Source organism: Streptococcus sp. HMSC36C04, from assembly GCF_001839535.1.
In the GTDB taxonomy this organism is placed as follows: Bacteria; Bacillota; Bacilli; order Lactobacillales; family Streptococcaceae; genus Streptococcus; species Streptococcus hominis.
This window is the reverse complement of record NZ_KV841581.1, coordinates 1-57,671: the sequence shown is the minus strand read 5'-3', so window position 1 is coordinate 57,671 and position 57,671 is coordinate 1. Positions and strand designations below refer to the sequence as shown.

The window sequence follows — 57,671 nt, the reverse complement described above, 5'->3', positions numbered from 1 at the left end:
CATGCCAGGATCCAGCTTGATAATCTTCTCACCAGTGGTCACCTCGTAGTCCGTCCAGGACGGCACGATGGTCAAGTCATGGGTGATTCGAGCCGGTTCAAAATATTTTTTCCAATTGTCCGCCCAATCTTCCTCTGCCAGTTCCTGACGAGTCAGCTCAATATCTCCCGTCTCCAAGCCGAAGCCGTCTAGCTCAGCCAGTCGCTCATTGGCCTGAGCTGCAATATCCTCTATATCCACCGAATCCGGATAATAGCCGGTAATCCTGACCCGCTCGCTCTGCTCAACTTCTGGAAAAAGCTCACCGTACTGGTCAACCTGCCCCAGATAATCTGCGCTGTCATCAATAGCCACGCCTTGACTGCCTAAATCAATCAGAATATTGCTGACCACTTCTTCCGCCTCACGGCTGACCGTAATGGTTAGTTCTTGCCAAGTGTTCATATGTCATTCCTTTCTTTTAATACTCTTCGTCATATAAACCATATCCATGCCCTCTTGCTCTGGTTCAGTATGCGTTTGATGATAGCCGCATTTTTCATAAAATTTGACCATAGGCTCATCTTGGAAAACCGTACATAAATCCCACTGAGTAATCGTCGAAAATGTTTTCTCAAGCAGGTGAATCCCTTCATAACCATAGCCTTTTCGCTGATACTGAGGTAAAATCGCAGCTGTCCCAAGCCAACCTTCTGTTCGCGCATCGTTGGTCTGCAAGCGAAGAAAGCCAACAATTTCCTCTTCGTCTTTGACAAAATAGTAAAAACTATTAGGACGTTCCACCAACTTCCACTTAATCCGCTCCCTATCTTCCAGATAAGGATCATACTGGTCATGATATTTTTCGTAGACAGCTTTAAAACTAACACGTTGAATACTGATAATGGTTTCTAAATCTGTAGCTTCTGCTTGTTCTATATGAATCATCTCTGCACCTCCAAATAATCTCCCAATCTACTTTTCAACTGCGGGATGACGTTTTCATCCGCTAATAATTCTTCTATATTTACTAATTTGTAGCCCTGTCCTTCGTCACCAAAGACAATCTGATCTATCAGTTCTTGACAGATAGAAGCCACCATGAAAACAGAAACTTTCTCAGGATGAACAAATCCCTGATAACATTTGACCCAAGCAATGGAATCCTCCATCAGTTCAATGCCCAGCTCCTCAAAGACTTCTCTTTTAATGCACTCAAAAGGCGTCTCGTCCTTTTCTCTCCCACCGCCGGGAAAATCCCACATATTCGGGTAAGGAATAGTCGAAATATCGTCTCTTAAAATGGTTAAAATTGTATCACCATGCAGCAAAGCAATTTTACAGCCTGAGAAATCAAACGTTTGATGCAAAACAGTCATATCGCTCATTCTTACTTTCCTCCGCACAATTAGTCGTCTTCTTGGGACACCCTTGTGTTTTAGTACCTCGGATATGGATAAAATTCCGTCTCCGTCAGCCCTGCTCTGCCTTTTTCAAAAGCTTCATTATTCCAGACGATTTCAAATTCCTCTGCCGCTGGATCTGCCAGAAAATCCATGAGAGCATCTAATCCCTCTTCGGCTGTCTGCTTCAAAAAATCCACAAAGTAGGTCAAGAATTCACGAGACAAACCTTTTTTGGGCTCGTAAGGGACAATTGTTAGATAATCCTCTGTTTCAAGGTGAGACTTAGTAGGATTATAAAAGAGAACGCTTTCTTCAAAGAAAATGTCTTCTGTGCTACTTTCTCCATCCACATCTAACAGTTCGATGCCATTTGCATTTTGCACTTCTAAGAGAAAGGACACTTCTACGGCATGATTCTTCTTATCCCAGTTTATCTCATAGTCAAATGGAAAGCATTGCCCCATTTCTTCATTTAATATATCCAAAAATCCATATTTAGCCATAGCCAGCCTCTCTCTAATCCTTTAAAATGTGTTAAAATAGATACAACTATAGTAACATAAATTAGAACAGTTGAAAAGAATACCAATAAGGAGGAAAACGTATGCCAGACAATTTAGCGATTCGCATGCGGCCTAAAAATATCAATCAGGTCATCGGTCAGAAACATCTGGTCGGTGAAGGAAAAATCATTCGTCGCATGGTGGAAGCCAATCGCCTGTCTTCCATGATTCTCTATGGTCCGCCAGGGATTGGCAAGACTTCAATTGCTTCGGCTATTGCTGGAACTACCAAATTTGCTTTTCGGACCTTTAATGCTACTGTTGATAGTAAGAAGCGTCTGCAAGAGATTGCGGAAGAAGCCAAATTCTCTGGTGGTTTGGTGCTGCTGTTAGACGAGATTCACCGCTTGGATAAGACAAAGCAGGACTTCCTCCTCCCTCTGTTAGAAAACGGTCTAATCATCATGATTGGTGCCACAACAGAAAATCCTTTTTTCTCCGTCACTCCCGCTATTCGCAGCCGGGTACAGATTTTCGAGTTGGAACCTCTGATAAATGATGATATTAAACAAGCCATCCAAACAGCCCTGACGGACACCAAACGAGGCTTTGACTTTCCTGTCCAGCTAGATGATGACGCTCTGGATTTCATTGCCACTTCCACGAATGGAGACTTGCGCTCAGCCTTTAATTCTCTAGATTTAGCAGTTCTCTCTACTCAATCAGATAATACAGGCGTTCGCCATATCACTCTGGATATTATGGAAAACAGCCTGCAAAAGAGCTACATCACTATGGACAAGGACGGAGACGGGCACTATGACGTTCTGTCCGCCTTACAGAAGTCTATTCGCGGGTCTGATGTCAATGCCAGTCTCCATTATGCAGCTCGCTTGATTGAAGCCGGAGACCTTCCCAGTCTTGCACGACGTCTGACGGTCATCGCTTATGAGGACATTGGTCTGGCAAACCCCGATGCTCAGATTCATACGGTGACTGCACTTGAAGCCGCTCAGAAAATCGGATTCCCAGAAGCTCGCATCCTCATTGCCAACATTGTCATTGACCTAGCGCTCTCTCCTAAGTCCAACTCGGCCTACGTAGCCATGGACAAGGCGCTCTCTGACTTGCGCCAGAACGGAAATCTCGCTATCCCCCGTCATCTACGAGACGGTCATTACGTCGGAAGCAAGGAGCTGGGAAATGCGCAGGATTACAAATATCCACATAACTATCCTGGTAACTGGGTGAAACAAGATTATCTTCCTGAAAAAATAAAATATGCCGATTATTTCATTCCAAATGAAAATGGAAAGTATGAACGAGCCCTTGGCATGACTAAAAATAAGATTGATCAATTAAAAAACAACTAAAAAATCGTGGTATCGTTTGCAAAAAATCAATTTTTTCTCTTGAATTTTTCAAAAATTGTGGTATCATAATTATAGAAACGCTGTGGTGTACGACTTCACACTTAAGTGTTGACCGACTATTTTTTGTATTATTAGGGAAACAAAAGACTTCTAACAGCTTGCAGGCCGTTTCACGCGGAAGCAGCTTCAGTTAGAGCGAGTTGCCCACCTGCTTAATTGCGCGGGTTCAATACAAATCGTGAAGGTCCGGCACCAATACAGCTTTTTCTGTTGCCTCCTTAGCTCAGTTGGTAGAGCAGTGGACTCTTAATCCATGGGTCACAGGTTCGAGCCCTGTAGGGGGCATAATAAAATTTAAGTAGAAAGCCTATATGATAGGCTTTTTTGTTGTTCCCACTTATAATCTTCTAACCTTGTTATAGTTACAAAAAATAATAAAACAGCCTTTTTTGTTTCACAAAAAGCCATACTAAAATTCTCAAACTATCTATTTCCTTTCTTGACATCTCCCATCAAAAGAGTTAAAATGCTTTCATTATCAAACTATACTATATAGGGGATGTAGATATGAAATTTTCTAATTGTTTATTGCTATTCCTTGCAGGAACTGTTCTTGTTTTTTTAGCACTTTTTCTATTTACAAACCCAGTAGCTAATCTTGTTGCTTACAGCTGGTGGGTTGCATTTGGTTTACTGGTTGCTTCTATAGCAGCTATTTTAGGCTATTTCTCTGTACCAAAAGAGCTTCGCTCACCTGTTTATCTTTTCCAAAGATTATCAACCTGCTCTTAGCTATTTACCTCGTTGCTTATGGATTGTGACCTTACCTTTCATCATTCCAACCATTTTAGGAATTTAGTTAATTGTAGAAGCCATTATTGCTTTCTTTAAAGGTAATTGTCTAGGACTGATTTTCTCTGCTATTGGCAATAACATCATGTGGATGACGCTACTTGTATTTCTGCTTAGATTAGTCATTTTGTTCAATCCAATAGCTACAAGCGTCTTTGTCATTTATGCCGTTGCTTTTGCATTTTTAATTGCTGGTTTTACCTATATCGTTGATGCCTTTCGTAAATAATCTAGCTGCCATTTTGGGCATATTAAAATAGCTGGGAAGTTACATTCTCAGCTTTTTCATATCTTATTTGTCACTTTTTCGCATTCCATTCAGCATAGAATTGATCTAAGTATTCTTCCAAAAAGCGATGTCTACTTTCTGCCATTTTTTGAGCAGCAGCGGTATTCATCATGTCTTTTAATTTGAGTAATTTCTCATAGAAATGCATGATAGCTGAACTCTTCCCAGTACGATATTCTTCCAATGTCATGTTTTCTCTCGGCTGCAAATCTGGATCGTGAATCGGTCTCCCTATATGACCTGAATAAGCCATAGCGCGTGCTATTCCAATCGCTCCAATCGCATCCAAACGGTCAGCGTCTTGAACAATTTTCCCCTCCAAAGTGCTGACATTCTTCTGTTGATGACCACCTTTAAATGACATCGTTGAAATAATATCCAGCACATGAGCTATTTCCGCATCTGAAGCCTGATGATTCTGTAGCCATTGCTCAACCTTTTGCAAGCCCACCTCTTCATTCTCATTTAATTTCCCGTCAGCTATATCATGCAGCAAGGCAGATAGCTCACAAATAAAAGCATCTGCTTGTTCTTGTTTGGCAATTTCTACAGCATTGTTCGTGACACGCACAATATGCCACCAGTCATGCCCGCTCATCTCGTCTTTCAGTTCAGCATAAACAAAATCTCTCGCTTCTTGAAGAATTTTCGCTTGTCTATCCGTTATCATCTGTCACCCTTTTTATTTATATACACAAAAATCTCGAAGCGATTTCGAGATTTTTTGATTGAACTCACTTTTCAAGCCCAATCGTTTTCATTTTTTGTTGAATTTGTTGATACACGTGATTCCAGTCATTTGGATTTGCAATATCTAAATCATCCGTTGCAATTCTCATTTTAGGACTATAATTGTAATCTTCATACCAATTTTGATAGTGCTTGTAAAGCAGCTGATAGTAGTCAGCGAGCCCATTTTCTTCATTTGGTTGCTCATAATCGCGACCACGTTTTTTGATATTGTTCATAATATGATCGAAACTTCCGTCTAAATAAATCAACAAATCTGGCGCCTTCTTAGGCAAACCTTGGATTTCTTCCATCATATTGTCCAAAAGTTCCAAGTAGATATTGTACTCTTGCTCACTAATGCTGCCTTTGAGGGTATTGATGTAAGTAAACAGAGCATCTTCATAAATAGAACGATCTAGAATGTTATTGTCATCATGATAGGCCGCTTTAATCATTTTAAAGCGTTTGTTTAGAAAGTAAATCTGCAAAGCAAAACCATATTTATCAGGGTCTTCATAATATTTATCCAAAATAGGATTTTCTTCTACCGGTTCAAAAAATGGCTGCGTTCCTAATTCCTCGGCTAATCGATAAGTGTAAGTCGTCTTACCTACCCCAATCATGCCCGCTAAAATAATCACTATCTTCCTGCACCTCCCAAATCTATCCAATATCAGGTTATCAGCCTCAGCCTAACCACCATATATTGTGCCAAAGAAGATGATAACACAATATATTGATGACGTCAAGATATAAAACTTCTAAATGTATAAACAAAAATAACCTTGTACAAAGAAGCACGATTAGCTCCAATACAAGCATTATTTTTAGGATTCTCCATTTGTGACAGTAAATTTGATATGCGAATAATCTTTTTCTAAATCTTTCCCTTTCAAAAAAGCTGTCGCATCTTTTTTAATCTGAACGAGGTCAATTCCTTGCGCCTGTGCTGCAAATACACAACCACAATAACATTGGCGGTAAATGTCGTACTCCTCGCACATTTCGACTGAGCGCTTATAGCCTTGATTTTTCTTGAAATCACTAGGAAGATACTGCGTTGCATAAACTTTCTGTACTTCAATTCCAACGCTATTGATTGTCTGCGAATTTTTATGAGGACTGATTGTCAAGGCGCTTCCAAAATAGTCAAATCCCAAATCAACCGCCACTTGCGCTGTCTTATCCAAGCGATAATCATAGCAGACTTTGCAACGATCGCCACCTTCTGGCTCTTCTTCCAAACCGTGTACTGTCCGGAAAAATTCTTGTGGCTCATAGGGAGCTTCTAAATATTGAACATGATTACCAGTATTTTCATTGAAATCGTGAACAAATTTTTGGGCAACATAGGCACGGCGTTGGTATTCTGCCTTAGGGTGAATATTTGAATTGGCAAAATAAACCGTCACGTCCGCATACTGGGTTAAATACTCCAGCGTATAAGTTGAGCAAGGTGCACAGCAGGTGTGCATCAAAATCGTAGGACGCTTCTGGTCTGCTTCCCAAACTTTGACTATTTTTTGCATCACGCGGTCGTAATTGATCTTTTGATTGGGATTCATTTTACTCAGAATTTCTTCAACATCAATCATTGTTTTCTCCTTAGAAATGTATCACTATTTTACCACAGAAAAGGAGCAGAGACAAATAGACAAAAGAGAATGGCTTTTTCAAACAGCATTAATTTATCAAGCAAGAAAAATAAAGTTCTGGTTCTTTTGGCTCTCTTTGTATTGATTGTACATGTACCCAGCTAAAAACTTTAAAAAAAGTGAGTTTGGATTTATCAAATCCAAACTCACTTCGCTTTTTATATCCTTCAAAAGCACGTTTGCGCTTCAACATAAAAGCAATCTCGTGCAACATTAAACATCGTTAAGAGCTGTATGAGAAAAACAAATCTTCTCTTATTCATCAAATAATTCGTTGATTTTCTAGCTTGTTTTACTCTTTAAACTCTCTATATCTTAAATTACATCATCCCGCCCATCATACTTGGATCCATTGCTGGAGTTGGACTGGCTGGTTCTGGTTGGTTAGCAACAACTGCTTCAGTTGTTAAGATGAGGCTCGCTACTGAAGCTGCATTTTGAAGGGCAGAACGAGTAACCTTGACTGGGTCAATAATCCCAGCATCAATCATGTTCACCCATTCACCTGTAGCAGCATTAAAACCAGTTCCAGCTTCCGAATTTTTCAAGCGGTCAATGACGATAGAACCTTCAAATCCTGCATTCAAAGCGATTTGGCGAACAGGTTCTTCTAACGCACGAAGAACGATGTTGCGACCAGTTGCTTCGTCACCTGACAACTCTAGCGCTTCAACGGCACTTAAAACATTGACAAAGGCTGTTCCACCACCTGAGACAATTCCTTCTTCAACAGCGGCGCGAGTTGCATTGAGGGCATCTTCAATGCGGAGTTTCATTTCTTTGAGCTCTGTTTCTGTTGCAGCACCAACTTTGATGACAGCCACACCGCCTGACAATTTCGCTAAGCGTTCTTGGAGCTTTTCACGATCAAAGTCAGACGTAGAACTTTCGATTTGGGATTTGATAACACCCACACGGTTTGCAATCGCTTCGGAATCACCAGAGCCTTCAACGATAACAGTGCTATCTTTGTCCACAGTCACTTTTGAGGCTTGTCCAAGCGCTTCAATCGTTGCATCTTTCAATTCCAGACCAAGATCTTCTGTAATCACTGTACCGCCAGTCAAGATAGCAATATCTTCTAGCATCGCTTTACGACGATCCCCAAATCCTGGTGCCTTCACAGCGACTACATTGAAAGTACCGCGGATTTTATTCAACACAAGAGTTGGAAGAGCTTCACCGTCTACATCATCTGCGATAATCAAAAGCGGACGGCTTGTTTTCAAAATATTTTCCAACAAAGGAAGAATTTCTTGAATATTAGAAATCTTCTTATCTGTAATCAAAATATATGGATTATCTAAGTCAGCAACCATTTTTTCATTGTCTGTCACCATGTATTGGGAAAGGTAGCCGCGGTCAAATTGCATTCCTTCAACAACGTCCAGTTCTGTTTCCATTCCTTTTGACTCTTCAATAGTGATGACACCATCATTGCCAACTTTTTCCATAGCTTCAGAGATGTATTCTCCGACTTTTTCAGAACGTGATGAGACAGCTGCAACTTGCGCAATCGCTTCTTTATTAGAAACCGGAACAGAATTTGCTTTTAAGGCTTCAACAGCTGTTGCAACAGCTGTTTCAATACCACGACGAATGCCAATTGGGTTTGCACCAGCCGTTACATTTTTAATCCCTTCGCGGACAATGGCTTGGGTCAGGACAGTCGCAGTGGTTGTTCCATCACCAGCAATATCATTAGTTTTTGAAGCAACTTCTGACACCAACTTAGCGCCCATATTTTCAAAATGATCTTCGAGTTCGATTTCTTTTGCAATGGTGACACCGTCATTTGTGATGAGTGGTGAGCCAAATGATTTTTCAAGAACGACATTGCGCCCTTTAGGGCCTAAGGTTACTTTAACGGTATCTGCCAAAATATCAACACCACGCACCATGGCGCTTCTTGCATCCGCTGAAAATTTAATATCTTTTGCCATTTTTACAATTCCTCTTTCTATAAATTTTTATTTATTCAACAATCGCTAAAATATTTGCTTCATTGACAACGAGGTACTTTTCTTCGCCGTCTTTAACATCAATTCCCGCGTGGCTTTCAACGAGAACGGTGTCACCAGCTTTTACGCTTGGCGCAACGAGTTCACCGTTGAGTGTACGAATCCCTTCCCCGACAGCCACAACTTTTGCCGTCTTTGTGGCATCTTGTCCTGCACCTGCAATGACAAAACCACCAACTTTCTGTTCTTTTTCTTCTATTTTTAAGACCACACGGTCACCTAATGGTTTAAGCATTTGTTTACCTCCAATATCTTGTTTTAGCACTCCATTATTGCGAGTGCTAATATTTACATTTTCTATTGTATCACTTGGTCAGAAATAGTCAAGAAAAAAACTCTGTCAAACGACAAAGTTTTTAGGGGGAAAGCAAATAAATTTTTATCGAACCAATCTTAATTTTTCTTCAAAATCATCAATGACTTTTTTAAGATTCAATCGTCCTTTATAAATACCATAACCAAAGACAAGCATTGCTAGAATCCCTAGGACCGCTAGGATCGTTCCAGCAATAAAGGCAATAAAATTGGTCTGACGGAAGAAATAAACCAGAACAAGACCGATACTAGCAATAGTAAAGAAGAGACTAAACCAACGCCCTAGATTTTCAATCATGTGTTTTTGGTATTGAATTTCCGTTTCATAGCCTTGAATCAATTCTTGTTCTGTCATATTTTTCTCCTATTTAGTATTTCAATCCTGGGTTGAAGAAGCCAACCAATACACCAAGGAAAGCAATTACTACAAGAAGCAACATTACTTTGATAGGTGAGAGATTTTTCTTAGCCATTAACCACCAGCAAAAGACGATAAACAAAGCTGTCAATAAACCTGGATAAACACCGTCTAATTGGCTTTGTAAAACCAAGAAGGCTTTCCCTGAAGAATCTTTCAATTTGAAAGCTGTCTTAACAGGTACCCATGTCGCTGCAACCGCACCGATGACCATACCACCAATGATAGACACAGACTTACGGATAGCTTGTCCTTGAGGGCCTACAAGAAATTCAACTGCTTTATCTCCTAGTTCGTACCCTTTAAAGTAGGCGAATTTCATACCAAAGTAGGCGAGCAAGTTCCAAACCACGATATAGAAAATCGCACCAAGTGGTGAGCCACCATTTGACAAACCGAGAGCAATACCTAGTATAATCGGAATCAAGGTACCAACAATCAGTGAATCACCAATTCCTGCAACAGGTCCCATGAGACCAGCACGAAGACCGTTAATTGTTTCATCATCTACTCCATCAGCCCCATTCGCACGCGCTTCTTCTAAACCTGCTGTAATCCCTACAATCAATGCACCTAATTGCGGCTCCGTGTTAAAGAATGCGGTGTAGGTGTGCATTGCTTTTGCTTGATCTTCTTTTTTAGAATATAATTCTTCCACAATTGGTAGCATTGAAGCCAGATATCCAAAGGTTTGCATGTGTTCTTGTGAGAAGCAAGTTAAGTTCCCATAATACCAATGATGAAAAGATTTTCCTAATGTTTTTTTCGTTAATTTAACCATTTTAAATATCCTCCTCATCGTCATCATCAAAACTTGCACTAGCAGCCGCTTGTGCTCTTACATTTTTCGCCATTTGAATTTCATAGAATAATACTGCAAAGATTAATGAAATGACTGCACAAGATACAAGGTTAAGTCCTAATGAAGCTGCTAAAGTAAATCCAACAAAGAATGGAATGAAATCAACAGCTTTTTCAACGATTTGTTTTAAGAGGATGGCAATTCCGACACATGGAAGGAGAGAGCCGACCGTAAAGAGGGTTTTCATTGGAATACCATCCAATGGAAGAGCTGTTTTTAAAGCAGTAACCGCATCGGCACCTAATTTACACATAATAAGCGTTGGCAAGAATGAGAATACTAAATGGGAAATCCATGGGAAGCCCCAGTCTACCACATATAAGCGTTTAAATTCACCTTTTTCAACAGCTTTCCAGCCAATATGTTGCCAAAGTAGATTCATAGTAGCTGTACCATAGAAAAGAACTGTACCGACTGTACCAACGAGTGTTCCCATTGATTTAGCCAAGTTAGCAGCATCTGCAGAATCAAGTGACAGTCCTTGTGATTGAATAGCAACCATTGCCAGAGGAATCCCAATATAAGAAACCGCACGAACGTCAGCTGAAACAGTACCGCCAGGTGTTACCAAAGCAATGTAAACAAGTTGCATCGCAACCCCACAGATGATACCTAATTTCACATCTCCTAGGATCAGTCCTGAAACGAGACCACCTACAAGTGGGCGTCCAAGAGTATAGTTACCAATGGATGTACCACCTAGTCCAGGCATGGATGATAGACAGGCAAATAACCCTAATAAAGCGGCTTGAAACCACGAAATTGTCATAATAAAGCCTCCTTAATGCTTATTATATTTTATTAAAAACCGAATTTAGACTTGAAATCGTCCCAATAGCCAATAGACACATCTGGTAAGAGTTGGAATTTCACTTTATAGCCAGCTTTTTGAATTGCTTCAAGTGCTTCTGCTTCTTCCTGTGTAATGGATTGATTGTTTCCCAATTTAGTAGCACCCGGACGATCATTAGCTGGACCAACGATGATTTCTTTGATATCACCAGGCACAAAACCTTGATCAACTAGTATTTCTTTCATATCAATTGGATTTTTAGTAATCAAGAAATAGCGACTATCGGAATCCAATACCTTTTGTGATTTTTCTTTCCATGCTTCTTTTGTCCAAACAAATGTTTTTTTATCAGAAGCTGCTTTGTAGGCTTGTTTCAAAACTGCATTTCCTGCTGCAGCATTATTGACAGCAACTAAGCCGTCACAAGGATATTCTTTTGCCCAACGAGTTACTGTTTGACCGTGAATCATACGGTCATCAATACGTACAAATGAAATTGTCATGATAAATCTCCTTTTATTTCTTCTTAAATATCATCTTCGTCATCTTCATCACTAGCAGTCACATCAAATTCTTGCAGAGCTGCGGATGCTTCTGAGAGAATGGCTTGTGCCAAGTCTTTTCCTTCCAACATATCCTTCATTACTAAGCCTGTGAGTGCCATTGTCAAATTGAGACCACCAAGTACGACTGCCGTGTTTAACTTACCAAGTTCTGACAAAACGTTGCAAGCTGTCGTCAAAGGGCTTCCTCCGACAATGTCTGCCAACACCAAAACCGTATCTTCTGTTCCCAGATTTGCTAACGCTTGACGAAAGTCAAGAGCGAAATCATCAACAGACTTGCCTTCTTTCAGACCTACTGCAATGACTTGGTCGGTCTTATCACCAGCAAACATCTTCAATGAGCTTTGCACACCTTCTGCTAGTCCACCATGACTGACTAGTACTAGATATTTCATGTTCTTTCCCCCTTCATTTCTGTCTTTATTTTACTAAATCTGGAACCGGTTTCACATTGTCAAATGTCACTTTGTAAAGATGACATTTGTTAGTTAAAATATGACAAATGTCATATAGTTTTTCAAAAAGAAAAATAGCCAGCTTTGAGCTAAATCTCTCATCTGACTATTTTGATATTTATTCTTCGTTAAATCTCTATTTGCCTGTTTCTTCCATTTCCCTTTGAATACTTGGTAAGATACTGTCTATTTCATTGTTTTTGAGAGCATTTCCTAGTAAATAATCCAGTCGTTCCAAAGAATGATAATCTAAGTCTCTGCTAATATCTAACACCGAATGCTTCATCATATGATCCAGTCGTTGCGATGTCAGCGAATCTAGCCCCAAATCATCTGCCTGTAAAATCTTTTTCGTCTGACTGCTTTTGACAACTGATGTCAAGACAGAGGTCCCTTGTGATTTTGCAAATAGTTCTTGCTGATTTTTTTGATTTTGACACAGCAATTTCATAAACTCCCAAGCTAATTTATCCTGTTTTGTCTTTGAAGACATAGCAAAAAGAGACGTTTTCACTTGGGTCGCAGGAATGCCCGCTTTAGCGGCTGGCATAGGAATGCAGGTCCAAGAAAATCTAGAATATTTTGCCACATGGTAGGGATAGGGTTTATAGGTTCGATATTGAGCCAAACTCATGGGATAAAAGGCTACCTTACCTTCATCAAAATCATTTGACGTTACCTTGTACCGTTGATTTAATGAATCCAATTTACTGATAAAGGAGAGTGCTTGATGCATTTCCACACTATCAACATTGACACCACTTTGATTTCTCAAATGCCCCTTATAAGCTACCAGAGCCTGTTTCCAAGTATAATCCGTAATGCCATACTGGTCAATCAAACCGTCACCATTTGTATCCTTTGTGACTTTTTGACAAATTGCATATAAGTCTTCTAAAGTCCAATTGGAATCAGGAATCGAAATGCCTTCTTTTTCCAGCAAATCCTTATTGACACACATCATGATAGGATTGCTTTCAATCGGTAAAGCATAACTGTGTCCCTGATATAGCCCAGCTTGATAAGCAACTGGATAGTAAGCCGCAGCCTCCTCTTTACTAATCAAAGAATCCAAGGATTTAAAAGCCCCAGAAGCCGCTAACATAGAAAAATCATTTTCAGGCACCATAAACACATCTGGTTGTTCACCTTTTAGAATCTTTTCTGCTAGCCAATTGTCATAGTCCTTTTTAGGAATGCCGCTCTCATAGACGACTTTGACATTGGGATGTGACTTTTCAAATTGGCGGATAATATTGTCTAATACTCTATTCTCACGACTATTCGGAACGTCCCAGCTGCTGCCTGCATACACTCCAATTCGCAAAATCTTTTTTTGATTGGAAGTCCATAAAACAAAGCTAAGGGTCACTAAAAGGAGAGCCGAGACGAACATCGTCAAATACCTCATCCGCCACTTCATTTGTCATTGTCCTTACTAAAATCACGTTGGGTAACACCTGTCTGCACAGCCCAAATAGCTAATTGCGTGCGATCTCGCAAATTTAATTTCGCCAGAATGCCTGACAAGTAATTCCGCACTGTCCCTTCAGACAAGAACAACTTAGCTGCAATTTCTTTATTTGATACCCCAAAGCCAATCTGCTGAATAATCTTCCACTCAGTCTGACTCATGTCTTCCACATTTTCTTCGGCAACAGAAATAGCAAAATTGGACTGTGCCATTTGTGAAAAGATTTTAAACACTTTGGTAGCAATGTTAGGGTTAATCATAGCACCACCTTTGTAAACCGTTTGAATGGCTTGGTGCAATTCTTCAGTAGAAACTCCTTTTAAAATGTAACCAGAAGCGCCATATTTCAATGCCGAAAAGATGAAATCATCATCATCGAAAGTTGTTAGAATGATAATTTTGATATCTGGATATTGTTCTTTGACCGCCTTTGTACAGAGAACGCCATCCATAACAGGCATTCGAATGTCCATCAAAATCACATCAGGGTGTACATGATGCAGTTTGTCAAGCACTTCCTTGCCGTCACCGACTGTTCCCACCACTTCAATATCTGAATGAGCCGATAAAATAATTTGTAAAGACTCACGAATCAAGGCTTGATCATCTGCAATTAAAACTTTAATCATTCTTTCCTCCTATTTTCGGAATTTCAATATAGGTATAGAAACCGTTGCGATTTTCAAAATGAACATTCCCACCAATAATCGCCAAACGCTCCTGCATTTGTTTGAGACCGAAACCATAGTGAAGCTCATCAAAGCCGACCCCATCGTCTTGTATGGTCATGATATAATTTTCTTTTTCTAACAATTCAATCCAAATCGTCTTAGCATGTCCATGCCGCACCGAATTTGTAATGGACTCCTGAATCACCCGAAAGACAATATCCTCTTTTGCAACATCCAAATCAATCGTGTCCCATTCATAGAGAAAATGAATTTCTAAATTAGAAATGGCTTCATATTCTCGAATAATTTTGAGCAATGCTTCTTTTAAACTATTGTTTTCTAGAGCGCCGGGACGCATTTTATTGAGCGAGCCTCGCACATCACGGATACCGTCTCGCACAACCACAGAAACATTTTCTAACTGCTCCTTAGCACGATTTTTGTCAATATCCACCAAAACCTTAACCGCATCAATCCCAGCTGAAATTCCTGTCAAAGCATGCCCTAATGTATCATGGATTTCTCTGGCAATCCGCTTTCTTTCACGGTCTTCCGCAATTTTTTCAGATAAGGCTAAATAACTATTTAACTCACGATTGGCTTGCGCTGCCATCCGCAGCTCTTCTTCAATATGGTGCTTTTCGGTCATTGCAGATAAAATATAGAATAGCAAAGAAATCATAAAAACAACCAGATTTAGTGAAAAGAGAAAATTCTTTCCAAAAAGGAGTGCCATGCGAATAGATTCTGGACAAAAACGAATATAAGTATCTAACGAAGGCAATTTAACAAAAAGCGACATCAAGTCATAGTTGGATACGAGCAACATACTAAAGCTCAAAACGATAAAAGAAAACCAATATTTCCGATCTTTGGAGGTGTTAAATTCCTTGGAACCGTAAAAAATATCCGCAAAAACCAAGAGAATCAAACCATTATAAGAAGAATGCAAGACAGCAAAAATAACCAACATCAGCAAAATCTCAATAATAGTTACTTTATCATAAACAGATAGCTGATTTGGATGCTTCTCACGGTAATAAAAAACCAACAATAAGCAAACATAAAAGGCAATCGACATCCAAAAACTAAAGCTCGGCGAGCCCGGGATAGCATCCAAACGTCCTAGCAGTGAATGAGCATAGCCTTTTGCCACTACATAATTCGTTGCAAAAAGATAAATAGAAGCATTATAAACAATGGCAATAAAATTGATGACCATTAAAGCAATTTTGCTATAAAAAATACTTTTATTTCGTCTCATTATTGCCACCCTGTAATTGTATATTGCCCGATATTATCTTTATTCACCAAATGAACAGGAATGAGATATTCCTCTTTGTAAGCTTGATGCTTCATCATGCGCTCAATCACTTCTGTCACCTTTCTGCCCATTTGAATCGGAGACTGAGCAACCGTTCCTTGAATATCATTGGTGTTGGCAAGGAAATTCTTAATATCAGGCGAGCCATCTACGCCATAGATAGCAATCTTATCTGTCACTCCTTGGTCTTTTATGGCTGCGAGAGCTCCGATTGCAGCACGATCATTTAAAGACATGACCACATTAAATTGCATTCCTTCGTTCAATGCTTTTTTACTTGAGGCATACTTTCTTCCGTTTGCCCCAATGTTTCCCGCTCAGAAACCACCTGATAAGCAGGATGCCCTTTAATCGTATCTAAAAATCCTTGAATCCGATCCATCGCAGACACAGCGTTATGATGTTCCAATAGTAAGATATTCGCACTTGACAAACGTTTCATCATGTCTTTAGCTATCAGCACACCGGCTTGATAATTGTCTGACACAATAGTAGTATCAACTTTAGCATCTTTGCTAACAGGTGCATCCACGACAATAATCTTGATTCCCGCTTTTCTGGCTTTATTTAAAGAAGTCAGAATCTTTGGACTGTCACTCTTAACTGGGTTTATAACAATCACATTTACTCTTTCTTGAATAAAATAATCAATCTGTTGGCTTTGCTTGTCTTCGTCTAATTCTGGGTCTCGCACATAAATCCGACTTCCTTGTTGATTGGTTTTTTTCTCAATTTCAGCATTTAAGGTTTTATAAAAATCATTGTTCATCGTCATATAGGTCGCTCCTATCTTGACCTGCTTGCTATCTGATGAATTCCCTTTTACATAGAGGAAAACTAAGCCAGCCAATACAAGGACAAACAGAAAAAATAATAGATATTTACGATAATAGCGATATTGCTTTTGTCCTTTACCTGCTCCCATTTTTTCTCCTTATCAACATCAGTCTTAAACAGAAGACTCTGTTTTATCTAGGTTTATTATATTATATTTATACAAAAAAGCAAAACCTCGCCAAGAAAAAGAAGTGTAAAAAACTTGAAAAATCCCCCTAACTTCCTTGTTTTTAAACTCAAGTTAAAACTAAATGCAATTCTCAGACTGTTGACTTCTATCTTCCCCATATTATTCATACATCATTGAAAGCATAAAATGCTAATTTTTTCGCTGACTAGAGACAAATAGACTGGATGTTGTCCAGCCTAGCTTATCTTTATTAAAATGGCAATTCCTCTTCTTCCAGAAGCAAATCTGCCAAGTCTGCACCTGCATTATTCTCACGAAGAGCTCGCTGTGCACGGCTTTCTAATAGCTGGAAACCATTGCAAAGCACTTCTGTGACATAATGCGTCACTCCGTCCTTCTCATAGCGGCGAGTGCGAAGTTCGCCGTCTAGTGAAATCAAGCTGCCTTTACTTGCATAACTTGCCAATGTTTCGGCTAACTTGCCCCAAACAACGACATTGACGAAGTCTGCTTCTCGTTCACCATTTTGTCCTTTGTAGCGACGATTGACCGCAAGTGTTGCACGCGCCACAGATTTATCATTAGCTGTTTTGTTTAACTCTGGTGTATTCACCAAGCGACCGATTAAAATTACTTTATTATACATTTTGTTTTCCTCCTAACTATTTATTCGTAAGAGAAAAGAAAAAAATCGTGAAAATTCACGATTAAAACTTAATTTCTATTTTACTCTTGCCAATGCTTAGTTGGATCAAAGGCTGTTCCTACTACTTCCGAACTTGCTAATTCAATAATCCCACGTTTTTGCGGAGCGTTTGGCAGCTGCAGTTCGCGAGGACTACACATCATACCAAAACTCTCTTCTCCACGCAGCTCACTAGGAAAAATCAAGTTTCCCTTTGGCATCATAGCACCCGGAAGCGCCACAATCGTCTTGAGACCTACTTTAGCATTAGGCGCACCTGCTACGATTTGAACCACTTTATCTGCTGCTACTTTTACTTGACAAATATTAAGGTGGTCACTATCTGGATGAGCTACCATTTCCACAATTTCACCAACCACAAATTTCGGCTCAAGGTCATTGACCAATTCTGGCTCAAAACCTGCTTGGCTCAATTCTTGATTCAGAATTGAAATTTCTTCATCTGTCAAAAAGACTTGACCGCGTTCGGTAATATTAACAAGATTAGAAATCTGAAAAATATTCCAAGCAACCGTTTCTCCATTGTCCAAACGATAAACACGCGCTACGTTGCCCTTGCGTTCAGCAGCTAACTTAGCAGCTTGACCGTCTGCAACAATCACCATTAGCACGTCACCCACATGCTCTTTATTATATGCAAAAATCATTATTTCTCCTATATCTTCAGTTTAACTGGGCTAAAAATTCATTGATTTGCGTCTGCGTTTTTCGCTCGCGATTAACAAAACGGCCAATTTCTTGTCCATTTTCTAGGACTACTAGGCTAGGAATCCCATACACATCCCACTTTTTGGCAACTTCCATATAATCGTCACGATTGACCTCAACAAAGGTAAAATCAGGATTCTCTGCTTCAATCTCAGGCAAAAAAGGTTTAATAAAACGACAGTCTCCACACCACTCGGCTGTGAAAAAGAACACAGTCTTTCCTTCGCGTTTCACAAATGATGCCAATTCTTCTATATTTGCTGGAATAATCATTGTTCTTCCTCATAGGTCAATTCGCCATTTTCATACACAAATATGAGGTGCCGACCATCTTCATACACCACACCACCAACCAATCGATGCTCATCTGACTTGTATAATTGCACATATAGTGTGGCAATATCGCCTAGCTCAGACAAACTTTTCCGAATTTCAGCAACTAATTGCTCACGCTGCTCAGCTTCTTTTCGTTCGTCCAACGTTTTTTTAGTCGCATAAGCTGCAATCCCTACTCCTGCAAGTGCAGCCGTTGTTAATAGAATCTTTTTAGCTTTCATGACAATATTTTAACACAAAAGATAAATTGGGACAAATCGAAACACTACTGTTTTTTATCTTTGAATGCTACCCAACTATGATAGAAAATGATAAAATAAGAACAGAAAGAAGGTTAAAGATGTCAGAATTATTTTCAAAAATCAAAGAAGTAACAGAAATTGCTGCCGTTTCAGGGCATGAAGCGCCTGTTCGCAATTATTTACGTAAAAAAATGACTCCTCATGTGGACGAAGTCGTAACAGACGGCTTAGGAGGCATTTTTGGAGTGAAACATTCAGAGACTGTTGATGCACCGCGTGTCTTAGTAGCTGCCCACATGGATGAAGTTGGCTTCATGGTGAGTGAAATCAAACCCGACGGAACTTTTCGTGTGGTGCAAATTGGTGGCTGGAATCCACTCGTCGTTAGCAGCCAACGCTTTAAACTTTTTACTAGCTCTGGAGTTGCAATTCCTGTCATTTCAGGATCCGTTCCTCCACATTTGACTCGTGGAATAGGTGGACCAAGTCTACCAAGGATTGAAGATATTGTTTTTGACGGTGGATTTACTGATAAAGCAGAAGCTGAAAGCTACGGCATTCGTCCAGGCGATACGATTGTACCAGACAGCTCTGCTATTCTCACAGCTAATGGGAAAAACGTTATCTCAAAAGCTTGGGACAATCGTTACGGTGTCCTCATGGTGAGTGAACTGGTTCAAGCTCTAGCTGGACAAAAACTTGGCAATGAACTCTATGTTGGAGCCAATGTCCAAGAAGAAGTCGGCTTGCGTGGAGCCCATGTTTCAACGACTAAGTTTGACCCAGAAGTTTTCTTTGCAGTAGACTGTTCGCCTGCTGGCGACATTTACGGAGATCAAGGAGCTATCGGAGAAGGGACTCTGATTCGTTTCTTTGACCCAGGTCACCTCATGTTGCCAAATATGAAAGATTTCCTTTTGACAACGGCAGAAGAAGCAGGTATCAAATACCAATACTACTGTGGCAAAGGTGGAACTGATGCCGGCGCCGCTCATCTCAAAAACGGTGGTGTGCCTTCTACAACTATTGGTGTTTGTGCACGTTACATTCATTCTCATCAAACACTCTATGCAATGGACGACTTTTTGCAAGCACAAGCTTTCTTACAAGCTCTGGTTAAGAAGTTGGATCGCTCAACCGTTGATTTGATTAAAAACTATTGAAAAGTGTATATTTGAAAAGGCTGTGGACAGTGATGTCTCAGCCTTTTTCTGCTCTCATTTTTTTACTTATTGTTTAATCCCATTAACTTACGTAATTCGGGGATTCGTTGCAACTGTGGAACAATGAGCATTGTCACAACTACTCGTAAAGGAATTTCAAAAACAGACCATGCCCGAGTAGCGTATAGTGCAACAAAGGGTACTCCATATTGTAAATGGAGAGCTAAGGGCGTTAAAGTAAAGGTCCCCACTCCCATAACAGCGATAGTTGCTAGCGTCACCCAAAGCCAGTCTTTCTTCCGTTCAAATCGTAATTCTTTGCCATAAAAGAAATAACCATAGAGAATACCTTGCAAGGCTTCAATCAATGTAAACCAGATAATGAATGGTTGTCCCTGACTCAAAAAGAAAAAGGAAAGCATATCATATACGGCAGAAACCAGACCAGATAAAACCGGACCAGCGACACTTCCCATAAGGGTATAACCGATAAAAGCTGGACTCAGCTTCAGCAAACGAGGGATGACAAAGATTGAAAACTTCTCTAAGACAAAACAAAGAGCCACAATCATTGCGAGGGCAACCAATAGTTGCACCGATAACTTTGGCGAGTTTTTTTTCATATTCGCTCCTTTTCTTTCGGGAGCCGTCAAAATGACAGCGGATGCAATGGCCTACCGCACAAATGTTTCGTTGTATGGCAACATCCCATCCATACACACTTAACGCAGACCACTTACTCTGTGCAAACAAATTGCTCTTTCATTCTATCACATTTTAACTATTTAGAAAACCTCCTTTTACCTATCGCTCATTAGATATTTTCTAACTTCTGCAAGGAAATAGAGGGAGCCTGTGATAAGCAGCAGCTCTTTCTCTCCATGCTTGGCTTTTTTGTATTGCTCCAAATAAGGCAACCACTCTACATATGCTAACTTTTCTCGCTTTGCCAAACATTGCATTTCTCCTGTTGAAAAACTCCGTGAATCCTCAAAAGTTGTCAAAAGTACGCGAGATGTGGGAACCATTTTTAGTAAAGCAAGCATTTCATCCAACGCCTTAGTTTGAATACATGTAAATAAAATCGTTTTTTGATAATCTGGAAAATGGCTTTCTAGGGAAGCAAGCAGAGCTTTCAGTGCATGAGGATTGTGCGCCCCGTCCAGCAAGATCAAGGGTGCTTTTGAAATTTTCTCCAAGCGAGCAGGCCAATACGTTCGTTTCAATGCCCGTCGCACCTCATTTTCACTCAACAATGGTAAACCTTTCAAGCTGCAATATTGATCACACAGTTCAATTGCCAGTCCCGCATTCTCAACCTGATGAACGCCCAAAAGAACAGTTTGATAGTCCTCTTTTCGTCGAAATGCATTTGAAAAACGAAATTTTTCTCCCTCTTCTAAGCCTTGCACAGACTCCACCTGATAATCTTTCTTATATCGTATGTGGAGTGCCTGACATTGCTGAGCAATAGTGTGAATAACTGTCAGTGCTTCTGAAGAAATCTTCCCTGTCACTACTGGCACACCTTGCTTGATAATCCCCGCTTTTTGCTTGGCAATGTCTTCTAATGTCGTACCTAAAATAGCTGTGTGATCTAGTCCGATTGTCGTAATAGCTGTCAAAACCGGTTTACACACATTGGTACTGTCCAATAAACCACCCAGACCTACTTCCATTATGACCACATCTACCTCTTGCTGGCAGAAATAATCATAAGCCAATGCCGTAATAATCTCAAACTCTGTTATTTCCTGCAATATCGTATCATCTGCCTGCTTTTTTAATAACTCTTGATAAGATTGCAACAAAGAATAAAAGTCTTCGCCTGAAATAGGCAAACCATTGATTGCAATTTGCTCATTATAGTTAAGAAGATAAGGCGATGTAAACGTTCCTACACGCAGTTTCTTTGCTTGCAATAGCTGACGTAAATGTGCAATCGTTGAGCCTTTTCCATTGGTACCTGCCACATGAATGACTGATATTTGTAAATGAGGATTGCCTCGCAGCGATAATAGTCGTCGCACTCTTTCTAAGCCCAAATGTGGCTCTTTTGTTTGGTGCTGCTGCAACCATTCTAACTGTTTTTCTTTTTGTATCATTGCTCTTCTCATCCAATCTATAATGCTCTCATTTTATCATAGAAGTGGGATTTCTACAAAACAATTTACCAAAAAATAATCAAGAAAAGAAGAGAAAAGCTATTGCGCACCAAATGACTGAAAATGGAAAATTCCAAACGAAGAGTTGGCTTGGAAATCAAGAAAGAAAGTAAACTCCCTAAACCTGTATAAACAATAAAACAAGTTAAATTAGCTGGATTTCGTAAAATGATAAATAACAAACTACCTATCATAAAACTCGTTTGCGCTTGACCTTTTGACACAAAAAGATAAATAATAGATGACCGAACCTCAGGCACGAGAGCTATTACATCAACACCCAGCAAAAAAAGAGAGGAGTGGATGAACAGACTCATAAATAATTGTTGACTTTCTGAAACAGCAGCCGTCCCTTCTAAAATCATCAGATAAACTCCTATCGCATTGATAAATACTATCATGAGATAAGATAATCGCAGGAGAGGCCAATAACGAGCCGTTAAGATCTCTGATTTAAAATCTGTTAATTCTCTGGAAAAATAGCGAAAATAAGGCAAGCCACAAGAAAATAGAATGAACAAAAATACAAAACTTGACTGCTGAAAGGTCAATGTTTTGGACAACGGCGTCGTTAGCAGTACCAAAGTAATCTGTGTCAAAACGATTAGCAAACTCATTTGAAGAATATTTTTTATCTTTCTCATTTCAACTCCTTTTTCTACCTTTTTAGTATAAAATATTCCAAAGATTTCCTCAGAAGACGCCCTAAAAAGTTATTTTTTATCTTCAAATAGTAAAAAATGAAAGAAAAATAAAACACATTTCCCTTAACAGTCGTTCTTTGTCCCACACCAACAAGTCGACGTAAAGTGACAACTCAAAAAAACAGACAAAATCTCTTTTGGATTATCTCCAATTAAGATTTTGTCTGTTTTTGAATGATAATTTAGTTCTTATTTCAGACCTATTTATTTGTCTTTCTTCGTTAAGATTGCAAGTGTTTCAAGAAGATTGTCAACATGAACTTCAATGGTATCACCTGTCGCTTTGATTTTGACTTCAACGATGCGGTCAGCTGCTTTTTTCCCAACAGTCACACGAATCGGTAAACCAATCAAGTCACTGTCACTGAATTTCACACCAGCGCGTTCGTTACGGTCATCTGTCAAAACTTCGTAGCCAGCTTTGACCAGCTCTGCTTCTAGTTGTTCTGTCAAGGCAAGAGTTTCCTCGTCTTTGACATTTACAGGGATTAGATGCACATCAAACGGTGCCAATTCTTTTGGAAAATTGATCCCCCAAGCATAGCGATAGTCTCCTTTTGGCGTTTTATTGACAAAGAGACGTGCATGTTGCTCCATAACAGCTGATAAGAGGCGACTGACACCAATACCATAGCAGCCCATTACGACAGGAACTGCACGACCATTTTCATCTAAAACAGTCGCATTCATGCTTTCTGAATAACGAGTTCCTAATTTAAAGATATGTCCAATTTCAATGCCGCGTGCAAATTTCAAAACGCCTTGTCCGTCTGGTGAAACTTCTCCTTCACGCACCTCGCGAATATCTACATATTCTGCTGTGAAGTCTCGCCCTGGATTGACACCTGTCAAATGATAACCGTCTTCATTCGCACCAACGACTGCATTGCGAACGTCCTCCACCTTGCGATCTGCGATGATTTGAACATCTTCTGGAAGATGAACAGGTCCAAGAGAACCAAAGTTTGCACCAAACAGTTCACGAACTTCTTCTTCGCTTGCCGGTTCAAAGAAATCAGCACCCAAATAATTTTTCAACTTCACTTCATTCAGTTGATCATTTCCAACAAGCAGAGCCACAATCGGTTTTTCATCAGCAATATAAACCAACGTTTTGATTGTCTGGCTTTCATCAACATGAAGAAAAGCAGCGACTTCATCAATTGACTTGCAATCTGGGGTTTCTACACGCGTTAATTCCTCTTCTGCTACAACACGATTGCTTGGTTTGTATTCATTTGTTGCCATTTCAAGGTTTGCAGCATATCCTGACTCACTCGAATAAACAACAGTATCTTCACCAGACACCAACCAGCTCGTCAATTCTTCTTTTATCGCTTCTTGTACGTCTGTCGGAATTTCATCAAAGCTAGTGACTGACTTGTCTAGGACAACCCAGCGCGTAAGGTCGGTACGGTCAGGTGTAATGGCCATAAATTCTTGGCTATCCTTTCCACCCATAGCACCACCGTCACCGATAATCCCTTTGAAATCAACCTCACTTCGTGTAAAAATATTCTCGTAGGCCGTCTTATACTCATCGTAAGTCACATCTAGGCTATCATAATTAGCATGGAAGCTATAACCGTCTTTCATGATAAACTCACGTGTCCGCAATAAGCCATTACGAGGACGCTTTTCATCACGATATTTAGCCTGAATCTGATAAAGATTAAGCGGTAATTGCTTATAAGATTTTACAGAATCCCGTACAATTGCGGTGAATGTTTCTTCATGAGTGGGCCCCAAGATAAAATCTGAACCTTCGCGATTTTTTAACTTATAGAGATCTTCACCGTAGGTATCATAACGACCTGATTCACGCCAAAGGTCGGCACTAAGGAGGGCTGGAGCTAACATTTCGACCGCACCGATTTTTTCAAATTCTTCTCGCATGATTTTCTTTGCTTTTTCGATCACGCGATTAGCCAATGGTAAGTAAGAGTAAACACCTGCTGAAATTTGGCGGACATAGCCCGCACGCAGCATAAGTGCATGACTGATGACTTGTGCATCACTAGGCATTTCACGTAGTGTTGGGATTAACATTTTACTTTGTTTCATAAATTCTTCCTTTTATTATTTTAAATTCACCTTTTAAAAGAAGGTTCTCATAATATCATTCCAGGTCACCGCAATCAGCAACACCACCATAATGGCGACACCTGCTAAAGTAACATAGGTTTCTGTTTCCTGCTTTAATGGCTTGCGACGAATGGCTTCAAGAAGATTGAGCACAATCTTTCCACCGTCAAGCGCCGGGATAGGAATGAGATTAAAAATACCAATATTCAGAGAGAGCATAGCTAAGAGAGCGATAACACTTTCAATTCCACCTTTAGCAGCGTCACTACTAGCTTTGTAAATCGCCACAGGTCCGCCTAGTTTATTGATGTCTGGGTGGAAAATTAAATTTTTTAAAGCGCCAAAGATGCGGAAACTAGCGTTCCAAGCCATGCTAAATCCGCCCGCAATCATAGACGGAAAATCCGATTTCAAGCCCGGCATCACTCCTAATAAATATCTACCTTGCTCTTTTTTAGGCTTAACTGTCAGCTCTTGAACTTTATTTCCGCTTTTAACAGTCACATTTAGTTCTGATTGCCCTTTACTGTTTTTTGTTTCAGACTGAACAGCCTGGGTCAAATCCGACCAATTCTTAATTTCAGCTTGACCAACTTTTAAAATCTGGTCATTATTTTTTACACCGGCCTGAGCCAAGGCACCGCCCTGTAAAACGCGAATGTGATTTGTATTGGGATTGGCAACGCCACCCTGCATAAAAATCAACAGCAGAAAAGCTACAATCCCTAAAATGAAATTATTCATTGGCCCTGCAAAGTTGGTAATGAGACGCCCGCCTAAACTAGCATTTTGATACTGCACATCAAGCGGAGCAATCCGAACCTCTGTGCCGTCTTCTTCTACAATTGTTGCATCATGGTCAACTGCATAGGTCTTTTGTTCATCTAGTACCAAACCAGTGATTTCAAGCTTGCTTTCTAAATCAAAGCCCGTCACATTCATCGGCAGAGCGGTTTGATCAATTTTCTTGCCCGAAAGATTGATTCGGACGACCTTACCTGCTTCATTTAAAGTCAAACTAGCAGGTGTTCCGGTTTTAATCTCGGTCGAATCTTCGCCCCAACCAGCCATACGAACATAGCCACCCAGCGGTAACATCCGAATGGTATACGCCGTACCGTCTTTTCCGATATGAGCAAAAATTTTCGGGCCCATTCCGATAGCAAACTCCCGCACCAAAATACCCGATTTTTTCGCAAAATAGAAATGTCCAAACTCATGAACGACCACAATAATTCCAAAAACAATGATAAAGGTGATAATTCCTATAATACCTGACTGCATTACACCAACCTTTCTACTTTCTGACACGATCATCTTACTGAATTGCACCCAGCAAATCAAGAATACTTCACTCGGCTTAAGATTTCCTTATAAAGTTCATTCACAAAGAGGCTGGCATGAACGTTCCCCAGACTCTTACAATATATTATTTTTACTACAAAACGCAGTGGTGAGAAACTCTGTTAACTTTAGTCAATTTAGAGTTCCCATGCACAATTGATTAGGTACTTTAGTGGCAATCAATCACTGCTGAGTGGCAGTTCTAATCCCTTGCTACGCAAGGTATGACGACCAACCCCTAGTCAACTGCATAAAGTGAAATGACAAAATCAATTTCTTGCGAAATATTGATTCTTTACGTCATCTTCTCAGATTTCATTTTTCTGTGAGTGACTATAAAACAAGCATGTTAGTCTGTCTCACTTCATTTTATCCTTCTCATTAGAACAATCCAAAGAAATGCATCAAGGGAAAGACAAATAGCATGCTGTCAAAACGATCTAACACACCACCATGTCCGGGTATAAATTTACCAGAATCTTTGACTCCAAAATGGCGCTTAATCGCACTTTCTACCAAGTCCCCAAACTGTCCTGCAATACTAAAGAATACTGTGAAAAGAAGCATGACAAACATATGATGAGGTGCGGCAACGTTTCTATCAAACAACATGAAAACAAATGTTACAAGGACTGCTGAAGCAATGCCCCCTAGACTGCCCTCAACAGTTTTATTTGGTGAAACTCGCGGAGCTAAGCGACGTACGCCATATCTCCGTCCGACCAAGTAAGCTCCGCTATCCGTTGCCCAGACGATAAACAAGGCTAAGAGCACTTTGTCAAAACCAGCCACCCGTGCATCTAGCAAAGCATTGAAGCCAATTCCCACGTAAAAACTCGCAGCGATTGGATAAGCCGCATCTTCAAAACTGTAATTTTTCCCTAGAACAGTTGAGCCTAATAGAAGAAAAACAACTAAACTATAGGCCACAACATTTCCGTCTACCGGCAAAAATTTCAAATAGTTTTCGAGTGGAATCGTCAGCACAAAACCTGCTAACATGGCTAAGACACCTTCTAGTGTGGTACTTCTCAGCCCTTTCATTTGCAGCAATTCATGAACACCCAACATGGCTAGAAGCCCCATTCCAATTTGCAGAAGAGCGCCTCCTATCATCAAAACTGGAATGAAGATAGCAAGTGCCACTCCGCCAAAAATAACACGTCTTTGTAAATCCTTATCCATAAATTCTCCTACACGCCGCCAAATCGACGATTTCGTTTACTATATTCTTCAATAGCTGCTTTCAAAGCTTTCTCATCAAAATCCGGCCATAAAATGTCTGTAAAATACAGCTCACTATATGCACTTTGCCAAGGTAAGAAATTACTCAAACGCAATTCTCCGCTCGTTCGAATGACCAAATCCGGATCGCGCAATAATCGAGGTAGATTGCTGGTTTGTAGATAATTGGCAATTATCTCTTCATCAATCTCGCCCGGACTGAACTTGGCATCTAACACATCTTGAGCAATCATTTTAACCGCCTGAACAATCTCAGCACGACCACCATAATTTAAAGCAAAATTAAGAATTAGACCTGTATTGAGTCGTGTCAATTCTTCTGCCTTACAAAGTGCCTCATAAGTTGCCTTAGGCAGACGTTCTGTGTCTCCGATCATTTGAATTTTTACGTTATTTCTATGCAACTCAGGCACATAACGGTCGTAAAATTCAACCGGCAAGTTCATGATAAAGCTGACTTCTTTTTCAGGACGCGACCAATTTTCTGTGGAGAAAGCGTAAACCGTCAATACTTGGACACCCAACTCTTTAGCTGCAATGGTAACGTTTTGCAAAGCTTCCATTCCAGACTTGTGTCCGAAAATGCGCGGCTGCATTCTCTTTTTAGCCCAACGACCATTCCCGTCCATAATAATACCGATATGTCTCGGTATTTGTAATGGAACTTCAATTTTTTCTTTTTTCTTAAAACTAAACATCTGCTTGTTTTCCTAATAAAGTTTTACATTTCATTATATCATAAATCCTCTAAAAATGGGATTTATGCTAAATTTCAGATAAAAAAGAAGCCGAAACATAGAAATTTTAGCTCCAACTTCTTTTTCACATTATTTTACGATAAAAATTAAATGCTTTATCTTTTTTAAATTCCTATTCTGCTAAAGGAATATTTGTTACTTGGTTAGCTTTGGCGTCAAAATAGCTAATTGACAACGTCAAAGTAGTAAAAGAATTATTCTTATAAGTTGTAAAAGAAACCTTTCAAACAAAAATAAAAAGAACTGGAGAAACTCCAATCCCTTTTTCTAGCTTAAAACACTACTATTCTTCAATAGCTGTATCTTCTGACATATCAACACTTCCGTCTGCACCAGCAACTGCTGTAATTCCCTCTGTGAGAGGTAATACGGTCTTGATAGCTGTTAATTCAAATGTCAAGTAAACACCGTCTACATCAAGGACAACTGTTTTCTTTTCAGTATCGACTTCATCAACCGTACCATACAAGCCACCAATCGTAATGACTTCATATCCTTTTTGTAGTTTGTTCAAGCTTTCCATCCGTTTGTCTGCTTGTTTCTTTTGAGAACGTTGCATGAAGAACATCAAGCCCATCATCACAACCAACATGATTAAAATTGAAAAACCGTTACCCATTTTAGTCTCCTTTAGATTTCATATATTATCTACTATAGCAGATTCCTAGAGGATTTACAAGGAGGGGCTGAAATTTCTAAAAGGATTCCTCCTTAAGCCTGACTAGCAGCGAATTCTTTTGACAGTATGCTCTGCTTTTTCCAAAAAGCGTAAAAAGTCCGCATAAGCGATATTGAGCGTTGTTGTATTGACAAAAGGATGAAAACCCACGGTCAAGTTCGGATCAACCTCCTCGTCCACAATCAGCTGGACTTTCTTTTCCTTATCAAAAAGCAACCCAAAAGGTGTAACCGCACCTGGCTCTACCTGTAAAAGCTCCTCCAGCTCCTTATCATTGGCAAATGATAATCGTTTTTCATCAAGGATTTCTGCCAAATGCTTGATATCTGCCGTTTTTTCGTCCCGCAAAATGACCAAATAAAATTGACGTCCCTTTTTATTTTTCAAAAAGAGATTTTTGACCTGTTGCCCCGGTAAGACGACTCCCTTTTCAGCCGCCTCAATAACGGAAAAAATTGGTTCATGATCCAGACGAACATAAGAAATTTTCAATTCATCTAATAAATGATAAATCATACTTTCCTTTGTCATCTTCACACCTCCGAGATAGAATTTTCTATTTTCATTATAGCACTTCTAGTTAGAAAAACCGAAGCAAGCCTCGGTTCTTTTTCTTGATAATTACTATTTCAAATTTTTCACAACTTCTATGACATGAGCAACGGTGAAGCCATACTCTTCCATTACCTTAGCAGCTGGGGCAGAGGCACCGAATTTGTCAATGCCGATAACAGCTCCGTCAAGTCCGACATATTTGTACCAAGACTGGGTTGCAGCCATTTCGATTGCAACACGGCGACGAACTGCATTTGGTAAAATTTCTTCTTTGTAAGCAGCGTCTTGTGCATCAAAGATGTCTGTTGACGGTACGCTGACAACGCGAACTTTCTCCCCTTGTGCTTCCAACTCTTTTGCAGCTGCAACAGCTAAGTTGACTTCAGAACCAGATGCCAGAAGAATTGTATCAAAACCATTTGCTGTTTCATATACAACATAAGCTCCTTTCGCCACCTTATCAAAGTCAGTTCCAGCTTCAACTGTCAAGTTTTGACGTGTGAGAACCAAAGCTGTTGGAGTTGATTGACTCTTCAGTGCCAAGTACCAAGCAGCCTGTGTTTCACGCGCATCTGCTGGACGCAAAACATTGAGGTTTGGAATGGCACGAAGTCCAGCCAAATGCTCAATCGGCTCATGAGTTGGTCCGTCTTCACCAACTGCGATTGAGTCATGTGTAAAGACATAGGTCACAGGTAAGCCTTGAAGAGCTGACAAGCGAACAGCCGCTTTAACATAGTCTGAGAAGACAAAGAATGTACCACCATAAACACGAAGTCCCCCGTGAAGTGCCATACCATTCAAAATAGTTCCCATAGCAAATTCACGCACACCGAATTGAATATTGCGGTTAAGGCGGTGGGTATCGTCTTGCAAACCGTCTTCTTTGATATAAGTCATATTAGAATGAGCGAGGTCAGCAGAGCCACCGAGGAATGTTGGAAGGACTTTTGCTGCGGCATTTAAAGCATCTTGGCTAGAATTACGAGTAGCTTGTGAGAAACCTGTTTCTACTACTGGGAAATCTTCTGGCTTGATCTCAACTGGATCTTGTCCAGCAATAATGGCAGCAACTTCATCAGCTAAGTCAGGATAGGCTTGTTTGTATTCTTCAACGAGTTTTTCCCAAGCATCATAGGCAGCTTTGCCACGTTCTGCAACATTGACCCGATAATCTTCGTAGACTTCTTCTGGAATTTCAAATGGTGCGTAATCCCAAGCAAGAGCTTTGCGAGTAGCCGCTGCCTCTTCTGCACCAAGAGGCGCTCCATGAACAGCATTTGTCCCTTGTTTATTTGGCGAGCCATAACCAATCACCGTTTTGACTTCAATCAATGACGGTTTGCCAGAAACTTTTGCAGCTTCAATCGCCGCATTGATTGCTTCTAAGTCTGTTCCGTCTTTAACCAAAGCTGTGTGCCAACCGTAAGCATTGTAACGGTCACGAACACTTTCTGTAAAGGAATCTTTCGTTTCTCCGTCCAAATTGATGCCGTTTGAATCATAAAGAACGATGAGCTTATCTAGCTTTTGCAGTCCAGCATAAGAAGCCGCTTCAGCAGACACGCCTTCCATTAAGTCCCCGTCACCACAGATGACATAGGTATAGTGGTCAAAGATAGTATAGCCTTCACGGTTGTACTTAGCAGCTAGGAAACGTTCTGCTTGCGCAAAACCAGTTGCCATCGAAATTCCTTGACCGAGGGGTCCAGTTGTCGCATCTACACCAGCCGTATGTCTAAATTCTGGATGTCCAGGCGTTTTAGAACCCCATTGACGGAAGTTCTTGATTTCGTCCATTGTGACATCTTGAAAGCCAGACAAGTGAAGGAGTGCATAGAGCAACATAGAGCCGTGACCTGCTGATAAGACAAAACGATCGCGATTGATCCAATTTGGCATTTCTGGATTGATGCGCATTTGCTTGGTAAACAAGTCATAAGCCATCGGTGCTGCACCCATGACAACACCTGGATGCCCAGACTTTGATTTTTCAATGGCATCAATTCCCAAAAAACGAATGGCATTGACAGATAAATTTGACATTGACTTCTCCTTTATAATACTACCCTTTCAGTAGCTATTTTTTCTACACTATCATTATATGAAAATTATCCGCATATCGCAATGTATACGGATAATTCCCACTTAATTTTTTATAGTAAAGCCTTAAATTGAATATTTGAATCGTGCTCGAAGCAATCATCAAAACCACGTGGATGGTGGTATTCAATTCTGTCTTTGTCTTGCGGATAAGTGTATTTACCGCCGACTTCCCAAATGAATGGATGGAATTGATATTGCAAACGCTCTTTGCGCATTTTCCAGAGGGCAAGAATCTCATCTGTCGAAGCCATGAAATTAGACCAGATGTCGTAGTGAACTGGAATAATGACTTTAGCACGAAGGTTTTCAGCCATACGAAGCAAATCAATTGAAGTCATCTTATCTTGAATACCGATTGGGTTGTCACCGTAGTTGTTAATCGCCACATCAATATTGAAATCTTTTCCGTGTTTGGCAAAATAGTTTGAGAAGTGAGAATCTGCACCGTGATAAATCGTACCGCCCGGTGTTTCAAAGACGTAGTTGACTGCTTTACGCGCCATTTCTTCGTCAGTTACAGCAAGTCCTTTCAACTCACCGTCTTGAGCATCCGCACCGTCAACTGGAAGTGTCACTAAGCAAGTCCGGTCAAAGGATTCCACAGCTGTAACCTTTATATCTTTAAACTCAAAGCTTTCGCCCGGTTTGATAATCATAATGCGTTCTTCTGGAACGCCCCATTTTTTCCAAATTTCACCACATTCGTAAGGACCAACAAATTTCACATGGTTCAATTTCGGATTGTTGACGATAGCTGCAGCAGTATTGATGTCAATATGGTCGCTGTGGAAATGAGAAACAAGGTAATAGTCCAGTTCGTTAATCGCAAATGGGTCAATCACCATTGGTTGCACACGGAGATTTGGTTGCAATTTACGTACACCTGCCATATTGGCCATTTGGTGACCACGCACCATGTCTTTGACCTTTTTGGTTGATTTTCCGCGATTGGACCAGAGATCCATAACGACATTAGCACCGCCAGGGGTTTTAATCCAGACACCGCAGTTTCCTAGCCACCACATAGCAAAGTTACCTTCCGGTACAACTTCTTCTTCAATTTCTTCATTGAGCCATGTTCCCCATTCCGGGAAAGTGGATAAAATCCAAGATTCTCTTGTGATTTCTTTTACATTTGACATTGCTTATCCTCCTCAAGATATTTTATTCTACATTCTTAGTATAGCTCCCTTCAATAGATTAAAAAAGACCAAATAAAGCACATGTCTGTGTTCAAGATTGGACTATTTTTCACAACTAAAAAAGCCGGGAATTTTATCCCTAGCCAGTCATCTTATTTCTTTCATTCTTCCGTTGAAGTTGATAATAATTCTTCGTTGACAAGTTTTTGAATTTTATTTTTCAGCTCTTGTGTGCGCGTTGAATCCTTGAGGTATTGTGACAAAAGTCGTTCTAAATCTTGACTAAATCGCACGCCTTTAGTAGAAAGAGCTTGATCTTTCACAAAAGAAGTAATATTCAATACATCCTCGTAATCCAAAATGGGCTGAACCTGTATCGTTGGCAAAGTGGTTTCCAAACCATCATTTGTCGTAATCAATAAATCCACATCTAAAATGTCTTCGACGCTTTTGAATTGCTCTGTCGTAAAAACAGCACTTAAATTTTCATTTGGTAAATGATACAAGCACTGTTTGAGTAGCAATTTCTGCACAGCTACTCCTTCATCACAGACTAAATAAATCCGTTTGGCATCTTGTTTTTCAGCACGATTATGTTTTAAGAATCCACCCATATGAAGAGCAAGATAAGCAACTTCATCATCAGTTAGTGAAATAAGCCATGCTTCCTCCAAAATCACAGAGCAAGACTTGGTGACTGCAAACAAATCTGCATATTTTTCCTTGATCTGTCGTGTCAATGGATTTTTAGACAGAATGCCGTAGGTTTTACGAAACAGCAAAGCCTTGCAGTGCGTCAATAAATTTCGCAACAAATCTTCTTTATTTTCAATTTCAAAGTGCGAACTAACTTCAAACCGCCAGATAAACTCATCAATCGCTTCTTTTAATTGGACAAAATCTTGACTGGTTGCATGAATATCCCTGTCCTTTCGGTAAGAAAGCAAAAGAACGGCTAAGAGAGAAATTTCAATATCATTTAATTGCAAGCCAAATGTTGCCTGTAAATTACTATTCAAATTCTTGGCTGCTTGGTATTCTATCCGCTTGCGAATCAAGGTAAACTCACGCTTCAAATCTTCCTGTTCTTCCTCACTTAAAGCCATATTTCGACAGCTCAACAGAAGATATGGTAAGACTTGCAACATAAATTTGATTTCATGGCGATTGATTTTCTTACCTAAGTCTTGCTCTACATCTTGTACCCTTTGGTTAAGAAAGTCTTGTAAATCATCCGACAGAAGAATCTCATCACCAACAAAATTCCTTATCTTCTTTGTTAAAATCGTAACAAAACTATGATTTCCCTCTACAAAAATGTGATACAAGAGAGAATGAACATATTGGATTTTATTGAGTGGATGACATTTTAAAAAATATCCTTGCGCTTTCGTGGAAGCGAGATTGACTTGATACTGCTCCGAAGCCAACTGATTGCGGATTTCATTCAAATCATTGAGAACCGTATTGCGGGATACTTCTGTCAATTCCATTAGCTTTTCAATAGTCACACGCTCCTTAGCAATACAGATATAAAGCACAGTCAGCTGCATACGCTCGGTCATGCTCATGACATAGCTATAAGAGTCAACGCCTTCCAATAACGCTTGGCAGAGTTCTTTTTGGTGTGCGGTTAAGACGATCCCTACTCTAGGACGGCTGCTAATGATTTCGCCGGCATCCGCTAAGGCATCATTGATTTTTTCTAAATGATAATAGATTTTCCTCCGCGATTGACTGGTTGTCCGTGAAATGGTCATAATCGTTTCTGGCTCTTCCAACTCAACGAGGTATTTTAGTAAATCACAACTTGTTTGATCCAATAATATCATCATTTACTCCTTGAAAGGGATTGCAAACCATTATAACATCTTTTCACACATCATTCACATGAAATCGAAAGAATTTATTCGTTATTTTGGTCATTTTTAGCGCTTTTTCATAGCAAAATGAGAAAAGCAAGGCGAGGAACCGGCATCATGACTGCTCTCAATCATGGTAGTCGTCCTCCTCCTTGATTTTTCATAATTACTTTTTCTGTCCGTAGTAAGCGTTCTTTCCGTGTTTCCGCAAGTAATGCTTATCTTTGAGATCTTGCGGTACTTCTGCAACAGTTGGATTGATAGCTTCCGTATAGCGTGCCATACGAGCAGCTTCTTCAAGGACAACTGCATTATAAACAGCAGACTTTTCGTCCTTGCCCCAAGCAAATGGTCCATGGTTGCGGACAGTCACACCCGCTACTGCGAGCGGATCTAAGCCACGCTTGGCAAATTCTTCAACAATGACTTTACCAGTTTCTTTTTCATACTCGCCATTGATTTCTTCAGTTGTCAAAGCACGAGCGCAAGGAATAGCACCGTAGAAAGTGTCAGCATGCGTCGTACCATAACAAGGAATATCGCGACCCGCCTGCGCCCAAGCCACGCCTTCTGTCGAGTGCGTATGAACAATGCCACCCACTTCTGGAAATGCTTTGTACAACTCAACATGCGTCGGCAAATCTGATGACGGATTGAGATCACCTTCGACAATATTGCCATCCAAATCTGTCACAACCATATTTTCTGGAGATAGATTTTCATACGCCACACCGGAAGGTTTAATGGCAATCAAGCCCTTTTCGCGGTCAATCGCCGAGACATTGCCCCAGGTAAATTTCACCAAACCATGCTCTGGAAGTTCCATATTGGCTTTATAGACACGTTCTCGTAATTCTGGTACTAACATTTCATAACCCCGCTTTCTCAATGAGTGGATAAAGGAAATCTTGCGCTTCTTTGATAGCAGCTTTGGTTTCTTCCACCGTTTCACAATTTTCAGACCACATTTCAATCAAAAACGGACCTTGGTAATTGGTTTTCTTCAAAACGGCAAACATTTCTTCCCAATTGACACAGCCTTCACCAAAAGGTACATCGCGAAATTGCCCTTTAGAATGCTCTGTCACGGCATAGGTATCTTTTAAGTGCAACGTAGCAATTGCCTGATGACCAAGATAAAATTCACTCCAGAGGTCATTATGCCAAGCAGAAACATTACCTGTATCTGGATAGACAAAGAGATAAGGCGAATTGATTTCTTTCGCCACAGCCAGATATTTTTCAATGCTGTTGATAAATGGGTCATCCATAATTTCAATTGCCAGCATGACCTGCGCCTGCTCAGCCCAATCACATGCTCGTCGTAGATTTTTTAAAAAACGGGCGCGTGTTTCGGGTGATTTTTCTTCATAATAAACATCATAGCCGGCTAATTGAATGACCCGCACGCCTAAATCCTGTGCTAATTCGATACATTGTTTCATCGTTTCAAGTGATTTTGCTTCTAGCTCAGGATCATTTGAGCCCAAAGGATAGCGCCGATGACCGCTAAAGCAAATGCTTGGAATCCGCACACCTGTATCATAGATGGCTTTGATAAGTTCTAGACGTTCTTCTTTGGACCAAGTGAGACGTGCCAGCCGAGCATCGCTTTCATCAACCGACATTTCCACAAAGTCAAATCCCATTTCCTTAGCAAATTCTAACCGTTCCCGCCAAGAAAAATGCTTCGGCGTCGCCTTTTCATAAATTCCAATCGGACGTGCCATGACTTACCCCCAGATTCGCTTGATTTCGTCTTTGAAAGCACGCGCAGCTGCTGCTGGATTTTCAGCTTCTGTAATGCCACGTCCAGCAATAAAGGTAAAGACATCCACTCCTTCAAAAAGTTTGAGCGTGTCCACATTCAAACCACCCGTCACAGACACACGGAAGCCCATTTCAATCAATTTCTTAACTTTATTGAGATCTTTTTCACCCCAAGTTTCACCAGCAAGAAGTGCATCGCGTGATTGGTGATAAATGGCTTGCGAGATACCAGCATCCAACCAAGTCTGAGCTTGCTCATAAGTCCAGTCTCCGTAAAGTTCAATTTGAATCTCACCGCGCTTGCCACGTTCTTCTTGAATCGCTTTTAGAGCGGCTTTCATAGTTGGAATCGTTGCACAGCAAATGCAGGTCATCCAATCCGCACCGCGTACGGCATTATTTTTAGCAACTGTCCCACCAGCGTCAGCACATTTAGTGTCGGCTACGATGATTTTATCAGGAAATAAACTACGCAGCACTTCTACCAACTCACTGCCGACTTGCAGGAGGCAAACTGTTCCTGCTTCAATAACATCTACTTCATGCCCGACCGACACAGCCGCTTTAATGGCTCCTTGCAAGTCTGAATGATCTAGTGCAACTTGTAAATTTGGAAGACGTTTTGACATAATTTTCTCTCTTTCTATTCTTTTCTAATGGATTGAAACACAACCATTTACTAACTATCTAAATCCAATCCTTCTAAATAAGGACTATCTTTTGATTCATCAATTAAGGCTAAAACTTCTGCTTCTGTTTGACATGCCAGCAAACGGTCAATAGAATTTTCCAATTCAAAGAGGGCAATAATCTGTGGAATGGCAACACTCGTATGAATTTTTGAACTCGTTGCTGCAAGAGCTAACAAGACACTCACGCCTTTCCCGTCTGAGAAAGTTACAGGCTCTTTCAAAGTCACCAAAGAGAAGGCATCTTTTTGTACACCAGCTTCTGGACGAGCATGTGGCATCGCCATACCCGGCATCAAAATATAATAAGGACCATATCCTTCTGTGGATTTGATGATTGCATCATAATATTCAGGCTTAACAGCTCCGCTTTCAATCAAAGGGTCAACAGAAAGTTTGACCGCTTCTTGCCAAGTCGAAGCAGAAAGACCCAACCGAATGGATTTGTTTTCAATCAATGCTTGCTTTAAATTCATTGCTTCTTCCTTTCGTTGGAAATGGAAGCTCAAAACAGGTGGTGCGCATGAAATTCTGTACTATTTGACGAGCACAACGAATTCCAAGCTTTTCCACGTTTTTAGCTTCACACATCCTTTTAAGCGAATGGGAGTGGGACAGAACTTATCTTGAAAATTTTAAGTTCGTAGTCCCACCCCCGCAAAGGTGCTTAAACACTTATCAAGCTGTTTAAGATTGTAGATGAAGAAAACTTCGTTTTCTTCAAAGGTGCTCTTCCGAGCTTGAAAAGTGAATGAAGAGTCCAATCACCTACTGCGTCATTCGTTTAATACTAAATGAGATAGAGAATAAAATACTTTTTGCTCAGCCTCTATATCAATTTCTTAAGCGACGAGGCTGAGACGAACCTCTAACCGCATCATTCCAATACTTGTGATAATTTTTCAGTAATTTCTTTGTCGTCCATCAGATTATCCAGACCAATCAATTTACCATTTGTCCGTCCGTCCAATTCATGAATCAAATGAAGAGAGGCAATGACAATATCATAACCAGAAGCTAAACTTTTAGCTTCGCCCACACTGCATGAATTGACAGTAAAATCTGTTTGCCCTAGTTTACGTAGAGCGTTTTCTACTTTCATCTTAATCACCATAGATGAACCCATACCATTTCCGCATGCTGTTAATACCTTAACCATATTATTTTCCTCCGTTAATTAAATCTATTTTTATTCTTCTTCCGCTTGGACATCACCACGGTAGTACGCTTCCTTGTCTTTTGCTTTGGCAAATTGCAACTGCGGAATAATCAGCAAGAATACACAAACAAGAATGTAACCTACAATGCCAAGATATTTGAAAAGATAACCAAAACCAAGCCAAGGGAATTCAAAGTCAATATTTCCATGGTAACCACCGTAAGAAGCTAGACCGAGAAGTGCCACACAGAGAGCACCAAGCGCTACTTGCAATACACCTGAAATAAAGGACAAGATAACTGCCGCTTTCCAGCCGCCACGCTTATCTGCATAAACTGCAATCGCTGCATTATCAAAGAATACTGGAACGAAACCAGTGATAATCAGAATTGGATTCTTAAAGATAATTAAGAGCATAATGGTAATCAACTGACCAATTAAACCAAAAGCAAATCCTGAAAGCACCGCGTTTGGAGAACCAAATCCATAAGAAGCCGCAACGTCCACAGCTGGGAATGAACCAGGAAGTAATTTGTTAGAGATACCTTGGAAGGCATTCGTCAATTCTGCTACAAACATCCGTACCCCTTGCATCAAGACAAAGAGATAAACTGAGAAAGTAAAGGCTGTTTGAATGATATACATGTAAAAATCTTGCTTAGCAGGATTGTAAACTGTACCTGATGTGATAACTTTTGCATTGGACATGATATCTGGACCCAAGATTAAGAGAATGGCTCCAAAGAAAACCAACATCAACGTCGCCGAAGCAACGACTGTATCATGGAAAATAGACAAGAATTTTGGTAGTTTCAAGTTGTCAAGATTTTCTTCCTTCTTACCAAATTTACCTGCAACTTTATCCACAAACCAGATCGCAAATTGTTGTTGGTGACCAATCGCAAAACCACCGCCACCAGTTAAACGTTGTGTTGCTTCTACTGTCATATTAGAGCTGACTGCCCAGTAAAGTCCACAGATGACACCGATTGCCAGCACGCCCCAGCTATTACGCAATTGAGGAACAAGGAGAAGAACCATCAATGAAACGGTCGCTGCTTGTTGAACCATGATATGACCTGTAATGAACAGCGTCCGTACTTTCGTAATTTTCCGAAGAGCAACGAGCAGGATATTGACACCAAAACCAATCAAAAGTGCTGTTGTTGCTGCTCCGACAAAGTTTGGAAATTCTTCTGCAATCTTTGTATTTGCCGCTGTTAGTCCAAAGTATGGGTCAATAACCGCCGCACCAATCTTAAACTTAAAGTTCAAAGCCGCCAAAATCGGACGGAAAGTTGTTACCAAACCTCCAGCACCAACGTTCAACAGCATATAACCAACTGTCGCTTTGATGAAACCAGCATAGACATCATGCGCTGGTTTTTTCAATAACGCATAGCCAATGAGAACCAAAAGACCTACAAAGAAGGCTGGATTCTGCAAAATATTTTGCGAGAACCAGTTCAGAATGTTTAAAATGATGTTCATTTTAACTCTCCTTTTTTCTATTTTATTTGTTCTTTCTAAGTCTATTATAAAAGATGTAAGCGGTAACAAAAAGACCAAGAATTACACAAGCAACTGTTCACTCTTGGACTGTGAAAAATATGGGAGCCAAAAACGCCGAGAAATTTCTCAGCGTTTGAATAATGAAATTTATTTTTCAACTTGACTATCTGTTGCTTCCTCAATGACTAATTCACCATCTTTCAGGTCGGCTAAGAGATGTTTCACATCCAAATGATCCAGATGATAGTCGGTTACTTTGTCACGAATTTGTTGTTCAATCACACGGCGAAGCGGACGAACACCCATGACTTCATCATAACCTTCTTCTGCTAGATAAGCTTTTGCGGCATCCGTTACCGTCAGAGTGATGCTTTTTTTATCAAGCGTTTGGTTGACTTCAGCCAGCATCAATTCTACAATTTCAGCCAAGTCTTCCTTACCAAGATGTGAGAATTCAATAACCGCATTGAACCGGTTCAAGAATTCTGGACGGAAGTATGGTTTCAATCGATCCATAATTTTCATATCTTTTTCTTCGTCACCTGTAAAGCTTTCGTAGCCAAATCCTGCGTTAGAAGTTGCGATGATAACTGTATTCTTAAAGTTGACAGTATTTCCTTGCCCATCTGTCAAACGACCATCATCCAAAACTTGTAGTAACAATGTGACGACTTGCGGATCGGCCTTTTCAATTTCGTCTAGTAAAATGATTGAGTATGGATTCCGACGAACACGTTCTGTCAAGGTATTGCTGTTGTCATCATAGCCGACATAACCAGCTGTTGTACCAATCAACTTCGACACAGCCGTGCGGTCAGAGTATTCAGACATGTCCAAACGGATAATGGCTTCTTTAGTACCAAACATATCAAGCGCTAATTGCTTCGCTAGCTCTGTTTTTCCAACACCAGTTGGGCCGACAAAGAGGAAGCTACCAATCGGACGATTTCCTTCATCAAAACCTGCACGATTCCGACGAATAGCGCGCGCCACTGCTTCAACTGCTTCGTTTTGTCCAATGACTTTTGTCTTCAATCGCGCATTCATCTCTTTCAACCGTTCAATATCACTAGTCCCCATTTGGGAAACAGGAATACCCGTCATACGTTCTACAGATTCGGCTACATCATTGACAGTTGCAGTCACTTTCATGTCTTCCGTATGATTTTCAATCTTTTTTTCTAGCTCTTCAATACGCATCTTGGCATTCAAAGCAGTTTCAAAGTCTTCTTTTTCAACCGCAGCTTCTTGCTTTTTCTTTTGCTCTGCAATTTCACGTTCCACTGTATGCACATCTGTAACAGGATGTTGAGCTGCTAAGTGAGCCGCTGTCACATCCACTAGGTCAATCGCTTTATCTGGCAAACTGCGTTGCGGAATGTATTGAATCGAATAATCCACAGCCGCTTTTAACACTTCATCTGGCAAGATAACATTGTGATGTTTTTCGTATAAGTCACGAATTCCTTGTAAAATCTTATAAGTATCTTCTGCAGAAGGAGCATTTACCTTTACTTCATTGAAACGACGAGCCAGAGCTGCATTTTTCAAAATGGTGTTGCGGTATTCATCTTGCGTCGTCGCACCAATTACCGTTAAATCCCCGCGAGAAAGGGCTGGTTTCAAAATATCCGCCAAACCTTTAGAGCCACTATCTCCACCTGTGCTTCCAGCACCGAGGATTTGATGAATCTCATCAAAGAAGAGAATAACATTGCCCGCTTCTTTTACTTCAGAAACCAAATTTTGAATATTTTCTTCAAAGCTACCACGATACTGTGTACCTGCTTCTAATCCCGAAATATCTACAGAAATAATTTCTTTATTCTTAATAGCAGCAGGAACATCACCATTAACAATCGCCTGCGCCAAACCTTCAACAACTGCAGTCTTACCAACTCCAGCATCTCCGACTAGCACTGGATTGTTTTTCGTCCGACGAGACAGAATTTCTGCTGTTTCTTGAATTTCCTTGTTACGCCCAATGACGGGATCTAGCATATCTTGACGCGCTTCCTCTGTCAAATTACGACCCAACTTCGCTAAAATGCCATCTTGTTTTGGAGCAGTCGCTTGCCCTTGCATTTGTGGATTTTGAGCCTCCATTGCCTGTTTCGGAAGTTTCCCCGTTGCACGGTATTGTGCAAATTCCTCTGGTGTTACTTCACGTCCATTGATGAGATAACGCCGATTTTCACTATTAAAACCGCCCATTCTTCCCATCAATTGATTGAAAAGATCATCCATGTTATCAAAGTTGTTGTTCATATCTATACCTCACTTATTATTTTACATAATTTTTATAACCGCTTAAAATATAAGACAAAGTGAGTAACTCTATCTTTTGGATTTATACTTATAAGGACAGTTAATATTTTACATAATTTTAATCCTCTCTCAAAATAGAGATGAAATCTCTTTAACTGAACACAGCTAATAATTTCATCTTGTTTGAGCGAGTGTAACGGGCTTTCTTTCCGTTTACAAATGTAATTATATACTATAACAACAAAAAAGTCAATAGATTTTTAGAAAGAATTTACATAATTTTTGTTTTTCTTTTCTGACTGACTTTACTTTAATATTAGTCTTTCTAGTTTAAAATTTTATGTTTTACATAATTTTTTAAATCAGACTTCCACTTTATCTCAATGGGAAAAAAATCACCAAGCCAACACTTGATGATTCTTCATAGGTATTATTCAACTGTTACAGATTTAGCCAAGTTCCGTGGCTTATCCACATCAAGTCCACGATGTAGGGTTGCGAAGTAAGCAATCAACTGCGTAGGCACAACCATAGAAATTGGTGATAAATATGGATGAACAGACATCAAAACAATATCGTCCCCTTCTTTTGCCACGTTTTCTTCCACAATGGTCAAGACATTTGCACCACGCGCTACAACCTCTGACACATTTCCACGAGTATGGCTGGCCAATTGCTCGTCAGAAGAAATCAAGGCTAATACTGGCGTACCGTCTTCAATCAAGGAAATAGTTCCATGTTTTAATTCTCCTGCTGCAAATCCTTCACACTGAATATAAGAAATTTCTTTTAGCTTTAGACTAGCTTCCATAGCAACATAATAATCTTGACCACGACCGATATAGAAAGCATTGCGTGTTGTAGCGAGTAAATCACGCACTTTGTCGTCAATACCGTCTTTTTCAGATAGTGTAGCTTCAATTGCTTGCGCTACAATGGATAATTCATGCACTAAATCAAACGTTTTCGCTTTTTCATTGCCATTAGCATTTCCAACTGCTTTCGCAAGGAATGCAAGAGTCGCGATTTGTGCTGTGTAGGCTTTTGTAGAAGCAACCGCAATCTCTGGTCCTGCATGAAGTAGCATCGTGTGAGTCGCTTCACGAGACAACGTTGAACCCGGTACATTGGTTACAGTCAAGCTTGGAATTCCCATAGCATTGGCTTTGACCAAAACCTGACGGCTGTCGGCTGTTTCGCCAGATTGGCTAATCAAGATAAACATTGGTTTCTTGCTAAGCAATGGCCATCTGTAGCCCCACTCAGAAGAAATTCCCAATTCGACCGGTGTATCCGTTAATTCTTCTAGCATGCGCTTGGTCGCAAAACCAGCATGATAAGAAGTTCCAGCTGCCAAAATATACAAGCGGTCAGCTTCTTGAACGGCTTGGATAATGGCTGGGTCTACTGAGACTTTATCATTTTCAGCCGTATAAGCTTGAATGAGTTTGCGCATCACAGTTGGCTGCTCATCAATCTCCTTCAACATATAGTAAGGATAAGTGCCTTTACCAATGTCAGACAAATCAAGCTCTGCCGTGTAGCTTTCACGCTCAACAGGATTACCATCATAATCTTGCACTTGAACACCATCTTTTGTCACAATGACCAATTCTTTGTCGTGAATTTCCATAAATTCACTTGTTTCACGGATCATTGCCATAGCATCCGAGCAGACCATATTGTAGCCTTCTCCTAAGCCAACCAAAAGAGGGGATTTATTTTTGGCAACATAAACTGTATCTGCATCTTTTGCATCCATCAAAGCAAAAGCATAAGAGCCTTCGATAATATGAAGAGCCTTTTTGAATGCTTCAAGAACTGATAAATCCTCTTCCTCAACGAATTTTCCAATCAAGTGAACCGCAATTTCTGTATCCGTTTGACCTTTTAAATCATGTCCAGCGAGATAAGTGTTCTTGATGTCAAGGTAATTTTCAATCACACCATTATGCACCAAAACAAAGCGTCCAGTTTGAGAAGTATGTGGATGCGCATTGCTTTCGCTTGGTTTTCCATGTGTTGCCCAGCGTGTATGCCCAATACCAGCAGTTCCAGCCACATCAATCCCGATTTTTGCACGAAGATCAGCTATGCGACCAACTGATTTCACCAAACTAGATGTTTTCCCATTGGTCACAAAAATCCCAGCCGAATCATAACCCCGATATTCTAATTTTTCTAGACCTTGCATTAAAATATCTGTTGCATTTCGATTTCCAACAACTCCAACGATTCCACACATACTATTATTTATAGCAAACAACTTTCAGAAGTCTGCTATCTCCTCCTTCGTTTTATAAATTGGTATAGTCTAATCATAGCTATCCAAAACAAGCGAAATCAGTATATAATTTTATTGTGAATTTGTCAACAAGAAAATTGGTATAGTTCAAAAAGAAAGTATAGAGGAAATCAAAAGACTTTTAAACAGCTCATTCTCCCACCTGCACGGTTGATTCAGATATCTTTATCCACATTTTATGTTTCAGGAGTATTAGGTAATCACTTCAACAATCTTTTTTTCAAACAAAAATGAAAGAGAGTGAGACAGACATTCATTAGGGTGGCGCTCATGAATGTCTGTCTCAGCTTCTCTTCTTAAATATTATGACTTGTAAATTAAACGTTTTATTTTTGGTTTTTGAAGCACTCAACATCACGTGCAATAACTAATTCTTCATCTGTAGGAATGACAAGTACCTTCACTTTAGCAGCATCACTTGAGATGATACCTTCAGCTCCACGTACATTTTTTTCCGGTAAAATATCACAACCAAACCACGATAGACCTGAAATAACAGCTTCGCGCACCTCATCAGAATTTTCTCCGATGCCAGCTGTGAAAATAATCGCATCCGCACCATTTAAAACAGCAAAATATTGACCGATATGTTTTTGAATGCGATCAACAAAAATGTCAAAAGCCAGTTTACAATTATGATTGCCTTCATGCATTCCTGCAATAATGTCGCGCATATCACTTGATGTTTCAGATACTCCTAGAAGCCCAGACTGTTTGTTTAAAATATAATTGATGTCTTCTGGTGTATCAAAATCTTCTGTATGCTCTATCAAATAAGGAATAATCGCCGGATCAATATCCCCTGTGCGAGTTCCCATCATCACGCCACCTAGCGGAGTAAAGCCCATTGAAGTATCTACAGAAATTCCTTGATCAACCGCTGTAATGGAAGCACCATTCCCAATATGGCAAGTAATTAGCTTCAACTCTTCAAGTGGCTTTCCAAGCGCCTTTGCTGCTTCCTTGGCAACATACTGATGACTTGTACCATGCGCTCCATATTTACGCACTTTATTTTCGGTATAATATTTAGTCGGTAATGGATAACGATAAGCTTTTTCTGGCATTGTTGTATGGAAAGATGTGTCAAATACAACAACACTTGTAATATCCGGCAACAATTCTTTAAAGGCACGAATTCCTGCTGCATTTGCTTTGTTATGAAGTGGTGCAAGAAGTGCTAATTCTTCTACTTTTTGAATCACCTCTTCGCTATCAACAAGTGCAGATTCTTTAAAGTATTCACCACCTGCAACGACACGATGTCCAACACCTGTGATTTCTTCATAGGATTTGATAATACCAAAGCGCATCAAGTCATCTAACAAAATTTTTACAGCTTGCGTATGGTCATCAATATCCAAAATTTGCTTTTCTGCACGACTGCCAAATTTCACTGTTGAAATGGAGTCTTTGAGACCAATCCGTTCAATCAGTCCTTTGGCAATGACCTTTTCAGCTGGCATTTCGTATAATTGCCATTTTAAACTAGAACTTCCGGCATTGATTGAAATTGTTTTTGACATAAATTACCTCTTTTAAGCGTTTTCATTTATTATATCAAAAACTTGTTTAAATTTCACTTTCTCTGCTCCAATTTTGAAACTTTTCGCTAAATTCCAATAAATCGTTCTGATCTTGCAAATCAGACAAAGCATAAACAAACGGTTGAACAGCTTGTTCTTCTTGCTTTTTCAGCACAAAAATTGTCTTGGCATAAGCGGCATTTCCAAAGAGTGCTTCTGGCAATGCAATCATCGCAACTATCTGGGCATGCTTTTGTAGCCATTTCTTCAATAAATCACTTTGTGAGCTGCTCAATAAATCATTGGGGGCAAGGAAAATAGCATAGCCATCTGGTTTGAGATACTTGAGCGATTGCTCCATTAACAGATGATGAGCATAGGTATGCTCTTGTGTACTAGCCACTTCATAGCGCGCCGCAATGTTATCATCAGGATAAAAGCCAACTGGTAAATCACTGATAATCACATCGCTTTCTTTCAATACTTGCGGGCGCACCGCATCACCTTGCACAAAACTAACTTTTGCATCCATCACATCTGCGATACTGGCTGATATATCAATTAACAGATCGTCCAATTCCAGCCCTAGATAATCCACGTTTTTTTGTGTATTATTGAGAATCGTCTCAGCTAAATTCCCCATTCCACTACCAATTTCTAAAATATCAATGTGTTCTTTTTTACTCAATTGATCAATGAGAAAGGTTAAGATAAATCCAATAGAATCTGGAGTGAATTGATGATTGGCTTGCAAAGGCTCTGTTTGAGCCGCTTTCATCAGCAAAAATTGGTATGCTCGTCGCCATTCTTCTTTGTTTAATTTCAACGCTTTCAGTTTTTCATTGTTCTGTCGAACACTATCTAGTTCGATATTCCCGTCCAGATAGCTGCCATTTTGCTCTACCAAAGCATCATAAAAGCTCGTTAAAAGCTCATTTTGGATTTCTTGGACATTTTCTAACAAGAGCGCATAGGCCTGTTCAATTTTTTCAAAATTCATAGCATCCTCCGCTCCCTATCATACCAAAATTTAGCCTTTTTTGCGAGTTTACTCTGTTGCACGCACATCATTTATTCAATTCTTTACCCGTCTGCTTTACTTTTTCAGTCGGAAAGGAAAATTGATAACGGCGACCAGACTTCATTGTTACTGTCAGGATGAGCTCTTTCTCACCCTTTTGGTCTTGGACATGCCCTTTATCAAATTCTCTTTGCTTAGAATTTTCGTTGGCTAGAAGAGCCATTGCATAAGCCTGTGTTCGTTCTCGGTTTAGGGTGAAATTCCTGTGATTAGCAGTTTGACGATGAAGGTAAAATTGCAAAAGCAAGCTAAAAACTGCCGCTATAAAGAGGGCATAGAGCATAATGCCCGCTTTAACTTTCTGTTTCCACACGATAGACAAACTCCCTTTCTAATCCTCGCCTAAACGTCAGTCTGACATGAATCAGCTCATTTTTCTGTGAGATTTCTGCTTTTTTCACATCATAAACCATCGGCTGGTAACCTTTCCCATTCGCATTGGTTTTTCTAAAATCACGTCCACTTGACTTTCCAAATGCAATCACCTTGCCGTCCTGTTTCATATATAAACGATTATTCTCCACCTTTTCAAATGAAGAACGAGCCAACTCTGCTTCTAGTTGATCAGCAAACAAAAGCCATTCTCGTTGTTCACTATGTTGCCGGGCTTGAACTTCAAAAGCCAGAAGACGCGTCATTGACTGAAAAAGCAGCACACTTCCGCTGAGTACAAATAAGGCAATCAGAGCCTCTAAAAGGGTAAAAGCTTTCACTTTATTTGCCTTGAACACCGAGAATCAGCTCCTTCCCATGATAAATTTGAATACCTTGTTGACTTGTTTCAACACGCACTTCAATACCGTTCATTGTCAAATGACTTTGCTTTGTCTGCAAAGCCATTTTAGCTACCCTTAAAACTTCTTCTTCTCTAAGCAAGTCATTTTCTGCTTTTCGAGACTGGTGAATTTGTCCCAACAACAGGGTCACAATTGTCGCAAAAACAGCCAAAGCCAGCAGCGCCTCTAATAAAATTGTTCCTCTAACGCATTGTTTTCTTAAATTTTCCATTTCCTAGATATAATTGATACATAACTGTCTGCTTTTTTGTCTGAAAGACAATCTTTCCGAGCGATGAATTACCACCTGCCTTATCAAAATGAAGCGTCAAATCTTCTGGCGCTTGAATCGAACGAGGAACCGCCAAACGGTTGTAACCATTGGAAATCCTCTCGCGAGAAAAATTCATGTCCAATTGACTTTGAGCTGAACTGCTCAACTTCTGACTTTCCCGATAAAAATGCTCAAACTCCAGAAAGAAAATCTGCTCTTCCACCTGTTCAAAAGAAGAACGAACAGAGCCCGACACAGCAAGCAATAAGAAACTCGTTATAAATAAAGTCAGCAAACTTTCCAAAAGCGTAAATCCCTTAATCTGCAACGGAACGAGCTTCTTTTGTATGTTTCGCATAGTAAGCCTTATAAGATGCCGCTTGCTTGTCTGTAATCGTACCTTCGTTGACTAATTTTGAGAGTGTCGCTTTTTCATTAGTGTGATTGACCTCAAACAGCTCCGCTTGGCTTTCCACAACTTTTACCACCGCTGCATTTCCTTTTTCCGTCACCGCTTCTTTTTGCTTGGTCAAATTCGGTACAAATAAGAGCATCAAAACACTGATGATAAGAAGCACGACTAACATCTCTACTAAAGTAAAACCTTTAACCTTCAAACTTTTTAATTTTTTCATAATTGAACCTCCATATTTTGATAAATTGGCAGCAACATGGCTGCATACAACAATACAATCATTAAAGCCACAAAGACAAACACTAGTGGTTGGATGACATTCATCGCTTGGTGAACACGTTTAAAAAATGTCTCCCATGTTTTTTGAGCATAAACTTCTAATTCACGCCCCAATCTAGACTTCACTTCGCCGTATTCGATCATCAAGCCCAATTCCTTTTTAAAAAATGGGTATGTTTTAACCCTTTTCGAAAATTCCTGACCATTTTGCAGTGCAACTTCTAAATCTTTCCCAATTTCTTGAAATATAGCAGAGCGTTGTCCTTGCATCATCTGAAAAATCTGACTAAGTTCTAAACCTTGACCAATCATATTTCCCCATTCTCTCGCATAATAAGCTGTCAAATACGTTTGAATAAAAGCGCCAAAAAAGGGAAGGCGAGCTAACAAGCCAAATGTTGTTATTTTTGAGTTTTTTTGGAACCAATAAAAACCTATCGCTAACAAAACAAAGACTACTCCTAATGAACCCAGAAAAAGTTGCGGCAAATTACTGATAATCTGCGTTGCTACATTTTGACGATCGAGTTGCGGGAGTAAATAATTACGTAACCCCAGCATAATGAATATCAAAAAGACAAACAAAATAAAGGGATAAGTCGCCACTTCAACCAACTTTTTCTTAATTTTTGAGACATTTTCCAAGTATTCCTCAATCTTACTCAGGCTGAGTGAGAGATTTCCGTGTAATTCTGCCAGCGAAAGTTGTGTTACTACATTATCTGAAAAACCTAAGCTTGCCATGATGTCCGAAAAAGGCTTTCCTGTTGACAACCCCTCTTTCATCCTGTCCACATAGACTTCTTCTAACAAGGCACTTCGCTTCAAAAAGTCGATAATTTCTGCCAAATGAAAGCCACTAGAAAAAAGATTATTCAGTAACTCTACGACCTTTTTCTGCTTAACTGTGGATAATTTTTTCCGCTTCTGCTTGTTCAAGATTGATATGTCCTGCTGCATGAAGCTGATCAATCTGCCTATTCCAGTCGATTGGCTCGTGTTCTTGATACTTTTCACTGACAAAATCCACTATTCCTCCTTTTGCAATTAAACGTTGGTAACAAATCCCTTGCAAGACAATTTTCAGCTCGGCTTCTGTCACTCCTAATTCCAACAACCGTTCATAGACACCTCGTACGCTTTTAGCATGAATGGTTGAAAAGACAGTCACTCCTGTCAAGCTAGCTCGGACAACAGCCCGTGCTGTCTCCCCATCTCGAATTTCTCCGATGATTAGCAAATCCGGTCGGTGCCGTAGAGAAAGTTTAATCAAATTTTCATAAGTCAAACCAATCGCTTCATTTAATTGCAACTGTAACATGCTAGGCTGCTTGATTTCAACAGGGTCTTCAATGGACATGATTTGCTGACCAGCAAAACGCTCTTGGGCGAGTTGGTGCATGAGAGTTGTTTTTCCACTCCCTACTGGTCCCGAAAAAAGATAAAGCCCTCGCTGTTTGAAGCGTTCTTTTAACTCTGGGATTTGAGCAAACCAAAACTTCAACTCTGCCTCTTCATCATGTAATAAACGAATCACCAGACTTTCATATCCACGATAATCCCCTACTGTTGACAGTCGTAGTGACGTTTGCTTGTCACCATATTGATAATCACAAGATCCTAACTGGCTTCTACGTTTTTCGCCGACATTCATTCCAGCGGTAAACTTGAAATGACTAATTACTGCTGCCATCTCTTCAAATGCATACTGTTGTATAAAACGCCGTTCATCGCCAATTCGCATGTATAGCTCATACATATTTTCTTTTGGAACAACGTAAATATCCTGAGCCTGTTCTTCCTTAGCTTGGCAAATAATAGCCTGTGCAATATTTTGAACCATATCTCCTCCTCACTTTATACTATTCGCAGAAGAAAATAAAAAATGGTGAAAAAATCACCATTTTGCAAATTATTTAAATGTTAGAGAGCAGGCACGATGTTCTTCTTCACTATTTTGTTTATTGTAGCCCGGCTGCATTTTTTCTTTAGGAATAACAGTATCATTTTCTAACAGAGCCAGAGAATGATACTGCTGAACAGAGTCGCCACATTCCTCGCACCAACGCAAATCTCCTGCATCCCAAAAAATAGACATCAAATCACTTCGACTTTTATAGAAAGGAAAAGAATCTGCCAACTTCAGCCATTGGCGTTTATAATATTTTAAAGCAGCATAATAGTTATCAAAATGCTGTACTGATACGATATTAGCTTCCCAGCCGTCGAAAAACCACCACGGTTCATCTTTGCCATACATTTCAATAACACGATACACCTGCTTCACCTCCCTTTGTTCTGTTTATTATACCGAAAATGTCATAATTTTCAATAAATATGCTCCATTATACCAGTTTTTTCGCCATTTGCTCAAAACTGTAGAAAAAAGTGGCATTATTCTGATTAGTCGTTTTTCATTCATCAAGAAAACGAGACTTTTTCTAAGCCTCGCTCCCAATTTATTAATACAAATCAAGGTAGTTGTCTACTTCCCATTGGGAAACAAAAGTGGCATAGCTTGCCCATTCGATGCGTTTTGCTTCTACAAAACTTGTATAAATATGGTTCCCAAGTGCAGCTTTTACAACTTCATCTTCTGTCAGTGCTTTCACTGCATTATGTAGAGTAGAAGGAAGGTCTGTAATACCCGCTTCTTTGCGCTCTTCTGCTGTCATGACATAGATATTTTCTTCAATCGGAGCAGGGGCTTCAATTTTATTTTCAACCCCATGAAGTCCAACTTCAAGAAGAACCGCCATAGCAATATAAGGGTTAGCCATTGGGTCAACAGAGCGCAATTCCAAACGAGTTCCCATACCGCGTGAAGCTGGCACACGAACAAGTGGAGAACGATTTCGTCCTGCCCAAGCAATATACACAGGAGCTTCATACCCCGGAACCAAACGTTTGTAAGAATTGACAGTTGGGTTCATGATAGCTGTATAATTGTAAGCATGCTTAATTAAGCCACCAAGAAAATAGTACGCTGTTTCTGATAATTGCATACCATTTGGATCTTCCGGATCAAAAAATGCATTTTGACCATCTTGATTAAAGAGTGACATATTACAGTGCATACCTGAACCGGCAATACCAAATTTTGGTTTTGCCATAAACGTTGCGTACAGACCATGCTTACGAGCAATTGTTTTGACAACCAGTTTGAACAATTGAATCTTATCACAGGCACGAAGTACTTCATCATATTTAAAGTCAATTTCATGCTGGCCAATAGCTACTTCATGATGACTGGCTTCTACTTCAAATCCCATCGTTGTAAGGACATTGACGATTTCACGGCGTGTATTATCAGCCAGATCAGTCGGCGCAAGGTCAAAGTACCCACCCTTATCATTCACTTCAAGAGTTGGATCGCCATTCTCATCGAGTTTAAATAAGAAAAATTCTGGCTCAGGACCTAAATTAAAGGATTTGAATCCTAATTCTTCCATGTGACGTAAAGCGCGTTTTAAATTTCCACGTGGATCTCCTTTAAAAGGCGTTCCTTCCGTCGTATAGACATCGCAAATCAGTCCTGCGACACTTCCGTTTTCGTCTCCCCAAGGGAAAACCGTCCATGTATCCAAGTCAGGATAAAGGTACATATCTGACTCATTGATACGCACAAAACCTTCAATGGAAGAACCGTCAAACATTACTTTATTTGACAAAACTTTATTCAGCTGTTCATCGGTCGCTGGAATTTCAACGTTTTTCATCGTTCCTAAAACATCCGAAAACATCAAACGGATAAAGGTAACATTTTTTTCTTTCACTTCGCGACGAATGTCAGCTACTGTAATTGGCATGAGTATCTCCTTATGAAATTTAAAAAAAATTGATATTGGTCAATGCATACGACCAAATGGTGGAAGGGAAGAAGCAAAGCGACCTTGTTGTAAAATGTCTTTATGAAGGGCTCGACGAACGTCTTTCTCACTCACCGGCTTCTTGTATTTCGCTTCGCGCTCGGCATATTTTCGCTTAATCGCAGCAATATTGTAACCTTCTGAAATGTAATCTTTAATCTCCAACAAGCGATCCATATCATTTAATGAATACATGCGGCGATTTCCTTCATTTCGATCAGGCTTGATCAATTCTTGATCTTCATAATAACGAATCTGACGTGCTGTCAAATCCGTCAATTTCATAACGCTACCAATGGGAAAAACAGCCATATTGCGACGAAATTCTTTTTCCTTCATTGCAAATTCCTTTCTCATGCTCTATTATAATCTGAAAAAATTTCTATGTCAAGAACTCATGTTATATTTTCTAACATTATTCTTCGTTTTTTAATTTCAATACTTTCCGCAAGCGATCCACATCAGAATTGACCAGCATGGCAACGAAAACCCCCATGAACGTCTCAAAGACACGTGCAAATACATACAAAACTGTCTCTCCTGTGGGAATAGATAAAGTAATAATCAGCATGGCAGAAACACCACCAATCACTCCCGCTTTGTTGTTCATAGCGACATTTGTCATAATCGTTAACATCGTACAAAGAGGAACAACCAGTAAGGTCACCCAAAACTGCTCATGAAACAGGTTATTGATGAGAAAGAAGAGCAAGGCATACAAACCACCAATACTATTTCCTAAAATACGAGAGGTTCCAAAATGGACGCTCTTATCAAAATCTTCGCGCAAACTGAAAACAGCTGTCAGAGCACCAATCTGTAACCCTTTCCAGCCAAAAAGCCCAAAGACAAGCAGAACAATAAAAACCGCGACCCCCGTTTTAAAGGTTCGCATTCCTAATTTAAATTTCGACTTATCAAACTTATACTTCTTAAAATAACCCATTCACGCATTTCCTTTTATCTTTATTCTAACATATTTTAGAGAAAAGATAATGAACTTTCTTATGGAATTATATTTTTCCAATAAAAAAAGTGGAACAACTAACTATTCCACTTTCATTATTTAATGATTTCTATGTATAGGAAAAGTTTATCAATAAGGGTAAATATAAGTTACCTTTCCATAAAATATTGTAGGGTCAAACCAACCACGGTAATTGTTAACTTGTTTTTGACCTTTGTAATTTGACTCCAGCACTTGAATTGCGCGATTATTTGCCACAGCTGTTACATAGGCTACATGTCCAAATTGACCGCCATCCCAAACAGCAATGGCTCCAACTTGAGGAGTTGTTCCTATACGAAAGCCTGAGTATGCAGCATTGGCAACCCAATCTTTTGCATTTCCCCACCAATTACTAGCCCAAGGTGCCAATGTTTTTACACCCCAAGCGCATTGACCAACTGGATAAGAGTTTCCTGTTGTTGTAGGCGTATTTAGTACCACATCCTCTGTATCAGAACTTGGACCTGCACTTGTAGCAGTTGGTTGTGCTACTGCATTTGTCTGACTAACAGTAGTAGCCGTTGGGCCATTTACTTGTAACGTATCTACAGGAAGGATAGTATCGTAAATTATTTTTCCATTTTTTGCCGCTAAATCATAGGGACTCATTCCAAATTTTGTCGCAATATCATAAAATGAATCACCATATTGAACTGTATAGGCATCTGCTTTAGCTGTGTTTTTACTTACTATCAACAATAAAACAGCTGCTGAGAGCCCAACTGTAAACTTGCCTATATGGGGATACTTAGATAATTGACTGACTTTCATAACCTTCTCCTTTTTCTATTTCCTATCCTATATTACTATATAATTATTGCATAAATTTTAATCCTATATTTTGAAATCATTACAAAAAATAAGGTTAAAAGACAGAAGCTTAAAATCTATCTTTTAGCCTTATTAAAATAGCCATAAATTAACGGAAAATCTCAAGTCAATCCAACCAAAACTTAGTCATTCTCCTCTGTTTTCCGTTTTAACTGTCCTAAGCCTAAAACACTTAACAATGCAGCTACTCCCAAGTAAGGCATATAGCTCACACTCGTTCCTGTTCTTGGAAGGCTTGGAACAGCTAAAGCATGAAGTGCCTGCTTCGGTTTAGCTGGAGTTGATGGGGTTGATGGGGTTGGAGTTTTCGGTTTTGGTGTCGTTGTACGAACTGTATTAGATGCGTAAGTCACACCATTAACCGTATTTACATAGGTATTTTCAAAAGTACCAACTGCAATCCGTTTCATTTGGACATAGCTTTCGGCTTGGAAAGCTGAATCAACTGAAACAGAGCGTAAGAAATCTTCCTTGAATTTAATCGTAATGATTCCTTTAACTGAATCAACTTCTGCTTCCGTATACTTCGTTAAATCATCACCTGATTTGATAACTGTTCCATCTTTAAGAGTCATATCAACCTTGGCAAAGACCTTATACTGACCAGTATATTGATCGCCTGTTTGATCATAATCATCAGAGAAACTGTATTCAAAGAGCTCTTCTGAATGATTTGAAGGAATGATACCACCGATTAAACGGTAATTAAAGACTGTATTTAACGGAAGTGTTTGACCATCCACATTGTTGGTGTCTGCGGGATCCAATGTTAAAGTGACATCCTTTTTAGGATCAATTTTAGGAACATTATTCGTGACAATATTGGATTCATAACCATTACCAAAGTCAATTTGGTAAGCTCGGTTTTCATAGCTGCCACCTGTTTGACCCATTTGTGCTTTCACCACCATTGGAGAGACAAGCGTCAAATTGATGCCTGTTTTAACATAAGTATCATAAAACGCTTGTGGATCATCTGCCGTAAAGACTTGGAAAGCACCTTTAGGATGAATACGGGCTTTGGTAAGCATATCTTTAACTGCTTGAGGTGCAGTCTCCACACTCTTATAATGAGCGACGCTGACACCTGTTACAGGATTTCCATTAGCATCTTTCATCGCCACTAAATCCTGACGTAAATCCAGTGCTTCTTCTGGATAATCATCAACATAATAGAACCCTTTTTGAATGGTATCCGCTGACGATTTGTCTCCTTTGTATTGATCCAAATCCCAAGTCAGCTCATAATAATTAGTTGATCCTGCAAGAACAGTCTTCCCATCAATCACCACACCGTCTTTGTTCTTGTTTACTTTACTTGGTTTGATGTAGTTGTTACTTGGATTATCCGGATCGTTTGGTTTGCCCGGTGTTGTCACACGAACGATATTGGATTTAATTCCATAAGCATCATTGACTGTTAGCGTGAAGTTATTCTTATAAGTTGCACCATCATTAAGGACTTGTCCCACTACAATCGGATAAACCGTTGCTACTGACTTGGTCAGATCCGCATTAAAAGCAGCCAAAGTTTGTGCAGTTGCTTTGAAGGTAACTGTATTCGTCGCTGAATCATAGCTAACATCAAAGCCAGGACTAGCTACTTTCGTTGCCTCAAGATCCAATTGATAGCCAGAGGGTAATGGATCGACTAAAACAAAGGAAGTCGTCTTATCCCGTCCAGCTGGTAGATCAGCCGTCTTCAATTGAAATTTAACAGTCGATTGTTTCGCCACTAAGGTTTTATCAATATCTACATCATTATTATTTTTGATTTCTTTATTGACTTGTGGCTGTACGGCTAACTTAAAGTAATGGTAGTGAACAGTCGGTACAGCAGGAGTCGGAGGCGTCTTCTTATAGACAGGATCTGCTGGTAGCGTTGGTAACACCTCATAAGTTGGTTCAGCAGGTTTGTTTGGTTCCGGTTGATCTGGTGTTGGGGTTGGCGGTGTTGGCTCTGCCTCATAGCTTGGCGCAACAGGAGCCGGCTCTAATGGTTTTTCAGTCTCATAAGTTGGTTCTGTCGGCTTATTGGGCTCTTCCTGATCCGGAGTTCTGGTTGGCGGTGTTGGCTTTGCTTCATAGGTCGGAGCTACTGGATCTGGCTCTAATGGTTTTTCGGTCTCATAAGTCGGCTCTGTCGGCTTATTGGGCTCTTCCTTGTCCGGAGTTCTGGTTGGCGGTGTTGGCTTTGCTTCATAAGTCGGAGCTACTGGAGCCGGCTCTAATGGTTTTTCGGTCTCATAGGTTGGTTGAGCGGGAGATGTTGGTTCCACCGGTGGTGTTGGTTTTTCCTTGGTCACCTTAGGAACATTAACCGCACGAATCTTACCATTGAGGGAGTACCAAATATTTGGTTTTTTCCCTTCTGTATTGTCTTTTCCGTTGACTTTAGGCATTTCAGAAACGGACATTACATTTGTTGCGGAGGTTGCACCTACTGTAACTTTGTTATTAGACCCAGACATCTTAATAGCACCTGCACCATACCAGGAGTTAGGGGCATCTGAAGTATCCCAACCAGAACCTGATTGACTGTTCTTATACATAGTCCAACGGGCACCGCCTTCACCCTGTTTAAAGTTTAGGGTATCCGTTGCATAAATCATACCATTTTTCTCACCAATGGATGACCCTGAAATTTTAACGAATTTACCTGTATAATCTTTAGCCATTTCAATAGAATTATGTTCACGATTAAGAGAAGCTACTGATAGCAGGGCATTGTCAAAGTTGATCGGATTTCCCTCTTCGTCATAAAAAGTAAATTCATTTTTAATGAAGATGGAAGTATTTTGCTCTACCTGACCAGTATAAGCGGAAGCAAAAACACCTAAAGTTGGATCAGTGAAAATACCTAACCAAACCTTTTGACCCTTAAATTTTGATTCAGGGTCTACTGTATACTTGTAAACAATTTTAGAAATCTTTTTACCATTATAGTAGGAATTTTGAAGATTAGTATAGGTTGCCGTAGCACTTTGACCGCGCTCTAAGAGTACAGAACCCCACTTTGCCACACCAGAACTGCTGACTGTTGTAGTCCAACCTGCTTTAGTGCCAAAATTACCATAAAGTTCCATAGATGAAGCCACATCATCAACCTGCTCTAAGTTGCTTATATCTAAATCATCTAACTGCAGGATCTTTTGATCATATTTTCCTTTTGACGTACTTTTGCTAAATGCATCATCCACAGCAGAAGCCTTAAGGAACTTCCCATTTGTTGTCAAAGATAGATTTGCATTTGGTTCAAGATCGTAGACCAAGCTTTGAGCAGAAGGTTCAGTTAAGTTCCCATCTTCATTTTTATGTTTTTCTAGTTCAGCTAGCGCTGCCTTAATAGCTGCCTGTTCATCTTCATAGGCTTTGAGCTTGCTTGGATATTCAGCTAGATCTTTTTGATATTTAGCAAGATCCGCTTGGTATTGAGCTAATTTAGCTTCATAA

Annotated in this window: 59 protein-coding genes, 1 tRNA gene, 2 pseudogenes and 1 riboswitch (1 of these 63 running past the window's edge); of the genes and pseudogenes, 4 read left to right on the top strand and 58 right to left on the bottom strand. The window is 40.0% G+C overall.

What is annotated here, in order from left to right; genetic code table 11:
- The 4 genes in view from prmA to HMPREF3249_RS02010 are tightly spaced (at most 50 nt apart) and all read right to left on the bottom strand, a layout consistent with a single transcriptional unit that may run on beyond the window.
- On the bottom strand, positions 1 to 444 hold the 5' end (the start) of the coding sequence (gene prmA, locus HMPREF3249_RS02025; protein ID WP_059221199.1) for a 50S ribosomal protein L11 methyltransferase. Its footprint begins 510 nt before the window's first position; only the first 444 of its 954 coding nucleotides appear in the window; it begins with the start codon at positions 442 to 444; its stop codon lies beyond the left edge, outside the window.
- Between the two features lie 3 nt (positions 445 to 447).
- Positions 448 to 927, bottom strand: coding sequence for a GNAT family N-acetyltransferase (locus tag HMPREF3249_RS02020; protein WP_059221200.1), 480 nt, complete (start codon positions 925 to 927; stop codon positions 448 to 450).
- Positions 924 to 1,367, bottom strand: a complete 444-nt coding sequence (locus HMPREF3249_RS02015) for an NUDIX hydrolase (RefSeq protein ID WP_024052633.1) — start codon at positions 1,365 to 1,367, stop codon at positions 924 to 926. Before HMPREF3249_RS02015 ends, HMPREF3249_RS02020 begins: the two co-directional genes overlap by 4 nt.
- Positions 1,368 to 1,417: 50 nt before the next feature.
- Positions 1,418 to 1,888, bottom strand: a complete 471-nt coding sequence (locus tag HMPREF3249_RS02010) for a DUF3013 family protein (protein ID WP_049533305.1) — start codon at positions 1,886 to 1,888, stop codon at positions 1,418 to 1,420.
- A gap of 101 nt (positions 1,889 to 1,989) precedes the next feature.
- Here HMPREF3249_RS02010 and HMPREF3249_RS02005 point away from each other — a divergent pair, with 101 nt between their 5' ends.
- The 3 genes and pseudogenes from HMPREF3249_RS02005 (at position 1,990) to HMPREF3249_RS09140 (ending at position 4,342) form a co-directional block, all read left to right on the top strand.
- Entirely contained in the window at positions 1,990 to 3,261 is a 1,272-nt protein-coding gene (locus tag HMPREF3249_RS02005; protein WP_049516989.1) for a replication-associated recombination protein A, read from the top strand.
- 272 nt (positions 3,262 to 3,533) lie between these two features.
- Positions 3,534 to 3,606: transfer RNA gene (locus HMPREF3249_RS02000), tRNA-Lys, on the top strand.
- A 222-nt stretch (positions 3,607 to 3,828) separates the two neighbouring features.
- Positions 3,829 to 4,342 (top strand): annotated as a pseudogene (locus tag HMPREF3249_RS09140) (DUF308 domain-containing protein).
- Positions 4,343 to 4,412: 70 nt separating this feature from the next.
- Here HMPREF3249_RS09140 and HMPREF3249_RS01990 read toward each other — a convergent pair.
- From HMPREF3249_RS01990 to HMPREF3249_RS01900, 19 genes and pseudogenes are all read right to left on the bottom strand, one after another.
- The gene (locus HMPREF3249_RS01990) at positions 4,413 to 5,072 is read right to left on the bottom strand and encodes an HD domain-containing protein (RefSeq protein ID WP_049533303.1); all 660 of its coding nucleotides are present in this window, start codon (positions 5,070 to 5,072) and stop codon (positions 4,413 to 4,415) included.
- A 64-nt stretch (positions 5,073 to 5,136) separates the two neighbouring features.
- Positions 5,137 to 5,775 (bottom strand): deoxynucleoside kinase, encoded by a 639-nt coding sequence (locus HMPREF3249_RS01985; protein WP_003026903.1) that lies wholly within the window; start codon positions 5,773 to 5,775, stop codon positions 5,137 to 5,139.
- A 186-nt stretch (positions 5,776 to 5,961) separates the two neighbouring features.
- Entirely contained in the window at positions 5,962 to 6,729 is a 768-nt protein-coding gene (locus HMPREF3249_RS01980) for an epoxyqueuosine reductase QueH (protein ID WP_059221202.1), read from the bottom strand.
- An 88-nt stretch (positions 6,730 to 6,817) separates the two neighbouring features.
- The gene (locus HMPREF3249_RS09520) at positions 6,818 to 6,982 is read right to left on the bottom strand and encodes a hypothetical protein (RefSeq protein ID WP_158255649.1); all 165 of its coding nucleotides are present in this window, start codon (positions 6,980 to 6,982) and stop codon (positions 6,818 to 6,820) included.
- 127 nt (positions 6,983 to 7,109) lie between these two features.
- Complete coding sequence (gene groL / locus HMPREF3249_RS01970) at positions 7,110 to 8,732, bottom strand: chaperonin GroEL (protein WP_059221204.1); 1,623 nt, start codon at positions 8,730 to 8,732, stop codon at positions 7,110 to 7,112.
- Between the two features lie 31 nt (positions 8,733 to 8,763).
- Entirely contained in the window at positions 8,764 to 9,045 is a 282-nt protein-coding gene (gene groES / locus HMPREF3249_RS01965) for a co-chaperone GroES (protein WP_049533301.1), read from the bottom strand.
- 144 nt (positions 9,046 to 9,189) lie between these two features.
- Positions 9,190 to 9,480, bottom strand: a complete 291-nt coding sequence (locus tag HMPREF3249_RS01960; RefSeq protein WP_049533300.1) for a hypothetical protein — start codon at positions 9,478 to 9,480, stop codon at positions 9,190 to 9,192.
- Positions 9,481 to 9,493: 13 nt separating this feature from the next.
- Complete coding sequence (locus tag HMPREF3249_RS01955) at positions 9,494 to 10,324, bottom strand: PTS system mannose/fructose/sorbose family transporter subunit IID (RefSeq protein WP_003070729.1); 831 nt, start codon at positions 10,322 to 10,324, stop codon at positions 9,494 to 9,496.
- A gap of 1 nt (position 10,325) precedes the next feature.
- Positions 10,326 to 11,174, bottom strand: coding sequence for a PTS mannose/fructose/sorbose/N-acetylgalactosamine transporter subunit IIC (locus tag HMPREF3249_RS01950; RefSeq protein WP_003028530.1), 849 nt, complete (start codon positions 11,172 to 11,174; stop codon positions 10,326 to 10,328).
- A gap of 32 nt (positions 11,175 to 11,206) precedes the next feature.
- Complete coding sequence (locus HMPREF3249_RS01945) at positions 11,207 to 11,701, bottom strand: PTS sugar transporter subunit IIB (protein ID WP_003028529.1); 495 nt, start codon at positions 11,699 to 11,701, stop codon at positions 11,207 to 11,209.
- Positions 11,702 to 11,724: 23 nt separating this feature from the next.
- Positions 11,725 to 12,159, bottom strand: a complete 435-nt coding sequence (locus HMPREF3249_RS01940) for a PTS sugar transporter subunit IIA (protein ID WP_003028528.1) — start codon at positions 12,157 to 12,159, stop codon at positions 11,725 to 11,727.
- 196 nt (positions 12,160 to 12,355) lie between these two features.
- A complete protein-coding gene (locus tag HMPREF3249_RS01935; protein ID WP_037593416.1) occupies positions 12,356 to 13,642 on the bottom strand; it encodes an ABC transporter substrate-binding protein in 1,287 nt (428 codons plus the stop codon).
- On the bottom strand, positions 13,639 to 14,322 hold the full coding sequence (locus HMPREF3249_RS01930) for a response regulator transcription factor (RefSeq protein WP_003038995.1): 684 nt from the start codon (positions 14,320 to 14,322) through the stop codon (positions 13,639 to 13,641). Before HMPREF3249_RS01930 ends, HMPREF3249_RS01935 begins: the two co-directional genes overlap by 4 nt.
- A complete protein-coding gene (locus HMPREF3249_RS01925; RefSeq protein ID WP_059221206.1) occupies positions 14,315 to 15,628 on the bottom strand; it encodes a sensor histidine kinase in 1,314 nt (437 codons plus the stop codon). The genes HMPREF3249_RS01930 and HMPREF3249_RS01925 overlap by 8 nt, the downstream gene beginning before the upstream one ends.
- Positions 15,628 to 16,613: pseudogene (locus HMPREF3249_RS01920) on the bottom strand (sugar ABC transporter substrate-binding protein). Before HMPREF3249_RS01920 ends, HMPREF3249_RS01925 begins: the two are co-directional and overlap by 1 nt.
- Before the next feature lie 292 nt (positions 16,614 to 16,905).
- Positions 16,906 to 17,301, bottom strand: coding sequence for a single-stranded DNA-binding protein (locus HMPREF3249_RS01915; RefSeq protein ID WP_003028522.1), 396 nt, complete (start codon positions 17,299 to 17,301; stop codon positions 16,906 to 16,908).
- Between the two features lie 80 nt (positions 17,302 to 17,381).
- Entirely contained in the window at positions 17,382 to 18,008 is a 627-nt protein-coding gene (ytpR, locus tag HMPREF3249_RS01910; protein ID WP_049533296.1) for a YtpR family tRNA-binding protein, read from the bottom strand.
- Positions 18,009 to 18,024: 16 nt separating this feature from the next.
- Positions 18,025 to 18,342 carry a thioredoxin family protein gene (locus tag HMPREF3249_RS01905; protein ID WP_003028520.1) on the bottom strand — a complete coding sequence of 106 codons (318 nt, stop codon included), beginning with the start codon at positions 18,340 to 18,342 and terminating at the stop codon, positions 18,025 to 18,027.
- Positions 18,339 to 18,626, bottom strand: a complete 288-nt coding sequence (locus tag HMPREF3249_RS01900) for a DUF4651 domain-containing protein (RefSeq protein ID WP_059221210.1) — start codon at positions 18,624 to 18,626, stop codon at positions 18,339 to 18,341. The genes HMPREF3249_RS01905 and HMPREF3249_RS01900 overlap by 4 nt, the downstream gene beginning before the upstream one ends.
- Before the next feature lie 119 nt (positions 18,627 to 18,745).
- Between HMPREF3249_RS01900 and pepA the strand changes: the two genes are divergently transcribed.
- On the top strand, positions 18,746 to 19,810 hold the full coding sequence (pepA, locus tag HMPREF3249_RS01895) for a glutamyl aminopeptidase (RefSeq protein WP_059221212.1): 1,065 nt from the start codon (positions 18,746 to 18,748) through the stop codon (positions 19,808 to 19,810).
- A 62-nt stretch (positions 19,811 to 19,872) separates the two neighbouring features.
- On the opposite strand, the gene HMPREF3249_RS01890 is transcribed toward pepA, so the two are convergent.
- The 35 genes from HMPREF3249_RS01890 to HMPREF3249_RS01715 form a co-directional block, all read right to left on the bottom strand.
- Positions 19,873 to 20,433, bottom strand: a complete 561-nt coding sequence (locus HMPREF3249_RS01890; RefSeq protein WP_003039137.1) for a folate family ECF transporter S component — start codon at positions 20,431 to 20,433, stop codon at positions 19,873 to 19,875.
- A 33-nt stretch (positions 20,434 to 20,466) separates the two neighbouring features.
- A riboswitch (THF riboswitch) is annotated at positions 20,467 to 20,556 on the bottom strand.
- 54 nt (positions 20,557 to 20,610) lie between these two features.
- Positions 20,611 to 21,915 (bottom strand): bifunctional folylpolyglutamate synthase/dihydrofolate synthase, encoded by a 1,305-nt coding sequence (locus HMPREF3249_RS01885; protein ID WP_070867462.1) that lies wholly within the window; start codon positions 21,913 to 21,915, stop codon positions 20,611 to 20,613.
- A gap of 65 nt (positions 21,916 to 21,980) precedes the next feature.
- Positions 21,981 to 22,619: a hypothetical protein gene (locus HMPREF3249_RS01880; RefSeq protein ID WP_070867461.1), complete on the bottom strand. Its 639-nt coding sequence runs from the start codon at positions 22,617 to 22,619 to the stop codon at positions 21,981 to 21,983.
- 264 nt (positions 22,620 to 22,883) lie between these two features.
- On the bottom strand, positions 22,884 to 24,743 hold the full coding sequence (locus tag HMPREF3249_RS01875) for a proline--tRNA ligase (protein ID WP_070867460.1): 1,860 nt from the start codon (positions 24,741 to 24,743) through the stop codon (positions 22,884 to 22,886).
- A gap of 33 nt (positions 24,744 to 24,776) precedes the next feature.
- Positions 24,777 to 26,048, bottom strand: coding sequence for a M50 family metallopeptidase (locus tag HMPREF3249_RS01870; RefSeq protein WP_070867459.1), 1,272 nt, complete (start codon positions 26,046 to 26,048; stop codon positions 24,777 to 24,779).
- Positions 26,049 to 26,489: 441 nt separating this feature from the next.
- Positions 26,490 to 27,293, bottom strand: a complete 804-nt coding sequence (locus tag HMPREF3249_RS01865) for a phosphatidate cytidylyltransferase (protein ID WP_070867458.1) — start codon at positions 27,291 to 27,293, stop codon at positions 26,490 to 26,492.
- A gap of 8 nt (positions 27,294 to 27,301) precedes the next feature.
- Complete coding sequence (locus HMPREF3249_RS01860; protein WP_022526851.1) at positions 27,302 to 28,051, bottom strand: isoprenyl transferase; 750 nt, start codon at positions 28,049 to 28,051, stop codon at positions 27,302 to 27,304.
- Positions 28,052 to 28,394: 343 nt separating this feature from the next.
- On the bottom strand, positions 28,395 to 28,730 hold the full coding sequence (gene yajC, locus HMPREF3249_RS01855) for a preprotein translocase subunit YajC (protein WP_049533286.1): 336 nt from the start codon (positions 28,728 to 28,730) through the stop codon (positions 28,395 to 28,397).
- A gap of 102 nt (positions 28,731 to 28,832) precedes the next feature.
- Positions 28,833 to 29,321, bottom strand: coding sequence for a prolyl-tRNA synthetase associated domain-containing protein (locus HMPREF3249_RS01850; protein ID WP_003028508.1), 489 nt, complete (start codon positions 29,319 to 29,321; stop codon positions 28,833 to 28,835).
- A 93-nt stretch (positions 29,322 to 29,414) separates the two neighbouring features.
- On the bottom strand, positions 29,415 to 31,391 hold the full coding sequence (gene tkt, locus HMPREF3249_RS01845; RefSeq protein ID WP_070867457.1) for a transketolase: 1,977 nt from the start codon (positions 31,389 to 31,391) through the stop codon (positions 29,415 to 29,417).
- A gap of 110 nt (positions 31,392 to 31,501) precedes the next feature.
- The gene (gene ulaG, locus HMPREF3249_RS01840) at positions 31,502 to 32,593 is read right to left on the bottom strand and encodes an L-ascorbate 6-phosphate lactonase (RefSeq protein ID WP_070867456.1); all 1,092 of its coding nucleotides are present in this window, start codon (positions 32,591 to 32,593) and stop codon (positions 31,502 to 31,504) included.
- Positions 32,594 to 32,754: 161 nt separating this feature from the next.
- The gene (locus HMPREF3249_RS01835) at positions 32,755 to 34,425 is read right to left on the bottom strand and encodes a BglG family transcription antiterminator (protein WP_070867455.1); all 1,671 of its coding nucleotides are present in this window, start codon (positions 34,423 to 34,425) and stop codon (positions 32,755 to 32,757) included.
- Positions 34,426 to 34,621: 196 nt separating this feature from the next.
- Positions 34,622 to 35,323 (bottom strand): L-ribulose-5-phosphate 4-epimerase, encoded by a 702-nt coding sequence (locus tag HMPREF3249_RS01830; protein WP_039677616.1) that lies wholly within the window; start codon positions 35,321 to 35,323, stop codon positions 34,622 to 34,624.
- Between the two features lies 1 nt (position 35,324).
- A complete protein-coding gene (locus HMPREF3249_RS01825; RefSeq protein WP_070867454.1) occupies positions 35,325 to 36,185 on the bottom strand; it encodes an L-ribulose-5-phosphate 3-epimerase in 861 nt (286 codons plus the stop codon).
- Positions 36,186 to 36,188: 3 nt separating this feature from the next.
- Positions 36,189 to 36,854, bottom strand: coding sequence for a 3-keto-L-gulonate-6-phosphate decarboxylase UlaD (locus HMPREF3249_RS01820; RefSeq protein ID WP_070867453.1), 666 nt, complete (start codon positions 36,852 to 36,854; stop codon positions 36,189 to 36,191).
- Between the two features lie 50 nt (positions 36,855 to 36,904).
- A complete protein-coding gene (locus HMPREF3249_RS01815) occupies positions 36,905 to 37,390 on the bottom strand; it encodes a PTS sugar transporter subunit IIA (protein WP_022525964.1) in 486 nt (161 codons plus the stop codon).
- Between the two features lie 401 nt (positions 37,391 to 37,791).
- Entirely contained in the window at positions 37,792 to 38,073 is a 282-nt protein-coding gene (locus HMPREF3249_RS01810; RefSeq protein WP_003032305.1) for a PTS sugar transporter subunit IIB, read from the bottom strand.
- A 30-nt stretch (positions 38,074 to 38,103) separates the two neighbouring features.
- Entirely contained in the window at positions 38,104 to 39,564 is a 1,461-nt protein-coding gene (locus HMPREF3249_RS01805) for a PTS ascorbate transporter subunit IIC (protein ID WP_070867452.1), read from the bottom strand.
- A gap of 168 nt (positions 39,565 to 39,732) precedes the next feature.
- Complete coding sequence (locus tag HMPREF3249_RS01795; protein ID WP_070867450.1) at positions 39,733 to 41,853, bottom strand: AAA family ATPase; 2,121 nt, start codon at positions 41,851 to 41,853, stop codon at positions 39,733 to 39,735.
- Positions 41,854 to 42,283: 430 nt separating this feature from the next.
- Positions 42,284 to 44,098: a glutamine--fructose-6-phosphate transaminase (isomerizing) gene (gene glmS, locus HMPREF3249_RS01790; RefSeq protein ID WP_049533317.1), complete on the bottom strand. Its 1,815-nt coding sequence runs from the start codon at positions 44,096 to 44,098 to the stop codon at positions 42,284 to 42,286.
- 386 nt (positions 44,099 to 44,484) lie between these two features.
- Complete coding sequence (locus HMPREF3249_RS01785; RefSeq protein ID WP_059221230.1) at positions 44,485 to 45,684, bottom strand: acetate kinase; 1,200 nt, start codon at positions 45,682 to 45,684, stop codon at positions 44,485 to 44,487.
- Positions 45,685 to 45,730: 46 nt separating this feature from the next.
- Positions 45,731 to 46,684, bottom strand: a complete 954-nt coding sequence (locus HMPREF3249_RS01780; RefSeq protein WP_059221232.1) for a class I SAM-dependent methyltransferase — start codon at positions 46,682 to 46,684, stop codon at positions 45,731 to 45,733.
- A 67-nt stretch (positions 46,685 to 46,751) separates the two neighbouring features.
- Positions 46,752 to 47,078 carry a competence type IV pilus minor pilin ComGG gene (gene comGG, locus HMPREF3249_RS01775; RefSeq protein WP_003028477.1) on the bottom strand — a complete coding sequence of 109 codons (327 nt, stop codon included), beginning with the start codon at positions 47,076 to 47,078 and terminating at the stop codon, positions 46,752 to 46,754.
- Positions 47,059 to 47,496, bottom strand: a complete 438-nt coding sequence (gene comGF / locus HMPREF3249_RS01770; RefSeq protein ID WP_003028476.1) for a competence type IV pilus minor pilin ComGF — start codon at positions 47,494 to 47,496, stop codon at positions 47,059 to 47,061. The genes comGG and comGF overlap by 20 nt, the downstream gene beginning before the upstream one ends.
- Positions 47,480 to 47,773, bottom strand: a complete 294-nt coding sequence (gene comGE / locus HMPREF3249_RS01765) for a competence type IV pilus minor pilin ComGE (protein ID WP_003028475.1) — start codon at positions 47,771 to 47,773, stop codon at positions 47,480 to 47,482. The genes comGF and comGE overlap by 17 nt, the downstream gene beginning before the upstream one ends.
- Entirely contained in the window at positions 47,745 to 48,173 is a 429-nt protein-coding gene (gene comGD, locus HMPREF3249_RS01760; RefSeq protein ID WP_037582611.1) for a competence type IV pilus minor pilin ComGD, read from the bottom strand. The genes comGE and comGD overlap by 29 nt, the downstream gene beginning before the upstream one ends.
- Positions 48,133 to 48,450 (bottom strand): competence type IV pilus major pilin ComGC, encoded by a 318-nt coding sequence (gene comGC / locus HMPREF3249_RS01755; RefSeq protein ID WP_003028473.1) that lies wholly within the window; start codon positions 48,448 to 48,450, stop codon positions 48,133 to 48,135. Before comGC ends, comGD begins: the two co-directional genes overlap by 41 nt.
- On the bottom strand, positions 48,447 to 49,469 hold the full coding sequence (comGB, locus tag HMPREF3249_RS01750; RefSeq protein ID WP_180363191.1) for a competence type IV pilus assembly protein ComGB: 1,023 nt from the start codon (positions 49,467 to 49,469) through the stop codon (positions 48,447 to 48,449). Before comGB ends, comGC begins: the two co-directional genes overlap by 4 nt.
- Positions 49,411 to 50,352, bottom strand: coding sequence for a competence type IV pilus ATPase ComGA (gene comGA, locus HMPREF3249_RS01745; RefSeq protein ID WP_003028470.1), 942 nt, complete (start codon positions 50,350 to 50,352; stop codon positions 49,411 to 49,413). The genes comGB and comGA overlap by 59 nt, the downstream gene beginning before the upstream one ends.
- Before the next feature lie 69 nt (positions 50,353 to 50,421).
- A complete protein-coding gene (locus tag HMPREF3249_RS01740) occupies positions 50,422 to 50,787 on the bottom strand; it encodes a DUF1033 family protein (RefSeq protein WP_022525291.1) in 366 nt (121 codons plus the stop codon).
- A 184-nt stretch (positions 50,788 to 50,971) separates the two neighbouring features.
- Complete coding sequence (gene glnA, locus HMPREF3249_RS01735) at positions 50,972 to 52,318, bottom strand: type I glutamate--ammonia ligase (RefSeq protein ID WP_022525292.1); 1,347 nt, start codon at positions 52,316 to 52,318, stop codon at positions 50,972 to 50,974.
- A 39-nt stretch (positions 52,319 to 52,357) separates the two neighbouring features.
- The gene (locus HMPREF3249_RS01730) at positions 52,358 to 52,717 is read right to left on the bottom strand and encodes a MerR family transcriptional regulator (protein ID WP_003028467.1); all 360 of its coding nucleotides are present in this window, start codon (positions 52,715 to 52,717) and stop codon (positions 52,358 to 52,360) included.
- Positions 52,718 to 52,793: 76 nt separating this feature from the next.
- Positions 52,794 to 53,324: an FUSC family protein gene (locus HMPREF3249_RS01725; RefSeq protein WP_059221234.1), complete on the bottom strand. Its 531-nt coding sequence runs from the start codon at positions 53,322 to 53,324 to the stop codon at positions 52,794 to 52,796.
- Positions 53,325 to 53,474: 150 nt separating this feature from the next.
- Positions 53,475 to 54,158, bottom strand: a complete 684-nt coding sequence (locus HMPREF3249_RS01720; protein WP_003028465.1) for a CHAP domain-containing protein — start codon at positions 54,156 to 54,158, stop codon at positions 53,475 to 53,477.
- A 182-nt stretch (positions 54,159 to 54,340) separates the two neighbouring features.
- Positions 54,341 to 57,671 (bottom strand): antigen I/II family LPXTG-anchored adhesin (locus HMPREF3249_RS01715; RefSeq protein WP_070867449.1); only part of this gene is annotated, 3,331 nt, incomplete at its 5' end.

Coding starts and splice junctions, on each gene's coding strand:
- HMPREF3249_RS01785 (WP_059221230.1), bottom strand. CDS start 45,684: ATGTCAAAAACAATTTCAATCAATGCCGGAAGTTCTAGTTTAAAATGG.
- comGE (WP_003028475.1), bottom strand. CDS start 47,773: ATGGAAAATTTAAGAAAACAATGCGTTAGAGGAACAATTTTATTAGAG.
- HMPREF3249_RS02005 (WP_049516989.1), top strand. CDS start 1,990: ATGCCAGACAATTTAGCGATTCGCATGCGGCCTAAAAATATCAATCAG.
- HMPREF3249_RS01815 (WP_022525964.1), bottom strand. CDS start 37,390: ATGAATTTAAAGCAAGCATTGATTGAAAACAAATCCATTCGGTTGGGT.
- HMPREF3249_RS01960 (WP_049533300.1), bottom strand. CDS start 9,480: ATGACAGAACAAGAATTGATTCAAGGCTATGAAACGGAAATTCAATAC.
- HMPREF3249_RS01780 (WP_059221232.1), bottom strand. CDS start 46,684: ATGAATTTTGAAAAAATTGAACAGGCCTATGCGCTCTTGTTAGAAAAT.
- HMPREF3249_RS01990 (WP_049533303.1), bottom strand. CDS start 5,072: ATGATAACGGATAGACAAGCGAAAATTCTTCAAGAAGCGAGAGATTTT.
- HMPREF3249_RS01980 (WP_059221202.1), bottom strand. CDS start 6,729: ATGATTGATGTTGAAGAAATTCTGAGTAAAATGAATCCCAATCAAAAG.
- HMPREF3249_RS01945 (WP_003028529.1), bottom strand. CDS start 11,701: ATGACAATTTCATTTGTACGTATTGATGACCGTATGATTCACGGTCAA.
- HMPREF3249_RS01795 (WP_070867450.1), bottom strand. CDS start 41,853: ATGAACAACAACTTTGATAACATGGATGATCTTTTCAATCAATTGATG.
- HMPREF3249_RS01915 (WP_003028522.1), bottom strand. CDS start 17,301: ATGTATAATAAAGTAATTTTAATCGGTCGCTTGGTGAATACACCAGAG.
- yajC (WP_049533286.1), bottom strand. CDS start 28,730: ATGGGTAACGGTTTTTCAATTTTAATCATGTTGGTTGTGATGATGGGC.
- glmS (WP_049533317.1), bottom strand. CDS start 44,098: ATGTGTGGAATCGTTGGAGTTGTTGGAAATCGAAATGCAACAGATATT.
- HMPREF3249_RS01860 (WP_022526851.1), bottom strand. CDS start 28,051: ATGTTTAGTTTTAAGAAAAAAGAAAAAATTGAAGTTCCATTACAAATA.
- HMPREF3249_RS01870 (WP_070867459.1), bottom strand. CDS start 26,048: ATGCAGTCAGGTATTATAGGAATTATCACCTTTATCATTGTTTTTGGA.
- HMPREF3249_RS01940 (WP_003028528.1), bottom strand. CDS start 12,159: ATGAAATATCTAGTACTAGTCAGTCATGGTGGACTAGCAGAAGGTGTG.
- HMPREF3249_RS09520 (WP_158255649.1), bottom strand. CDS start 6,982: ATGTTGAAGCGCAAACGTGCTTTTGAAGGATATAAAAAGCGAAGTGAG.
- ulaG (WP_070867456.1), bottom strand. CDS start 32,593: ATGTCAAATGTAAAAGAAATCACAAGAGAATCTTGGATTTTATCCACT.
- HMPREF3249_RS01820 (WP_070867453.1), bottom strand. CDS start 36,854: ATGTCAAAACGTCTTCCAAATTTACAAGTTGCACTAGATCATTCAGAC.
- HMPREF3249_RS01805 (WP_070867452.1), bottom strand. CDS start 39,564: ATGAACATCATTTTAAACATTCTGAACTGGTTCTCGCAAAATATTTTG.
- HMPREF3249_RS02015 (WP_024052633.1), bottom strand. CDS start 1,367: ATGAGCGATATGACTGTTTTGCATCAAACGTTTGATTTCTCAGGCTGT.
- ytpR (WP_049533296.1), bottom strand. CDS start 18,008: ATGATTTTTGCATATAATAAAGAGCATGTGGGTGACGTGCTAATGGTG.
- HMPREF3249_RS01720 (WP_003028465.1), bottom strand. CDS start 54,158: ATGAAAGTCAGTCAATTATCTAAGTATCCCCATATAGGCAAGTTTACA.
- groL (WP_059221204.1), bottom strand. CDS start 8,732: ATGGCAAAAGATATTAAATTTTCAGCGGATGCAAGAAGCGCCATGGTG.
- HMPREF3249_RS01810 (WP_003032305.1), bottom strand. CDS start 38,073: ATGGTTAAGGTATTAACAGCATGCGGAAATGGTATGGGTTCATCTATG.
- comGC (WP_003028473.1), bottom strand. CDS start 48,450: ATGAAAAAATTAAAAAGTTTGAAGGTTAAAGGTTTTACTTTAGTAGAG.
- tkt (WP_070867457.1), bottom strand. CDS start 31,391: ATGTCAAATTTATCTGTCAATGCCATTCGTTTTTTGGGAATTGATGCC.
- HMPREF3249_RS02020 (WP_059221200.1), bottom strand. CDS start 927: ATGATTCATATAGAACAAGCAGAAGCTACAGATTTAGAAACCATTATC.
- comGB (WP_180363191.1), bottom strand. CDS start 49,469: ATGCAGCAGGACATATCAATCTTGAACAAGCAGAAGCGGAAAAAATTA.
- HMPREF3249_RS01885 (WP_070867462.1), bottom strand. CDS start 21,915: ATGATACAAAAAGAAAAACAGTTAGAATGGTTGCAGCAGCACCAAACA.
- HMPREF3249_RS01930 (WP_003038995.1), bottom strand. CDS start 14,322: ATGATTAAAGTTTTAATTGCAGATGATCAAGCCTTGATTCGTGAGTCT.
- HMPREF3249_RS01890 (WP_003039137.1), bottom strand. CDS start 20,433: ATGAAAAAAAACTCGCCAAAGTTATCGGTGCAACTATTGGTTGCCCTC.
- pepA (WP_059221212.1), top strand. CDS start 18,746: ATGTCAGAATTATTTTCAAAAATCAAAGAAGTAACAGAAATTGCTGCC.
- comGA (WP_003028470.1), bottom strand. CDS start 50,352: ATGGTTCAAAATATTGCACAGGCTATTATTTGCCAAGCTAAGGAAGAA.
- HMPREF3249_RS01925 (WP_059221206.1), bottom strand. CDS start 15,628: ATGAGACGAAATAAAAGTATTTTTTATAGCAAAATTGCTTTAATGGTC.
- HMPREF3249_RS01825 (WP_070867454.1), bottom strand. CDS start 36,185: ATGGCACGTCCGATTGGAATTTATGAAAAGGCGACGCCGAAGCATTTT.
- HMPREF3249_RS01955 (WP_003070729.1), bottom strand. CDS start 10,324: ATGGTTAAATTAACGAAAAAAACATTAGGAAAATCTTTTCATCATTGG.
- HMPREF3249_RS01950 (WP_003028530.1), bottom strand. CDS start 11,174: ATGACAATTTCGTGGTTTCAAGCCGCTTTATTAGGGTTATTTGCCTGT.
- HMPREF3249_RS01935 (WP_037593416.1), bottom strand. CDS start 13,642: ATGAAGTGGCGGATGAGGTATTTGACGATGTTCGTCTCGGCTCTCCTT.
- HMPREF3249_RS02010 (WP_049533305.1), bottom strand. CDS start 1,888: ATGGCTAAATATGGATTTTTGGATATATTAAATGAAGAAATGGGGCAA.
- comGD (WP_037582611.1), bottom strand. CDS start 48,173: ATGCGAAACATACAAAAGAAGCTCGTTCCGTTGCAGATTAAGGGATTT.
- glnA (WP_022525292.1), bottom strand. CDS start 52,318: ATGCCAATTACAGTAGCTGACATTCGTCGCGAAGTGAAAGAAAAAAAT.
- HMPREF3249_RS01880 (WP_070867461.1), bottom strand. CDS start 22,619: ATGAGAAAGATAAAAAATATTCTTCAAATGAGTTTGCTAATCGTTTTG.
- HMPREF3249_RS01835 (WP_070867455.1), bottom strand. CDS start 34,425: ATGATATTATTGGATCAAACAAGTTGTGATTTACTAAAATACCTCGTT.
- HMPREF3249_RS01900 (WP_059221210.1), bottom strand. CDS start 18,626: ATGAAAGCTAAAAAGATTCTATTAACAACGGCTGCACTTGCAGGAGTA.
- HMPREF3249_RS01725 (WP_059221234.1), bottom strand. CDS start 53,324: ATGGGTTATTTTAAGAAGTATAAGTTTGATAAGTCGAAATTTAAATTA.
- HMPREF3249_RS01850 (WP_003028508.1), bottom strand. CDS start 29,321: ATGACAAAGGAAAGTATGATTTATCATTTATTAGATGAATTGAAAATT.
- groES (WP_049533301.1), bottom strand. CDS start 9,045: ATGCTTAAACCATTAGGTGACCGTGTGGTCTTAAAAATAGAAGAAAAA.
- HMPREF3249_RS01730 (WP_003028467.1), bottom strand. CDS start 52,717: ATGAAGGAAAAAGAATTTCGTCGCAATATGGCTGTTTTTCCCATTGGT.
- HMPREF3249_RS01875 (WP_070867460.1), bottom strand. CDS start 24,743: ATGAAACAAAGTAAAATGTTAATCCCAACACTACGTGAAATGCCTAGT.
- HMPREF3249_RS01905 (WP_003028520.1), bottom strand. CDS start 18,342: ATGATTATTCCAGCAAATATAGAAGAATTGGCATCATTTGTGAAACGC.
- HMPREF3249_RS01830 (WP_039677616.1), bottom strand. CDS start 35,323: ATGTTAGTACCAGAATTACGAGAACGTGTCTATAAAGCCAATATGGAA.
- HMPREF3249_RS01865 (WP_070867458.1), bottom strand. CDS start 27,293: ATGGATAAGGATTTACAAAGACGTGTTATTTTTGGCGGAGTGGCACTT.